44 protein-coding genes and 3 pseudogenes are annotated in these 46,838 nt (G+C 41.5%); 21 read left to right on the top strand and 26 right to left on the bottom strand.

Translation table 11 applies throughout. The features are described 5' to 3' along the window. Positions 1-309 precede the first annotated feature (309 nt). Entirely contained in the window at positions 310-2,319 is a 2,010-nt protein-coding gene (locus VB740_RS03635; protein WP_323198713.1) for a cation:proton antiporter, read from the top strand. Positions 2,320-2,468: 149 nt separating this feature from the next. Here VB740_RS03635 and VB740_RS03640 read toward each other — a convergent pair whose 3' ends face one another. From VB740_RS03640 to VB740_RS03650, 3 genes are all read right to left on the bottom strand, one after another. After that, positions 2,469-3,650 carry a catalase gene (locus VB740_RS03640; RefSeq protein WP_323198714.1) on the bottom strand — a complete coding sequence of 394 codons (1,182 nt, stop codon included), beginning with the start codon at positions 3,648-3,650 and terminating at the stop codon, positions 2,469-2,471. Positions 3,651-3,749: 99 nt separating this feature from the next. Continuing rightward, positions 3,750-5,381: a peroxidase family protein gene (locus tag VB740_RS03645; protein ID WP_323198715.1), complete on the bottom strand. Its 1,632-nt coding sequence runs from the start codon at positions 5,379-5,381 to the stop codon at positions 3,750-3,752. Positions 5,382-5,461: 80 nt separating this feature from the next. Next, positions 5,462-6,469, bottom strand: coding sequence for a DUF2235 domain-containing protein (locus tag VB740_RS03650; RefSeq protein ID WP_323198716.1), 1,008 nt, complete (start codon positions 6,467-6,469; stop codon positions 5,462-5,464). Between the two features lie 272 nt (positions 6,470-6,741). Between VB740_RS03650 and mtnA the strand changes: the two genes are divergently transcribed. Further along, entirely contained in the window at positions 6,742-7,821 is a 1,080-nt protein-coding gene (mtnA, locus tag VB740_RS03655) for an S-methyl-5-thioribose-1-phosphate isomerase (protein ID WP_323198717.1), read from the top strand. Between the two features lie 789 nt (positions 7,822-8,610). On the opposite strand, the gene VB740_RS03660 is transcribed toward mtnA, so the two are convergent. Both VB740_RS03660 and VB740_RS03665 read right to left on the bottom strand, forming a co-directional pair. Beyond that, a complete protein-coding gene (locus VB740_RS03660) occupies positions 8,611-10,032 on the bottom strand; it encodes an NADP-dependent isocitrate dehydrogenase (RefSeq protein ID WP_323198718.1) in 1,422 nt (473 codons plus the stop codon). 228 nt (positions 10,033-10,260) lie between these two features. Then, positions 10,261-11,502: pseudogene (locus tag VB740_RS03665) on the bottom strand (RNA-guided endonuclease InsQ/TnpB family protein). Between the two features lie 361 nt (positions 11,503-11,863). On the opposite strand from VB740_RS03665, the gene VB740_RS03670 reads away from it, so the two are divergent. The 3 genes from VB740_RS03670 (at position 11,864) to VB740_RS03680 (ending at position 14,217) form a co-directional block, all read left to right on the top strand. Beyond that, the gene (locus VB740_RS03670; protein WP_323198719.1) at positions 11,864-12,592 is read left to right on the top strand and encodes a GUN4 domain-containing protein; all 729 of its coding nucleotides are present in this window, start codon (positions 11,864-11,866) and stop codon (positions 12,590-12,592) included. Between the two features lie 206 nt (positions 12,593-12,798). Continuing rightward, complete coding sequence (locus VB740_RS03675) at positions 12,799-13,044, top strand: hypothetical protein (protein WP_323198720.1); 246 nt, start codon at positions 12,799-12,801, stop codon at positions 13,042-13,044. 51 nt (positions 13,045-13,095) lie between these two features. After that, positions 13,096-14,217, top strand: coding sequence for an ABC transporter ATP-binding protein (locus VB740_RS03680; protein WP_323198721.1), 1,122 nt, complete (start codon positions 13,096-13,098; stop codon positions 14,215-14,217). On the opposite strand, the gene VB740_RS03685 is transcribed toward VB740_RS03680, so the two are convergent. After that, positions 14,172-14,390 carry a hypothetical protein gene (locus VB740_RS03685; RefSeq protein WP_323198722.1) on the bottom strand — a complete coding sequence of 73 codons (219 nt, stop codon included), beginning with the start codon at positions 14,388-14,390 and terminating at the stop codon, positions 14,172-14,174. The two genes, VB740_RS03680 and VB740_RS03685, sit on opposite strands and share 46 nt — an antisense overlap. A 156-nt stretch (positions 14,391-14,546) precedes the next feature. On the opposite strand from VB740_RS03685, the gene VB740_RS03690 reads away from it, so the two are divergent. The 4 genes from VB740_RS03690 (at position 14,547) to VB740_RS03705 (ending at position 17,599) form a co-directional block, all read left to right on the top strand. Then, a complete protein-coding gene (locus tag VB740_RS03690) occupies positions 14,547-15,170 on the top strand; it encodes a Uma2 family endonuclease (protein WP_323198723.1) in 624 nt (207 codons plus the stop codon). A gap of 64 nt (positions 15,171-15,234) precedes the next feature. Beyond that, positions 15,235-15,576 carry a hypothetical protein gene (locus VB740_RS03695; RefSeq protein ID WP_323198724.1) on the top strand — a complete coding sequence of 114 codons (342 nt, stop codon included), beginning with the start codon at positions 15,235-15,237 and terminating at the stop codon, positions 15,574-15,576. Between the two features lie 318 nt (positions 15,577-15,894). After that, entirely contained in the window at positions 15,895-16,674 is a 780-nt protein-coding gene (locus tag VB740_RS03700; protein WP_323198725.1) for a superoxide dismutase, read from the top strand. A gap of 388 nt (positions 16,675-17,062) precedes the next feature. Continuing rightward, entirely contained in the window at positions 17,063-17,599 is a 537-nt protein-coding gene (locus VB740_RS03705; RefSeq protein WP_323198726.1) for a hypothetical protein, read from the top strand. Positions 17,600-17,703: 104 nt separating this feature from the next. Here the strand turns inward: VB740_RS03705 and rsmG are convergent, their stop codons facing one another. After that, positions 17,704-18,438 (bottom strand): 16S rRNA (guanine(527)-N(7))-methyltransferase RsmG, encoded by a 735-nt coding sequence (gene rsmG, locus VB740_RS03710; RefSeq protein WP_323198727.1) that lies wholly within the window; start codon positions 18,436-18,438, stop codon positions 17,704-17,706. A 115-nt stretch (positions 18,439-18,553) separates the two neighbouring features. Then, a complete protein-coding gene (locus VB740_RS03715) occupies positions 18,554-19,228 on the bottom strand; it encodes an energy-coupling factor ABC transporter ATP-binding protein (protein WP_323198728.1) in 675 nt (224 codons plus the stop codon). A gap of 427 nt (positions 19,229-19,655) precedes the next feature. Between VB740_RS03715 and VB740_RS03720 the strand changes: the two genes are divergently transcribed. The 3 genes from VB740_RS03720 to VB740_RS03730 all read left to right on the top strand — a co-directional run bounded on the left by VB740_RS03720 (position 19,656) and on the right by VB740_RS03730 (position 21,593). After that, positions 19,656-20,612 carry a Sll0314/Alr1548 family TPR repeat-containing protein gene (locus VB740_RS03720; RefSeq protein WP_323198729.1) on the top strand — a complete coding sequence of 319 codons (957 nt, stop codon included), beginning with the start codon at positions 19,656-19,658 and terminating at the stop codon, positions 20,610-20,612. 88 nt (positions 20,613-20,700) lie between these two features. Next, entirely contained in the window at positions 20,701-21,153 is a 453-nt protein-coding gene (locus tag VB740_RS03725) for a DUF3531 family protein (RefSeq protein WP_190897349.1), read from the top strand. A gap of 8 nt (positions 21,154-21,161) precedes the next feature. Then, positions 21,162-21,593, top strand: coding sequence for an NUDIX hydrolase (locus VB740_RS03730; RefSeq protein ID WP_323198730.1), 432 nt, complete (start codon positions 21,162-21,164; stop codon positions 21,591-21,593). A 37-nt stretch (positions 21,594-21,630) separates the two neighbouring features. On the opposite strand, the pseudogene VB740_RS03735 reads toward VB740_RS03730, so the two are convergent. The 3 genes and pseudogenes from VB740_RS03735 to VB740_RS03745 all read right to left on the bottom strand — a co-directional run. After that, a pseudogene (locus tag VB740_RS03735) lies at positions 21,631-21,777 on the bottom strand (toxin-antitoxin system HicB family antitoxin); the annotation flags it as partial. Next, on the bottom strand, positions 21,764-23,116 hold the full coding sequence (locus VB740_RS03740; protein WP_323198731.1) for a hypothetical protein: 1,353 nt from the start codon (positions 23,114-23,116) through the stop codon (positions 21,764-21,766). The pseudogene VB740_RS03735 and the gene VB740_RS03740, both read right to left, overlap by 14 nt. A 93-nt stretch (positions 23,117-23,209) precedes the next feature. After that, entirely contained in the window at positions 23,210-23,473 is a 264-nt protein-coding gene (locus VB740_RS03745) for a hypothetical protein (RefSeq protein WP_323198732.1), read from the bottom strand. Positions 23,474-24,128: 655 nt separating this feature from the next. Between VB740_RS03745 and ggt the strand changes: the two genes are divergently transcribed. Together ggt and VB740_RS03755 are read left to right on the top strand one after the other, a co-directional pair. Further along, positions 24,129-25,892 (top strand): gamma-glutamyltransferase, encoded by a 1,764-nt coding sequence (gene ggt, locus VB740_RS03750; RefSeq protein ID WP_323198733.1) that lies wholly within the window; start codon positions 24,129-24,131, stop codon positions 25,890-25,892. A gap of 192 nt (positions 25,893-26,084) precedes the next feature. Beyond that, positions 26,085-26,609 carry a hypothetical protein gene (locus VB740_RS03755; protein ID WP_323198734.1) on the top strand — a complete coding sequence of 175 codons (525 nt, stop codon included), beginning with the start codon at positions 26,085-26,087 and terminating at the stop codon, positions 26,607-26,609. Between the two features lie 94 nt (positions 26,610-26,703). Here VB740_RS03755 and VB740_RS36730 read toward each other — a convergent pair. After that, positions 26,704-26,835: pseudogene (locus VB740_RS36730) on the bottom strand (TRCF domain-containing protein); the annotation flags it as partial. 70 nt (positions 26,836-26,905) lie between these two features. Between VB740_RS36730 and VB740_RS03765 the strand changes: the two are divergent. After that, positions 26,906-27,409: a DUF29 domain-containing protein gene (locus VB740_RS03765; protein ID WP_323198735.1), complete on the top strand. Its 504-nt coding sequence runs from the start codon at positions 26,906-26,908 to the stop codon at positions 27,407-27,409. A gap of 7 nt (positions 27,410-27,416) precedes the next feature. On the opposite strand, the gene VB740_RS03770 is transcribed toward VB740_RS03765, so the two are convergent. Continuing rightward, positions 27,417-27,590 (bottom strand): type II toxin-antitoxin system HicA family toxin, encoded by a 174-nt coding sequence (locus VB740_RS03770; RefSeq protein ID WP_323198736.1) that lies wholly within the window; start codon positions 27,588-27,590, stop codon positions 27,417-27,419. Positions 27,591-27,793: 203 nt separating this feature from the next. Here VB740_RS03770 and VB740_RS03775 point away from each other — a divergent pair, with 203 nt between their 5' ends. The 4 genes from VB740_RS03775 (at position 27,794) to VB740_RS03790 (ending at position 30,563) form a co-directional block, all read left to right on the top strand. Further along, positions 27,794-28,246: a hypothetical protein gene (locus VB740_RS03775; RefSeq protein ID WP_323198737.1), complete on the top strand. Its 453-nt coding sequence runs from the start codon at positions 27,794-27,796 to the stop codon at positions 28,244-28,246. A gap of 292 nt (positions 28,247-28,538) precedes the next feature. Further along, positions 28,539-29,231, top strand: a complete 693-nt coding sequence (locus tag VB740_RS03780) for a hypothetical protein (protein WP_323198738.1) — start codon at positions 28,539-28,541, stop codon at positions 29,229-29,231. A gap of 177 nt (positions 29,232-29,408) precedes the next feature. Continuing rightward, positions 29,409-29,642 (top strand): hypothetical protein, encoded by a 234-nt coding sequence (locus tag VB740_RS03785; protein WP_323198739.1) that lies wholly within the window; start codon positions 29,409-29,411, stop codon positions 29,640-29,642. A gap of 9 nt (positions 29,643-29,651) precedes the next feature. After that, complete coding sequence (locus VB740_RS03790; protein WP_323198740.1) at positions 29,652-30,563, top strand: lysophospholipid acyltransferase family protein; 912 nt, start codon at positions 29,652-29,654, stop codon at positions 30,561-30,563. Positions 30,564-30,977: 414 nt separating this feature from the next. Here VB740_RS03790 and VB740_RS03795 read toward each other — a convergent pair whose 3' ends face one another. From VB740_RS03795 to VB740_RS03805, 3 genes are all read right to left on the bottom strand, one after another. Continuing rightward, positions 30,978-32,057: a fatty acid desaturase gene (locus VB740_RS03795; RefSeq protein ID WP_323198741.1), complete on the bottom strand. Its 1,080-nt coding sequence runs from the start codon at positions 32,055-32,057 to the stop codon at positions 30,978-30,980. Positions 32,058-32,275: 218 nt separating this feature from the next. Continuing rightward, positions 32,276-33,328, bottom strand: coding sequence for a fatty acid desaturase (locus VB740_RS03800; RefSeq protein ID WP_323198742.1), 1,053 nt, complete (start codon positions 33,326-33,328; stop codon positions 32,276-32,278). A 370-nt stretch (positions 33,329-33,698) separates the two neighbouring features. After that, the gene (locus VB740_RS03805) at positions 33,699-34,520 is read right to left on the bottom strand and encodes an acyl-CoA desaturase (protein ID WP_323198743.1); all 822 of its coding nucleotides are present in this window, start codon (positions 34,518-34,520) and stop codon (positions 33,699-33,701) included. 92 nt (positions 34,521-34,612) lie between these two features. Between VB740_RS03805 and VB740_RS03810 the strand changes: the two genes are divergently transcribed. Further along, positions 34,613-35,848 carry a methionine gamma-lyase family protein gene (locus VB740_RS03810; RefSeq protein WP_323198744.1) on the top strand — a complete coding sequence of 412 codons (1,236 nt, stop codon included), beginning with the start codon at positions 34,613-34,615 and terminating at the stop codon, positions 35,846-35,848. 153 nt (positions 35,849-36,001) lie between these two features. Here the strand turns inward: VB740_RS03810 and VB740_RS03815 are convergent, their stop codons facing one another. From VB740_RS03815 to VB740_RS03860, 10 genes are all read right to left on the bottom strand, one after another. Next, positions 36,002-37,195, bottom strand: coding sequence for an NAD(P)H-quinone oxidoreductase subunit H (locus tag VB740_RS03815; RefSeq protein WP_323198745.1), 1,194 nt, complete (start codon positions 37,193-37,195; stop codon positions 36,002-36,004). 175 nt (positions 37,196-37,370) lie between these two features. After that, positions 37,371-38,285 (bottom strand): AraC family transcriptional regulator, encoded by a 915-nt coding sequence (locus VB740_RS03820; RefSeq protein ID WP_323198746.1) that lies wholly within the window; start codon positions 38,283-38,285, stop codon positions 37,371-37,373. Positions 38,286-38,445: 160 nt separating this feature from the next. After that, positions 38,446-39,369, bottom strand: coding sequence for a manganese catalase family protein (locus VB740_RS03825; protein WP_323198747.1), 924 nt, complete (start codon positions 39,367-39,369; stop codon positions 38,446-38,448). Positions 39,370-40,057: 688 nt separating this feature from the next. Further along, positions 40,058-40,399, bottom strand: a complete 342-nt coding sequence (locus VB740_RS03830; RefSeq protein WP_323198748.1) for a cupin domain-containing protein — start codon at positions 40,397-40,399, stop codon at positions 40,058-40,060. A 97-nt stretch (positions 40,400-40,496) separates the two neighbouring features. Beyond that, positions 40,497-41,666 (bottom strand): zinc-dependent alcohol dehydrogenase, encoded by a 1,170-nt coding sequence (locus tag VB740_RS03835; RefSeq protein ID WP_323198749.1) that lies wholly within the window; start codon positions 41,664-41,666, stop codon positions 40,497-40,499. 178 nt (positions 41,667-41,844) lie between these two features. Continuing rightward, positions 41,845-42,228, bottom strand: a complete 384-nt coding sequence (locus VB740_RS03840; RefSeq protein ID WP_323198750.1) for a hypothetical protein — start codon at positions 42,226-42,228, stop codon at positions 41,845-41,847. A 62-nt stretch (positions 42,229-42,290) separates the two neighbouring features. After that, the gene (locus VB740_RS03845; RefSeq protein WP_323198751.1) at positions 42,291-43,460 is read right to left on the bottom strand and encodes a zinc-dependent alcohol dehydrogenase; all 1,170 of its coding nucleotides are present in this window, start codon (positions 43,458-43,460) and stop codon (positions 42,291-42,293) included. Between the two features lie 100 nt (positions 43,461-43,560). Next, entirely contained in the window at positions 43,561-44,259 is a 699-nt protein-coding gene (locus VB740_RS03850) for an SRPBCC family protein (protein WP_323198752.1), read from the bottom strand. A 109-nt stretch (positions 44,260-44,368) separates the two neighbouring features. Continuing rightward, positions 44,369-45,466 carry a DJ-1/PfpI/YhbO family deglycase/protease gene (locus VB740_RS03855; RefSeq protein WP_323198756.1) on the bottom strand — a complete coding sequence of 366 codons (1,098 nt, stop codon included), beginning with the start codon at positions 45,464-45,466 and terminating at the stop codon, positions 44,369-44,371. Between the two features lie 138 nt (positions 45,467-45,604). After that, on the bottom strand, positions 45,605-45,982 hold the full coding sequence (locus VB740_RS03860; RefSeq protein WP_323198753.1) for a DUF2267 domain-containing protein: 378 nt from the start codon (positions 45,980-45,982) through the stop codon (positions 45,605-45,607). Between the two features lie 370 nt (positions 45,983-46,352). Between VB740_RS03860 and VB740_RS03865 the strand changes: the two genes are divergently transcribed. Then, positions 46,353-46,751 carry a DUF6335 family protein gene (locus VB740_RS03865; protein WP_323198754.1) on the top strand — a complete coding sequence of 133 codons (399 nt, stop codon included), beginning with the start codon at positions 46,353-46,355 and terminating at the stop codon, positions 46,749-46,751. The last annotated feature ends 87 nt before the right edge of the window (positions 46,752-46,838 follow it).

Consider the following 46,838-nt stretch of genomic DNA (forward strand, 5'->3'; position numbering starts at 1 on the left):
AAGGCAGATAGCGCAGCGTTAGCGAGTCCGCGAGCGTCGGGCAGAAGGCAGGAGGCAGAAGGGAATTCTGACTTCTGCCAAGAAGCCCGTGACCGGAGCAAACTTGGGTTTAAAACCCCGCCGTCTATACGGCGATGACAATTGGTTGGGGTCTGAATCCCCATTCAATTCTTTCCTTCTGCCTTCTGCCCTCTGCCTCCTGCATTCTTCAATAAATCTCTAATGAAAATCTGAAAGCGCCCATACTGGGCTTTGCCTTGCTAACGCTCATAGATGAAATTAGATGTTAACGCAACTCTAGGGCACAGTATGACTAATTTTTGGCTAGCTACCGTATTCTCTACGCCGATTAAAGACCCAGTACCGGCTTTTCTGATGATTTTGGGGATTATGCTGATTGCGCCCCTGCTATTTGAGAAAATCCGGCTACCGGGTATTGTGGGATTAATTCTGGCGGGGGTCATAGTCGGCCCTAATGGACTGGGATTATTGGCGCGGGATAACACAATTGTGCTTTTAGGGACAGTTGGTTTGTTATTTCTCATGTTTATGGCAGGGCTGGAAACTAGCTTGGATGACCTGAAATATAACGCTGATAAGGCAGTCATATTTGGAGTAGCTACTTTTGGCGTACCGATGGTATTAGGTACTGTAGCCATGATGGCCATCGGCTATGGTGTATTACCTGCCATCTTAGTTGCTTCTTGTTTTGCTTCCCATACACTACTAGCACTACCGATAGTCAGTAAATTGGGAATTATGCGCTCTCAGACATTGACTACTACTCTCGGAGGCACATTAATCACCAATGTTTTGGCACTTTTGGTTTTAGCGGTGGTGGTGAGAGCGCATCAAGGCAGTTTAAGCCTACAGTTTTGGTTATTCCTGATTCCTTCACTGATTATCTACACATTTCTGACGCTATGGGGTGTACCTCGCCTCGGTCGCTGGTTCTTTCAGCGATTTGGACATGATGAAGGGGCAGAGTTTACCTTTGTGCTAGCTACCCTGTTTGTGGTTTCCTACGGGGCAGAATTAATCCAAATTGAGCCGATTATTGGCGCTTTTTTAGCTGGAGTTGCTATTACCCAGCTAATTCCGCAACTTAGCCCTTTGATGAATCGGATTCAATTTATTGGGAATACGCTGTTTGTACCCTTTTTCTTGATTTCTGTGGGAATGTTGGTGAATCCCCTAATTCTGATTCAAGAACCGCGATCGCTCTTAGTATCCGCTGTCATGGTAACTGCTGCCATTATTGCTAAGTTCATTCCTGCATGGGGTTCAGGCAAGTTATTCGGATTCAACTTTGACAATATCATGTTGATGTTTGGGCTATCAGTTGCTCAGGCAGCCTCCACCCTGGCTGCAATCACCGTTGCTTACAAAATCGAGTTGGTCGATCAGTTAACAGTGAATGGGACGATCGCTATGATTTTAGTTACCTGCATTGCTTCACCTTGGGTAACAGATCGGTGGGGAAAAAAAATCAAGCCAGGAGAGGCTAGTATTCAAAATCGTCAGGGAGGAAGTCTAGGCGATCGCGTTTTAGTCCCAGTTGCTAACCCCAGCACTGAAGATAACCTACTCAAGTTGGCAATACTCCTAGCGAAATCAGCGACCGGTACTTTATTACCACTCCACATTTTAATTGAACAAAGTTCTTCTATTCCTCCAGAAGACAAAGCTAGACAAAGCCAATTACTGTCAACCGCAGAAATGATTGCCCATGCTGCGGTTGCTAATGTTATTCCCATTGGTCGCATTGACGAATCAATTGATAAGGGAATTGCTCGTGTGGCAGAAGAAAAACAGGCCAGTGTGATTGTCTGCGGCTGGAAAGGTTACTCTACTTATCAGGAAAATCTCTTTGGTGGTGTGATTGACAAGATTGTACATCGCAGTGCCGTGCCTGTTTTGGTAACTCGATTCCCATTGCCAATTGAGCATACAACACGAGTCTTTCTGGCTTTTACCACCCAACAAACGTATGCTAGTTCTTTTGGAGAGAGTATCCAATTAGCCAAAAGTCTGGCAACGGAACTCAAAGCATCTCTGCAACTTTTACAAGTTGTAACAACACGGGGAGTACCTATCGATTTGAGTAATAGCGGATTGCCAGCAGATACACCCATTCAAAACGTGCGAGGCAATTTTGTACAGCAAGTTTCTCGTTTACTCAAAACCAACGATCTGCTAGTGTTAAACGGGTCTGTTGAGCAGAAAACTCAGCTAGTTTCACTTTTTGGTCGGATACCAGAAGCGATCGCTCGCAATCATCCTGAAGTTGCTATGATTATTGCCTACTTTCCTAAATAGCAGCAAGATTGGGAAGAAATGGTGAGAATGCCCAATCCATGCCCAATACGTTCCTAAGCTGTCGCGCATTTAACTTGCACATCTTTTCGTATTGACAGTTAACAGTTAACGAACTTAAGAAGTGACTATGTAATTTCAAAGCGTTTTAGTCAGACAGTTGGTTCCTGGTATTTGACTCCTCGTTTTTGATGACGGTCATTAGCAACGATAGGATAAACAATGCTGCGTAACCGATTAATCGCACCAACTGGGCGATGCACTGCTAGACCATTCCCAGGAGAAAAACTGAGATTTTCCGCAAAGTCATTATCTTTAGCAGAATTAACTTTCTGATGTTTAACTGTTAACCGGCCAACTGTAATGAAGGGTGATTCCTTTTCATTCCAAACAATAGTGGTATCATCAATGGACATTTCTGGGCTAGTTTGAAATTGAATTTGAAAGTCCCAACAATATTCAGCATCAGGCTTTGCTAAAGCTTGAATGATATCCTCTCTGTAATAGTTGTCCTCTAAACCGGAGGCTTTGGCACGCTGAAGCTCACTTTCTGGTCTAGATTCGAGAGGAAGTTTTTGATGAGGTGGTTGACTGGAAACCGGAGTAAATGCATATTTAATCACAACTGGATATTCCACAGGAACTCTACCTGATTGAGATGGGTCAAAATCAGATTTGAGTCCCAAAGAATACGCTGAAGCACTCCAATAGCGTTCTGTGAGCAAACTCTTGGGAAAACGTTTGAAACTAGTTTGCAGAAGAGTAGATTCGTAAGGATGCAACTTTAGCCAAAAAAGCACCAACAGCTTAAAAAGCGGAAACAGCCCTGCTCGATAAACCGCCATAAAAAAGCTGTGGAAGTCTTTGATGGTTCTAACAAAAAAGAATTCGGTATTGTGGACAATAATATCTTGGGTTTTTAACTCGTGGCTTTGCGGTAGTCTTTCTCCTTCTACCCCTATCACCTTTACGGACATAGAGCGCGTATCCCCTTCATAATCATTCTTTACTGAAAACGCACCATTTGCAAATCGTAGCCAAACCGGATATTGTTTGGGTTTGGCAAATAAACCTTGTTTTAGGGAAATGGCTTGAAGTTGAGCTTCAGTTAATGAGGCGCGTTTGCTCAATTCCTGCTTAATTGCTGCTTCATCAAAGTCAAAGATTTCTAGAGTACCTTGTACAGCAGCGTTAGTTTTAGAGTGGGTATCTCTCTTTGCAGTTTTTTTCTTCTCACCTCCGTAAAGATTTTCCATGTTCTTTTTGACTAGCTCACTCATGAGAGCGCAATATTTGGCTTCGTCTTTTTCTGGGTATTCAGTAAATAGTTTCATTTTTTTTAGGTAGGATTAATTCATCAATTGAGTTTATTTGAAGCTGCTTAAACATCGCTTGTTTGCAATTATTATCAAGTCAGCTTTAAGCGACAATCTCTAGTGAAGGTCAAAACTAACTTTGTACTTTCTGCCTGAGAGAGGAACGTTGCGATTAACTAAATCTGAGACTGTGTTGGTATTTTGAATAATTTCCCAACCCACAGGCGAAAAAGTCTTTTCATTAAAGATATTGGGTGATAGTAAAGGATTTGTTAGCGCTTGAGAGAAAGCATCAATCCCAATTAAGCGTGCTACTAGGGAAGGAATAGTTGAATTCTTCCGCCCATCCTCGGCGTAAAGTCCCACAAAGAACTCAATATTATCAACATGACCATATAATTCTTTGAGTTTATTTTGAGCAAATTCATTACCAGTAATTTGCTCAAATCTTGTAACTCTGGGGAAACCACACAGTTGACGATAATCGTTGTAGCTTGCTAATTGCAACTGGCGTCCCAGTCGGATTGAGGGTAATTCTGTTAACTCAACCAATATATCAGGGGTGTTAAATAAACCAATTTTTGTACCTGGTTGAGAACAAGTTTCTTCCATCAATGCCCCTAAACCTTGGTCAATAAACATCTTATTGTTCCAAAGGGATGTAGCAATATGGGTTGGTTCACCGTTATAGTTAAAAGTTTCTGGAATCGCACTATGCCAGCGATAAACAAAGTCAAACTCAATTGCCATATAATTGGGACGATGCCAGCTTTCCTTAGTAAAAGCTTCAGGATCAGCAAACAACTTAAAGTGATAAGGAGTTATGTGGTTAATGTACTCTTCCATAATGATTTTGAGAATAATCGCCATGAGAATATTTCTCGATGTTTGGAAGAGGCGTTCATCATCCCAACTTGGGTAATTGCTTGCTAATTCATCACAAAGCCGATTATGTTCCCGGAGACATAGAGTGTTGAGCATTACATAGCCAATTTGCACATTTGCTCGTTCTACTCCCATCGCAAACATATATTGTTTTTTATCTACAGACTGTCTTTTTTCATCATTAAGAGGTTGATAAAGACCGTCAAATTCAGGCTTAACTTTATCCTGTGCTGCATCAGCATAATAAAACAAGGGATATTCTTCTTCTACACCATCTTGGCGTTTGAGTTTCTGGGTTTTTAATTTACCTCCTTGAAAAGCTCTTAAAAGATGTGTTTGTTTTCTGGTTAAGCCATAAACATTACACAAATCAATCTCATGGTTGGAAGTATTTTTTAATTTATTATAGTGATCGAGGCGAAGAAAACTATCAGTAAACCACTGCACCCAATAGGGAAACAGCATAGTTGATTTGGTAGAATAAATGGTTTTACCATTTCTTTTACGGAATAAGATAGCCAAGTCTTCAACTTTAGGTAAGTTGCCCTCGGCGTTTAACTTTGGATCGGGTGGTAGATGTCGTCCTGTATAAGTGCGATCGTTGAGTGATTCCCAGGAAGTATAAGTATCAGTTTTCTTAGGAATTTTAGTATCAGGAATATACTCATCTAGAGTCATCATACTGTAGGCATTAGGACGAGTTGGAATTTTATAGATGAGACTGTTAAGCAAAGCTTTATTAACTTTACGCTTTATAGATTTGTTACTTTGTATAAGTTGCCAAATCGGTTTAAAGCTTGTTAAAACTAATGTTTGAATTTTGTTGCTTAAACCGTCTTTTGATGTATCTCTTTTTCCATTCATAGTTTTTTACCTTATTATTTGCAATTTTGTATTCAATGCGCCCTAAATTTATCTGCTGCGATTGCCCAAATTAATTCAACTTATTTCAGTTTGGAAATAATCTTTTGTAGATTTTTAGGTCGATAGTCTTTGCGACTTTTCAAACGGTAGATCGCACTTTCATGAAGGTCTTCAATGACATCGCTGACCTCACGAAACTTAATTCCTGCTAATTTAAAGAATCCAGCATCGTTCTTAAAATCACATTCATAATTAGGGTTGATGCCTGTCGGAATCACATTTGGATCTAAGTCAAGCCCTAATCCTAGTTCACCGATGGAATCAATCATCCACTGTAAGGCAGCATCTGATAACCCACTATGTTCTTCCGTTCCACCGCCAACGCAACCGTGTACGCCTGGAAACCACTTTTGAATCACCCGCTGGTTTTCAGCCTCAGGATGCTTTTTCATAGGAGTGACATCAAAGATTTCGCGGATTTCGTCAATCGCCATCGCGTGCAATGCATTCTGAATACATTTGTTTAAAGTAGTGTCATGAAATCTGTAGCGCATATTAAGCTGTTTGCTTAACCTACTAAAGGCTGGTATCCCAGGAATACCAAGGGCCCCAACGGTGTCAAAACAACCTAGTAAGGTGATCGGGACGCGATCGCCATAAGCTTGACGGTATTCTACTGCTGCTTTATCCTTGGGTTTAATATTTCGGTTACGGTAAAGCTCGTAGGCTTCATGTGCTTTAGTAACATGGGGGCGATCTAGAAGACCAGAGCAATAGATCATGCCGGCTAAACTTCTAACTGTGTAAGCACCACGACTGAAGCCGAACAAATAGATTTCGTCACCAGAAACATAATTGATACTAAGAAATCGGTAGCAATCTTCTATGTTTTTATCGATTCCTAGTCCGGTAACTCCGCCTAAAAGCTTTTTACCCTCGGTTCCAATGCCCTCGTCATAAAAGACGATTTGTGTAACCCCGTCACTGGCAATCGATTTCACAGATTGAGCTAGCTTTACCACATTGCTTGGATAAAGACTGGTTAACTGTTGCCAAGTTCCATCACAGCAAATAACAAGGCGTTTCATAGTTCTATTTCAAAGGCTTTGAATAATTAATTAAACTTTTATGAAAGTGTAAATTCGCCATTTAGTTAGGACAAAAAGCGTTTTATATATTAACTCAGAAATGTTCATAGTTTATAAATGATTTAGCGAAATATCTTCCCACTTTTATAATGAGAATGCAAGAACAGTTAACCAGAAAATTAAATAAATAAATATTAAGTAACCTCCGCACAGCAAAATCATCTAAGTGCATTAAAGTAAAAAATATTGACCTTTTACTAAGGACTTTTTCTATGACACCTTCCACAAACCAGGTTTATCCCGTTATTTGGCACAACAACTCAGTGTCACTAATTGACCAAACTCGCTTACCAAACGAATACACATTTGTAGAAATTCACCGTAGTGAAGATATGGCGCGGGCAATTAAAACTATGATTGTGCGAGGTGCGCCAGCAATTGGTGTGGCTGCGGCTTATGGAATGTATCTTGGTGCCAGGGAAATTGAAACAAGCGATCGCCACGAATTTCTGCAACACTTAGATAAAGTAGCCCAGTTGTTGCGTTCTACTCGTCCGACGGCGGTAAATTTATTTTGGGCAATCAGCCGGATGATTAAAGCCGCCTACGAAACGCTGGGAACGGTAGAAGAGATTAAGCAAACCCTTTTCCAAACAGCCCAAGCAATCAATAGTGAAGATTTGCAAACCTGTCAAGCGATTGGTGACAATGGTTTGGCTGTTTTACCGTCTACCCCAGGAAAGCTGAGGCTGCTTACCCACTGTAACGCTGGTGCATTAGCTACTGCTGGTTATGGCACAGCCTTGGGTGTTGTGCGTTCTGCTTGGAGAGAAGGACGTTTAGAACGTTTATTTGCTGACGAAACCCGTCCCCGCTTGCAAGGCGCAAAACTCACCACTTGGGAATGTGTGCAAGAAGGGATTCCAGTTACATTAATTACTGATAATATGGCAGCCCATTGCATGAAACAAGGTTTGATTCATGCTGTAGTTGTGGGTGCTGACCGAATTGCTGCGAATGGTGACACTGCCAATAAAATTGGTACATATAGTGTTGCGATCGCAGCTAAAGCCCATAATATCCCCTTCTTTGTCGCTGCACCCCTTTCCACCGTTGATTTTGAATTAGCCGATGGTAGCCAAATTCCCATTGAAGAACGCGAACCAACAGAAATTTATCAAGTTGGCGATACTATTCTCACACCTGAAGGTGTAGAGTTTTACAACCCAGCTTTTGATGTGACTCCAGCTGAGTTAATTACAGCCATCATTACAGAGAATGGAGCGATCGCACCTGATAAATTAGCAAAATCACAGTTCAAGCAATTACCGGTTGGGTTAAATCCGAATTAATGGAGAACTTGCGCCGAGTTCTCGATAACCCTAAATCCGAATAATGGAAACTTTATAGGGGATTGCCCCAAAAAAATCTCCGACTTTTTAGAAAAGCCGGGGACTTTGTTTTTTGACTAGTTTTAAATCTGACGCAATACGGTTCGGTTAAGGTAAGAGACGCGATAAATCGCCGTCTTTACAAGAATCAATCTTTTGTAGAGACGGCGATTTATCGCGTCTTTGCGATTAGCGGCGTGTTATCAAGAAACCTTATCCGAACCGGATTGAAATCTGACAGATCAAAATTTATCAGCAATTTTTTGAATAATTTTATCTAAACTTCATATTTTGACTAAATTCAATAAGCAAAATCCGCAATTACTTTCTCAAAAGAAGCTTTGACTTACTCAAACCCCAGTTTGCTTTCTCATTTTGGTGTTTTCCGCAAGTAAAAGAAGCTTTGACTTACTCAAACCCCAGTTTGCTTTCTCATTTTGATGTTTTCTGTAAGTAAAAGAAGCTTTTGCTTTCTCAAAATGCCATTTGACTTACTCAAACCTCAGTTTGCTTTCTCATTTTGGTGTTTTTTGCAAATAAAATGCCATTTCGTTTTTTTAAAATGGTTGATTTATCAGAGGATGTTTGAGAAGTATTAAATATTTCTTCATCCCCCTCCTTAAAAAAGCGTGTATACACAAGTTGAATTACCCCCCTTAATCCCCCCTTGTAAAGTAGGGAAACAAGAAATCCAGTTCCCTCCCCTTTACAAGGGGAGGGTTAGGGTGGGGTAATTCGACTTGTGACTAATTAACCAAAATGTTGAATAATTGCCTCGGCAAATTCAGAACATTTTAAGGGTTCAACAGGCGGTTCTAGCAACCGGGCTAAATCGTAAGTCACTTGACTATTTGCGATCGCATCGCTTAAACCTTTCTTAATTAGGTCTGCGGCTTCTTGCCAACCCATAAATTCCAGCATCATTACACCAGACAAAATCACCGAACCAGGATTAATCCGATCTAAGCCGGCGTGTTTGGGTGCAGTGCCGTGGGTAGCTTCAAATATGGCACTAGAATCACCAATATTCGCCCCTGGCCCCATTCCCAAACCACCAACAATCGCAGCGGCGGCATCAGACAAGTAGTCGCCGTTTAAGTTCATCGTCGCCAAAATCGAATATTCATCCGGTCTGGTTTGGATTTGTTGAAAAATACTGTCAGCAATCCGGTCATTCACCAAAACTTTCTCTTTCCATTTGCCATCGCCGTGGGTTGCCCAAATTGTGTTAAGAACAGTTTCAACTTCCTTGACAACTTGCGCTTTCTTGTCTGGAGTGAGATTATCAAACCCAGGTTCAATCTGACGGGCGTTTTCTTCCAAGGAAATATTCGGATTTTTTTCCTTGTTACTCAAAATCCAAGATTCTTGTTCAGTGACCGTTTCTTGGCGGAATTCACTAGTTGCTAGTTCATAACCCCAATCACGGAAAGCGCCTTCGGTGTACTTCATAATGTTGCCCTTATGCACCAAAGTCACTTGTTGTTTGTTTTTGGGCAATAGCAAAGCGTGTTTGATGGCACGTCTAACTAGGCGCTGAGAACCAGTTTTGCTGATGGGCTTGATGCCAATACCAGAATCAAGAGGAATACGTTTTTTCCCATGTTCTGGGGTGGCGGGGATTAATTCTTCATTGAGAATTTTAATTAAGCGATCGCCGATTTCGCTACCTTGTCGCCACTCAATGCCTAAATAAATATCTTCTGTATTCTCCCGATAAACAATTACATCCAGCTTTTCGGGATTTTTGTGGGGTGAGGGCGTACCTGCATAGTAACGGCAAGGACGCACGCAGGCATACAAGTCAAAAATTTGCCGTAGCGCCACATTTAAAGAACGAATTCCTCCCCCAATGGGAGTAGTCAAAGGCCCTTTAATAGCTACACCATATTCTTCAATTGCTGTTAGAGTATCCTGAGGTAAATACTGATAAGTACCGTATAAATCGCAAGCTTCGTCTCCAGCGTAAACCTTAAACCAGCTAATTTGACGCTGACCCTTATATGCTTTGGCTACAGCAGCATCGAGAACTTTTTGGGTAGCAGGCCAGATATCTATACCTGTACCATCGCCACGAATAAAGGGGATAATTGGATTGTCCGGTACGATTGGTTCACCATTTTTGAAGGTGATTTTTGCTCCGGCTGCGGGGGGGGTAATCTTTTCGTACATCGTTCACACACTCCTAATCGATACGCTGCTATTCAAAAAATCTTTATGTGGCAGGCTTGTATATTTTGCTATGTCTTTTGTTCACCAAGCCATAAGGCACAGATTTTCCCCCTATTCCCCTTGTACATTATTTGGGGATTAAGTGTGAGATTTCAGTGAAGCGATCGCAATTTTGTACGATCAAAAATATTGACACTCTCACGGCTCCAAGCCGTAGGATTCTTGGTTCTAAGATATAACTTGCTCAAGCAGGTTTTCACCAACCTGAGTAGAGGTTTCATCTCCCCAAGCGTTGCTTGCACTCGCACTGAGCATAGCCGAAGTGTCTAGTGCAAAGGTTCCGATATGCCCTACCGTACCTAATCCCCGACTAAGGATATTTCTAGCTGCGTTTTTGTCTCTATCCATCACACAACCACACTTGCAAGCGTGTGTCCTGGTAGATAGCGTTTTTTTCACAACTTCACCGCAACTAGAACAATCAGAGCTAGTATATTGCGGATTTACCGCAACCGTTACTCGCTTAAATACTTTACCAAAGTACTCAATCCAGATACGGAACTGATGCCAAGATGCGTCATTTATAGACTTAGCTAAACAATGATTTTTCACCAGATTTTTAATTCTCAAGTCTGTGCGCTAAACGCGCCCCGCTTCGCTAACGTAGGCTATCAAGTCGTTAGACTGAACTACGCACCGTGCTAACTTCACAGCATGATCTTTACGTTGCCTACTTATTTTGAGATGGTGCTTACCTAAAACTTGTCTTGCCTTGTCTCTGTTTTTTGAACCTTTTACTTTTTTAGATACTCGACATTGCAAACGCTTAAGAATCCTTTCACCTTTACACAAAAATTTAGGATTCTCTACCGTCACTCCCTCAGAGTCGGTATAGTACTCTTTCAATCCGACATCTAAACCTACAGTATTACCTGTTGGCTCCATATCTTCCGAGCGGTTTATATCAACACAGAATTGAGCATACACTCCGTCTGCGCGTTTTACTAGCCGAACCCGCTTAATTTGCTTAATTTGGTAGAAATGCAAGTCACGAGTACCTTTTAGCTTTAATCGTCCAATACCTTTTTTGTCTGTAAAAGTTATGGATTTACGATCGTCTGCAAGCTTCCATCCTGATGTCTTGTATTCAACCGAACGACAATCTTTTTGAAATTTGGGAAAACCTTTTTTACCAGATACTCCTTTTTTGCATTTGTCATAAAAATGGGAAATAGAAGACCATGCCCGTTCTGCGCTGGCTTGTCTAGCCATTGAATTAAGCTCATCAGCAAAAGGAAAATTAGCTGCAAGTACTGCACAGTATTTCTGTAAATCGTTTTTACCAATGCCTTTTACATCCATCCATAGCCTGATGCAACTATTGCGGATGAATTTGGCAGTACGAATTGCTTCGTCTACTGCGGTTAATTGTGCTAACTTTCCATAAGCTTTGAACTCAAATACAAGCATCGTCTGCACCTCCTATTTTTATACTATTGCATTGGGTATAAGATAACTGTTAAGTTCAGGATTTTGCTTTTTTCGTGAACGGCTGCTAGACAAAATACTGTACCTAAAGATGCTTCTCTTCTCTTCGAGAGGCTGTGCCCTAAGCGTAGCTATGCCGCAGGCTTTACGAGGCGTTACTTGAACGCATTCATCCCATACCACACTGTCAATGACGGTTAAGCCTGTGCTGAATACAGGACAGGCTTAACCCTGTGGGCTTTCTGCTTTAATAGTTGTAAACTGACTTTTCGCTATCAGTGTTTCACTTTAGAGAAGCCCGATAGCTTACCGCTCTTTCACTGACCGTTAACACAAGAATGGCATGACAGACCCAATGATTTTATCAGGCCCTGCAAATGACATCGACTCCCTCCGACAACCGTTAATCGCTGGGTCTGAAAAAGTCCAACAGCAGATAATCCCACAGTTAGCTGAGTTGGGTAATGAGGGATTAGACGTGTTGATGGAATTTTTACTGAAACGACGTGAAAACCCAGCGACTTGGATTGATGGCAAAGCTTACCAAGTCCTTTACAGTTCTGATGCACCTCAAGCCAAAGAATTTTTACGCTCCTGTTTTCCTGAAGGAATTGTACCTCTAAAATCAGAGTGCGGGATTAACTACAATTCTTTGCAACAGCTACTTGCAGCTCAAGACTTCCAAGCAGCCGATCGCGTCACCATCGAAAAAATGTGCGAACTGTCAGGGCCAACGGCTGTACAACGAAAATGGTTGTACTTTACTGAGGTAGAAAATACTTCGGCTGTTGACTTGCAAACCATTAACAACCTCTGGTTAGTCCACTCCGAAGGTAAATTTGGTTTTTCAGTGCAGCGAGAAATTTGGTTAAGTTTGGGTAAAAATTGGGAGAATTTCTGGCCAAAAATTGGCTGGAAAGAAGGTAATAACTGGACACGATACCCTAACGGGTTTACTTGGGATTTAAATGCACCTAGAGGTCATTTACCCCTTTCTAATCAACTCCGGGGAGTACGAGTCTTTGCTTCTTTACTCTCTCACCCAGCTTGGTCGAAGAATCCAGAAAAATGATTTTGAGCCTACGTACAAAGGGTGACTTAATAATTCCATGAAGTTTGAGTGCAAGAAAAGTAACACGATCCGAGCGAGAAGCCTAAGCTGTTCCACATTTAAATTGCATAAGCTGGGCGGGCAAGATGCCCACCCCACAAGAGTTATATTTAATTCGATTATGCAAATTAGATATTTTTTAGCTTATAAAGAAGGGTAAGCCAGAAATGGAAGACGATCTGCGATTGGAGTATGACTTAAAGAGTTTAAGGGTCAGAAAGTTCGGCCCGGAACGAAAAAGCTTTGGGAAGACAACAATTCGTTTAGAACCTGATGTTGCAGAGGTTTTTCCCAATGCCGATGCTGTGAATGAAGCTCTAAGATTTCTGATTAGAGTTGTGCAGAATAACCAAGTTTCTGCACTTGCAAAGCAGCCTCACAGTTACTCAGAGGGGGCGGATAAAACCTCCTAGTGCTGAGTTGGAAGTGCAGCAAATCCTAAACTGAAAATATCAAATTAGATAATGGCAAACGTTCGTCTAGAAGATATTAAACGTAGATTCAATAATGTCACCGCGATCGAGGACATTACTTTTGAAATTCCTGATGGCGAGTTTTGGGTTTTAGTTGGGCCATCGGGTTGTGGGAAATCTACAATTTTGCGAACGATCGCTGGTTTAGAAACCGCTACATCTGGCAAACTGTATATTGGCGATCGCTTGGTGAATAATATCCCAGCCAGACAACGAGATGTGGCGATGGTGTTCCAAAACTACGCTCTCTATCCTCATATGAGTGTGGCGGAAAACATCGGCTTTGGCTTGCAAATGCGGAAGGTTGACTCGAAAATCATTCAAGAACGAGTGATGAATGTGGCGCGATCGCTTTCTCTAGATCACCTGCTAGATCGTAAACCTAAACAACTTTCTGGGGGACAGCAACAACGAGTAGCATTAGGAAGAGCGATCGCTCGTGAACCACAAGTGTTTTTACTTGATGAACCTTTATCTAATTTAGATGCCCAATTGCGCGATGATACAAGGGCAGAATTGAAACAGCTACATCAAGAGTTAGGGATTACAACAATTTACGTCACCCACGATCAAGTTGAAGCAATGACTTTGGCTGATAAAATTGTCGTACTAAATCGTGGACGGATTCAGCAAATTGGCGATCCCCAAAGTATTTATGCAAGTCCTGCTAATCAGATGGTGGCAACTTTTTTAGGCAGTCCGCCAATGAATATTTTGCCTGCAATCTATGAAAATAACGGTTTCGATGTGAGTGGACAGTTATTAACAATCCCGGCAGTTGTGAAAGAAAAATTACATTTGCGTCAGGGACACAGCTTTGATTTGGGGATTCGTCCAGAGCATATAAAAATCACCACTGACTCAGAACGGGCTGAACACCCCGCTACCTCTAATAGTACTCAAAACTCAGGACTGTTGTTGGTTGAAGTTAAACTAGTGGAACCTTTGGGAAGGGAAACTTTGATTCGTGCTGGATTACCTGGTTCGGCGGTAGTGTTGAATATTCAGGTAAGCGGGGATGTGCGTCCGCGTCCAGGCGATCGGCTTTCTTTGCAACTCGATTTAAATTACTTGTTTGTATTTGATCCCAAAACTGGGGACAGAATCTTATAAGCGCTTCGGAGTGTAAAATATAATTGTTTTGTGTGCGATCGCTGTGATGGGGTGTAGGGGCAATCGCTGTAATTGGTGGCGAGGGATAGGTTAGCGATCGCATCCAGAATCATCACCACACCACCGTTAATCCAATTTTTGACCGTAACTCTGACCTTGCGGATCGCGGTCATTTGTTAACCCAATAGCGAAAACTTGCTGTATCTCTTGCTGAGTAAGAATCTTAGCGCGTCCATGCCGATTTACTTTCACCTTTGGCCGCTACACTAACTCTTAATTTTCAGGTTACAGCAGTGTGAACTGTTTATATCCATAATCAGGATGAAATAATGATTCAATCACTACAAAAACTATTTACATTTGATGAATATTTAGAGTTTTTAGAAACACAACCGGAAAACATTCGTTATGAATTACACGATGGAGATATTATTCAAATGCCGCCACCATCAGGCAAACACGAGCAAATAGTAGCATTTTTAACAATCATATTAGGGTATGAGTGTCTTCGTCTTAAACTTAATTACGGTATACCTAAAACCGCCACAGTGAAGCCAGAAAATAAAATGTCAGGGTACTATCCTGATGTTTTATTAATGAATTTTTCTAACTTGGGTAATGAACCATTATGGGAGAAACAATCTATCCTTAGTAAGCCAGCTTCAATTCCATTAGTGATTGAAGTGGTCAGTACTAACTGGAGAGATGATTATCATAAAAAGTTTGCTGACTATGAAGAAATGGGTATTCAAGAATATTGGATTGTGGATTATGCTGCTTTGGGTAGCAAGGAATTGATAGGCGATCCCAAACAGCCAACAATCACAATTTACTCTTTAAGTGATGAGGGTGAATATCGTGGGAAACAGTTGAGAGGAGACGATCGTATAGAGTCTCCAACATTTCCAGATTTAAATCTAACTGTTGAACAAATTTTTTCAGTCCGTTATTGATAAACAGGCATTTCCCGACATTTCACCAAAAATACAAAACACCAAACAACTAAGAATTAATAAAATGACAACTAAAAATGTTGATAAATACGCCGATGTTGCTCCTAAATCTAAGGAGGAACTTAAACCTATTACTAAAGAAAATAGTCAAATACATATAATTGTGACCCTGCTCACGAAAGGAGCAACGCTCGATGAATTTGATAATGAGAAAAGCAATATCGGAACCGGACGGGAAGGATCGCGAGCATTCTTCGGTAAATACATAAAACGTGTATGGGGATACGGGACTAAGCGTACTGTTGACCCGTCTGATCCTACTAACATAGATAAGTATGTGTTTCATTTACACTTACCCGCAGGACTTGATCAGCCTATATTTGATTTTAAGCGAGGAAAAAAATAAGAAGAAAGTATAATGTGGGTGAAATGCCTGACGACCTCGATTAACTACCCAATACCCCACAATTCCCTTAACACCCCGTAGCGTCTCTTGTGACGATAGGGTTTGTTTTTGGTGCTTGGGTGCGAACCTATGATTAGTTGTAAAAAGAGAGCTTAAGTAAAAATACATAACGTTTTGAATGTTAGTACTTAATATTACAAGTCTTGTAAATAGTTTCTTAAACTGCCAGAAATAATCACAATTACCAATTTTTTGTAGCCAAAATCTAAGAAAATAAAACTGCAATAGAGACTTAATGGATTGGCCGCAAAAACTTATATGACTATTAATCGACGTAACTTCTTGTTTTTATTCACAGCAGGTGTGGGTACTTTTGCATTAGATGCTTGTGCATCGGCAGAGACATCTCCTGAGAGAAACACTGCAATTCCTGAAACAACACCAAACACAATAGCAAATACAACACCAAATAAACCAGGTGCGATCCAACTACCACCTTTACCTTACGCCTACGAAGCGCTGGAACCACACATTGATGCCAAAACGATGCAATTTCACCACGATAAACACCACGCAACTTATGTGAAAAACCTGAATGCAGCGTTAGCCAAACACCCAGAACTCAAAGGCAAAACTGTTGAAGAACTGTTGCAGAGACTTGACAATGTACCAAAAGATATTCGCACAACAGTACGCAATAATGGTGGTGGTCATGTCAACCACTCAATGTTTTGGGAAATTATGAAGCCGAAAGGCGGAGGCGAACCAACAGGAAATATAGCCTCTGCGATTAATCAAAATTTTGGCAGTTTTGCAGCTTTCAAAAAACAGTTTAACGAAGCTGGTGCTAGTCGTTTTGGTAGTGGTTGGGTTTGGCTAGTGCGTAACAAAGGTGGCAAGTTTGAAATAACATCTACAGCTAATCAAGATAGTCCTTTAAGTGTAGGCAAATATCCCATTCTGGGTAATGATGTATGGGAACATGCATATTATCTCAATTACCAGAATCGCCGTGCCGATTATTTAGATGCTTGGTGGAACGTGATTAATTGGGATGAGATTAACAAGCGGTTTGCAGTAGCAAGTAAATTTGCCTGAAACCAGACAACAATTTAGGATTATAGGCGCTTAAAAACTGGCAACAGAAATAATATTCTGCTGCCAGTTTTTTAGATGTGATAAGGTAATCGCCATTCATTTTTTCAGAATGATTCGCTTGTATAGGACTATGATTTGATTTCTGACAAAGCTCACCCTAAACTCGAAAAGACTGATTCCATATTTCCTACTCCCTACTGCCTACCTATTACACTTCGCGCAGCAAGTAGATAATTTCAAAAATAAAATAAAATATTGATTCCTATAGCAAGCAAAGCCACTGCATTGCATATTTTTAATTAAAAATTAACTAAAATTTACCAAAAATATTTCTTGTTTATGTATATGTTTTAGGTAGAGTTCGATAAATTCTTTACTACTGTTTCTCATGAAAATTCGTAAAATTTTGCTTGGATTGACAATTGGTGTACTTTCTACAGTCAGCATTTTGGATATCTGGAACATTCAAAAAGTAAAGGCTGACTCTGTAATTGATACCAATTCTGATCTGTCAGTTTGTAGAAAATTTGTCGCTGGTACATACCTTATGACAATTAAAGATGCTAGTGGAAAGTTTGCTTCACGTGCGCTGATCACTCTTACTGAAGAAGGCAACTTGATTACTAGTGACTCAAACCAAGGTGGTGTTACGGGTCAGTTTGATCCTTTTACCACTTCTCAGGGTACTTGGGCGTGTAATGGAAAGAAGGCGATTACAGGTCGGGCACTCAACTTTAGTCTTTCAAACAAGGGCGGTAGCGGTATTGCAAGAAATGATTATAGAGCGACTTTTAATCCAAGAACTCAAACAGTAGAAGGGACAATTGAGCTTCGTTTGTTTGCTCTACAAGGAAATCCACTACAAGGTAATGGACAAAATGGAGGTTCATTCTTCTTTACAGGTCAGCTTGTCACTGCTAGATAGGATAAGTTCATTAACTCAATAAGGATAAGGATAAAGGCGGCATTGTCGATGTCGCCTATTAGTGAAAATTGGCAAACAGTCTACACATATTTTCGCACTCCTCCTTACAAAGGTTTTTGAGAAGGTACACCTATAGGACGGGGAAAATTAGCTGGTGTGTTTGTTACCTTACGTACATAAAGGCAATGACGGATGCTATTACTTAGAGGAGTAGTAAATTCTTCAATTAATTCAATCACACCACCTAGCTGGTTAACAGCATTTTGCAAAGCTGTGGTTTCTTCCTCTGTCCAATTACCACGATAAATTATAGCTAAACCTCCCTGTTTGAGCAGTGGTAGAGTATATTCTGCACAGACAGAAACTGCGCCTACAGCACGGATCAATGCAATATCATAAGCTAGTCGATGTTGGCGGTGCTGACCGATTTCTTCAGCCCTACCAACAAGAGTTTTGGCATTGGTAAGGGCAAGTTCACTTAATATATTGTCGATAAAAGTAATTTTTTTCCGAGTGGAATCGAGAAGAGTAATTGGGCAATTAGTTACAGTAATTGCTACGGGAACACCCGGAAAACCCGCACCTGTACCAATATCGATGATACTAGGAGAAGCAGGCGAGAAATTTGCTGATAACAGAGGTGCAATTCCTCGCAGAGAATCCCAGAGATGTTTTTCCCAAAACTCTTGGGGATCAACAATCCGAGTTAAATTTAGTTGGCGATTACCTTCTAGGATTAACTCATAAAGCTTTTGAAATTGCGCTTGTTGTTGAAGAGTTGGTTGCCAATTGAGAGTTTTCTGCCAGATTTCTGCCATCTCAGGCAATAAGTTTGTCATTTGTTATTTGTCATTTGTCATTTGGTATGAGACATGGGGCATAGTTTTTCTCTTTGTCTCTTTGTCCCCTTGTCCCCTTGCCCCCCTGCTCCCCTGCTCCCCTGCTCCCCTGCTCTCACACCGTCGGTAGAGGTTCTTTAACTTTGGCTTCTAATGTCTTTGGGTCTACTGATTGTAATTCACCGTGGTTGAGTGTCCAGCAACGGTCTGCGATCGCTAACATATCCCCAGCATCGTGTGTCACTACTAACAGCGTCCAATCTTGTTTCAGTTTCGCTAATAAATTTACCAGTTGCCGACGCATTGACCAATCTAACCCAGCTGTGGGTTCATCCAATAACAATAAATTTGGCTGGCGAATCAATTGCACCGCCAAAGCTAAACGCCTTTGCTGACCACCACTCAAAGCATGGGGGGCAGCGGAGAGCGATAAATGCTCTAATCCCACCTCACTTAGGGCATGTCTGACTCGTTCTGACCCTAACTCAGGATGTCCTAAACGCAATTCTTCTAAAATCGAACCACCACAAAAGTGCCGTTCTGGAAACTGAAATACCAACCCAGCCAATTGTTGTAGCTGTTCGGCTATAAGTTCTTGTTCCCGCCAGAAAAGTGCGCCGGTAGTGGGTTCGGCTAGTCCCGACAAAATTTCTAGTAAGGTACTTTTTCCCGAACCACTCGGCCCAATAATCAGACCTAGCTGCTGGGGTGCTAATTCCAAGTTGATCGATTTGAGAATCGCTGTTGGGCAAGCTGTGGGGTGATAATTTAGATTTCGGAGATAGAGCATTTGTTAAGATTACCAAAAATTCAGCAAATTACTGATTAGCTACACTGAGAGCATCTAGAAAATTCAAAGAAAGGATTAGCACCTTAATTTAACAGCAAGAATCATCCACTTTTTTTCCATTGTGGCAGACTCACCCTTAAAACTTTGGCTATTAGCAGCCTGGGAACATGAAAAAACTACCAAAGTCAACCTTTATATAGAAAATTTTGGTTTAAGCAGAGGCAAGTTAACACTTCGACTCCTTTCTCTACGAGAGGCTGCGCCCTAAGTGTAGCTATGCCGCAGGCTTTACGACTGCGCTACCTCGGCTTACCTCGGCTTCGCTCGGCACTAGTCAAGGCAAGTCGCTCAGTGTAAAAATTAACTATTTTTTGCATTCTAAGTAACACATACAACTATTTCAACCGCAATTATTCTGAGGGTTAAAATGACTAAAAGGTTTTCTTCGCCTAGATTAGCAATGTCTGCTAAACTTACTACCTTTGCTCAGACTGCTTTTGGCGTTGCGATCGCCTTTGGCGTTGCCCCTTGGGCGATCGCACTTAATTTCTGGGTAAATCCCTCCCTGGCTGGCGATCCGTTTCGCAATAACAAACCTCATCAAATTGGCGATCAAACAGAAGCAGCTTTCAAAGCGATTTTCCAACAAGGCAACTATCCAGCAGCAGAGCGTTATCTAGAACAAGCATTATCCAAAGAGCCAAATGAACCTCTAGCTTATGCCATGAAGGCATCTTTAGCATACGGAAAAAAGGATTGGGCTAAATTAGATACCTACAGTCAAAAAACTCTAGAAACCGGACAAAAACTGATTTCTAGCGATCCATTGCGTGGTAATTTATACACTGCTGTTGGTCATTTTTTAGCGGGAGCAGTAATTCTCACCCGTGAAGGTACTGTCAACGGTGTGCCGCAAGCTTTTAGTAAGTTGCGGCAAGTTTATGAATATTTAGACAAAGCCGAAGCAATTTCTGCCAAAGATCCAGAACTAAATTTAATCAAAGGTTATATGGATTTACTGTTGGCGGTTAATTTGCCTTTTGCTAGCCCAGATCAGGCAATTGGACGGTTAGAACAAAATGCTTCTCCTCAATATCTAGTGGATCGGGGTATTGCTCTTGCTTACCGGGATTTAAAACGGTATCCACAGGCACTAGAGCATGTCAACCGGGCAATTAAAACCACATCAGATAATCCAGAAATTTATTATCTCAAAGCCCAAATCCTGAAAAACCTGGGGCAAAAAGAAAAAAACCAGCAGATGATCCAGGAAGCGATCGCTAATTTTGACAAAGCATTGACTAAAAAATCCCAACTCCCCGGCGATTTAGTCAAACAAATTGAGGGTGAACGCAACAGGGCTGCTAGCCTAAAGAATCCTTAACCTCCATTCCCTACTCCCTACTCCCTACTCCCCACTCCCTACTTTGATATGCTTATTTGCAGAAGAGTAATTGAGATATTAGACCAAAATGGAGATTCAGTTCCGCGAAATTAATCCTTTTGATATGTGGATTTGGCTGAAATTCAGCACAAATCCTTCTGCGCGTGAGAAGCAGTATGTAGAAGAAGTCTTCAATTCCTGGTTTTATTTAGGTAAATTGGGTGCATTTAATGCAGAGAATCTTCAGGTGCAGGACACTGGACTCGATATCAGCTACATGAATTATGATGAACAAGGCTATGACAAAAGCCTGCTAGCACTGATGCACAACATCGGTGAGTTTGAATATGAGGGCCAATGGGGACGTTGTTGGTTTGACTTAGGAACCAGTGATGCGATCGCATTGGATATTTTAATCAACGCCCTCAGCCAGCTAAGTCAGGAATATGTAACCATTGAAGAATTATACATCGGTGGCGAAAATCCAGATTGGCCTATTGAGGATAGCGAAAGTCGTCCTCAGTCTATTTACGATAATTAGTTACAAAAATGAATAAAGCAGGCGAAATTCGGGTAATAGCCTTGGGGCTAATTCGGAATGGCGAACGCATATTTGTTTCTGAAGGCTACGATCCCGTAAAGCAAGAAACATTTTATCGGGCTTTAGGCGGTGGTGTTGATTTTGGCGAAACCAGTCGCGCCGCCTTAGAACGCGAGTTTCAAGAAGAAATTCAGGCAGATTTAACGAATATTAAATATTTAGGTTGTATAGAAAACCTGTTTATATTTAATGGTAGGCAAGGTCATGAAATTATTCAGCTTTATCAATGTGACTTTGTTGATTCCAAATTTTATCAACTGGAAAGTTTAGTTTTTTCAGAATCACAAACTCATAAACATAGAGCATTATGGATGGATATCTCTCGCTTCAAATCCGGGGAATTCAGATTAGTACCTGAAGTATTTTTTGACTATTTATAAAGAATATGGAAGTTTACTAAGATTGCTTTGCTGTTAATTATGTTACTGCACTCAGCAAAGACACAATATACTGGTTGAGACTAACGCCTTCCCGTTCAGAAGTCTCAGCTAAACGTCGATGTAAAGATTTCGGCATCCGTACTAGTAGTTTACCGCTATAGCTATCGTTACTACTTGGTAAGGGATTTGAGTTTTTCCTCTTGCTGCCGCTGTTCTTGTCTTAGTTTATCTGCTTGTAGCTGCTGCTCTCTGTTGAGACGTTCTTCTTTCTGTTTCTCTAATCTCAAACGTTGCTCTCGCAAGCGAAGTCTATCTTTTGCGCGTTGCTCTTTCTTGCGTTCTTCTTCTTGGCGTTTCCAGTCTTTCAAGAATCGCTCCCAATCCTCCAAACATAACTGGGGATTTTTGACTGGAGGCTGAGATGTTTCCCAACAAAAGTTATAAGCCTCAGTTTCAAAGTTAGCACCAACGGAACTAAACATAGATTCGTTTAGCTTTTTACTATTTGCTTGAACTTGTTGGAGAATAAAATTTGGCAAAGCTGGAACAAGCTCCGGTTCAGGCTGCTTTTTGCCAAAAAGTGCTTTAAAAAAACCGATTTTTGAAGGTTTAGGAATTGCGGTTTCGAGAACCCAAAGTTTGACTGTTTTATCCCAGCTACTACTTACAATTACCTGATTATTAAAACAAAAAGCGACTGAGCTAACTCCTGCTGAGTGAGCACAGAAAGAGGAATCTAGAGTACCTGTTGTCAGATTCCAAATCTTGATGTAGCCATCATCACCACCGCTCACGAGAAACTGACCATTAGAACTGAAACCTAGACTACGCACACTACTTGAGTGCCCCTGAATAGCGCATTTAGATAATCCAGTTTGCATATCCCACAGAATGATATCCCCGTCATCATCACTGCTTGCAACAATTTTTCCATCAGGGCTCAATATAACTACACGTACATCTTTTGAATGGGTTGAAAATGAGAAAATCTCATCGTGTATGTTGGTTCTCCAAATCTTAACTTTGTGATCGCAACCACCACTCGCAATCAATGAACCATCAGGACTCACAGAAACAGACTGCACGTAATTTGAATGTCCTCGAAGGGTTTTAATCTCCTTCCTTTCTTTCAAACTAAAAATTTTAACTGTATAGTCATCACTTCCACTTACAACAAAGTCATAAATTGGAACCACAGCAACTGCCGTCACTGGTTGAGAATGAGTGTTAAAAATTAATAATTCCTGAGATGTTCTTAAATCCCAAACTCTAATAGTGGCATCATCGCCACCGCTAATCAAACCATTTCCTTTGGGAGTAAAAGTAATGGATCGAACAGATTTTGTATGTTCAAAGGGATAGCTCAAAAGTTGACCATTATTGAGATCCCATAATCTAATTGTATTGTCATCGCTCCCACAACCAATAATTTGGCGGCTTGGATTTATGGATAGGGAGCGCACACCACCGAACCAACTAGAGTCACCATTGAATGTGTGTGCTGGATACCATGATTGATTCATCAGCTCCTCCAAGCTTTCTGCAATTTAGATAATTGAGTTCTTTGATTAGTATTCCCAAAATTCTCAAGCTAGCTAAATTTTGGAAAAATAATCTCAACCTGAAATGCCATACTTTTGTTGCATTTCTTGGACAAAATCCTCAATTGGGCGAATTTTACCCACGTTGAGTTCCTCGAAACCTTGTCCAATACCAGCAATTGTCTCCAACTGATCAATCAGTTGGCGTAATTTACTAGGGTCGATTTTCGCAGTGTCCAGAAAGGTGACGAGAACTTGGGAGCGATCGCTAATATCTTGCGGTAGCTGGGTGAGATGAATTTGCCCATCCTGATAAATGCCTTCGATAGTTTTTATCATGAATTAAAGTTGGGTTGGTATTTCCTTTAATTCTACTAAACTATACTCAAAGGGCTGGGTCTATAATTCCCACCTGCTCCTGACAGATAAACTGTATCGTCCTTACCTACTCTTTGAAATAGCTTTTTGTAAACTTTCATTTCTGCGATTGAGTTAGGTATCTAATGGCTGGCATAAGTAAGTCGGCACGATAAAACCGATGTATGTTTAATTTTATAAAAAACTCTGGAATGACCAAATTCTAAGCTGTTTCCTGATTTTATATTTTCTTAAATAGGTTGATTTTTTAAAACTGACTTTCTTAGCAGTAGATAGACGAGTTTATCTAATTTAAATTTGCAAATTTAAGATGTGGAACAGCTTAGTGGCAAAGATATCTTTACATCTGGTACCAGTGGCATTGGCGTAGCCCACTGTTCGCGTCTCGCAGAGAAGGTAGCCCTTTGTTTTCAATACATACACAATCAAAATTTTTAAAAGTGATAAATAGTTGACTAGCATCTTAATATGCTGTAAGTTGATGTCTTGTAAGCTAATTTGTGAATTAAAGCAAGAAATCAACAAGCAAGACTCTCGACATTGCTAGAGTTTTGATGATGTTTTTTGTAATTTCAGCATTGACGATAAATAAAATATTTAAATTCGGAGAGTTGCGTTGACTACAGCATCTAAGTTTGCTTTAGGTAGTTGTTTGCTTCCGCTCACACTCAGTGCTACCCTCTTGCCAGGTATCATAGGCAAAGCCCAAAATCCTCCTCCACCGGAGGCTGGGAGTGGTCGAGTTGAGCGTGAAGCTGTTCGCACAAATAAGTATGTGGTAGTAGCTGCAAATCCACTAGCATCAGCAGCCGGACGCGATGTTCTACGTCGTGGAGGTAGTGCTATAGATGCTGCTATTGCAGTCCAAATGGTACTGACGTTGGTAGAGCCACAATCTTCAGGTATTGGTGGTGGTGCTTTCCTTGTTTACTACGATGCCAAAACGAAGAAGTTGCTCACTTATGATGGTCGAGAAACTGCACCGGCTGCGGCTAAACCAGATCGCTTTCTCGATGCCAATGGCAAACCCTTACAGTTTTATGATGCTGTTGTCGGAGGTAAATCTGTAGGTGTGCCTGGGGTGGTACGAATGCTAGAGTTGGCACACAAAAAATATGGCAAGTTACCTTGGTCTCAACTGTTTCAAGGAGCTATCCAACTTTCTGAACAAGGTTTTCCACTTTCACCACGTTTGTATACTCTGCTAAGTAAGGATCTATATCTATCTCGCAACGAGCCAGCTAAGAGCTATTTCTATCAACCCGATGGTACACCTAAGCCAATTGGTACAAGATTGGTCAATCAGCCTTTGGCAGAGGTATTGCGTCAGATTGCTAAAGGAGGCGCTAATGCCTTTTATCAAGGAAATATTGCTCAAGACATAGTAGCTAAGGTGAGGCAAGCTGCTGTACCAGGTGACTTAACCACCACTGATCTAGTGCAATATCAAGCTAAACTGCGAGAACCAGTTTGTGGCACTTATCGAATTTACAAAGTTTGCGGCATGGGGCCTCCAAGCTCTGGTGGTTTAACCGTACTGCAAATTCTAGGTATTCTTCAACAATTTAATCTGCCAGCTTTAAAGCCAGCTTCTTTAGAAGCAGTCCATTTATTTTCTGAAGCTGGACGTTTAGCCTATGCTGACAGAAATTTATATATAGCTGACACAGATTTCGTCCCAGTACCAGTCAAAGAATTAATTAACCCTAACTACCTAAAATTACGGGCAGCGAAAATCAATCCTGAACGTTCAATCGGTCAAGCCCAAGCAGGCAATCCATTGTTACAGCAAGCAAGTCGCTGGGGTAAAGATCAATCTAAGGATTTGCCATCTACTACTCATGTTTCAATTGTCGATGGGGCAGGTAACGCTATTTCAATGACTAGTAGCATTGAAGATGCCTTTGGCTCAAGATTAATGGTACGAGGCTTCTTACTTAACAACCAACTGACAGATTTCTCTTTTTTGCCGACATCAGAAGGAAAGCCTGTTGCTAATCGCATAGAAGCCAAGAAACGCCCTAGAAGCTCAATGGCTCCCATGATGGTCTTTGATCGCAATGGCAAGCTAGTAATGGTAATTGGTTCAGCTGGTGGGGCGCAAATTATTAATTATGTCGCTAAGGCAATAGTAGGCCATCTAGACTGGGGATTGGACATTCAGCGATCGCTATCTTTGCCAAATTTTGGTAGTCGTAATGGCCCAACTGAACTAGAAGCAGATACAGATGTTGCCAACCTGAAACCTGCTTTAGAAGCCAAGGGTCATACAGTCAGCGTTATCCAATTAACCAGTGGTTCCACCGGAATTGTACTAACTAATCAGGGGCTAGTTAGTGGTGCTGACCCACGTCGTGAAGGAGCGCCTTTGGGTGAGTAAAAGCTAGTGCCGCAAGGCGGAAGTCAAAAGTCAAAAAGCTTGTGTTATCAACTTTTCCCTGATTGTGAATAATATATCTATTTACGCTGTGCTGTACTAAGTTGATTAGAACAATTAGTATAGCTAGTTTTGAGCAAGTACTTTGTCTTTTTCAATATCAAAATTCCTTCAACAATTCTCTGGCATAAAACTATGAGATGGTTCTCAAAAATAGCATTTACAACTACTCTTAGTATTTTCAGCTTGCTAGGAAGCTCAGTTAAGCAAGTAAAAGCTGCATCTCTGGACTACGCTTTTACACAATCAGGCTGGGAACGGGGAGGTATCTTATCTGGTTCATTTTCTGGTGTGGATCAAAATAATGATGGGTTGATTTACACAAGTGAGTTAAATACATTTGATTTGATATTTTCTGGTAACTCCAAAGTTCCTCAAGAAGAATGGTTGGGTGTATCTAGTTTAAGTTCTTTTGGATTTAACTCTAGTAATTCTAAATTAGCTTTCTCAACTTTTGAAAATTTAGATGAGTATACTGCTAATATTGTTGGTTTACCTTATCTAAATTATATTGGCAAGCCTTTTCTTGCCAACTATATTACCTCTTCTGAAATTCAACCACTTGTAGTTGCAAAATCGATTCCAGAACCTACCGTTGGATTTGCTAGTTTAGCTGCCTTGAGTGTTGGTTTATTACTTAAATTGGGCAAGTCCCGATGATGGTCAACATCTGTTACTGTGCGATATATCGTCAGTATTTACGTACGCAAAAATTGCCAAAAAGCTGAATTTATCGAACGCCTTCTCTGTGAAATGTTTCTAAAACGACGTGCTGCTTGTTTTCTGGTTTAATCCGGCTAAATCCGAGTTTTTTTGCTAGCTGTTTGAGTTCCATGACTCGCAAAAGTTGATTTGCAGAGACTGGTAAAGTACTATAGCGATCGCTCTCAATAGCAGAACTAGTATTTGAGACAGTTCTACAATAAAAGCAAAGACGTTGAGGTTGAACTAACCTAATGGGTGTACCTGAAACAAACCCAAAGATACCAATGCTTTCACCTAGCTTATACGAAACTGATTTTTACGCTTGGACACAGGAACAAGTAACTTTACTTCGCAATGAGCAGTGGAGTCAGATTGATCTGCAAAATCTGATTGAGGAAATTCAATCTTTGGGTAAACAGCAACGTCAAGAACTGCGAAACCGTCTGAGTGTGTTAATTGGACATTTACTAAAATGGCAGTACCAGTCAGGGCGTCGTAGCCGTAGCTGGTTAGCAACACTTCGTATTCAACGCTTAGATATTGCTGAACTGCTCGAAGAAAATCCTAGCCTAAAGCCCTACCTTGAAGAAGCACTTCGCAAAGCTTACCTTAAAGGTGTCGAATTGGCTGTTGGAGAAACAGATTTGCCCAAGCGGACTTTTCCAGTAGAGTGTCCTTACAGTTTGGTAGAGATTGTGGACTATGATTTCTACCCCGGTGAACCAAGCAAGTTACTAGATGAATCAGAGCAGTAATTTGAAATTAAAGTAAATTTTCTTCAGATAACTGGGCTATTTTCATCAAGGCTTTCAAGGTTCCAACTTTCAAATCTTGATTGCGGTGAACAGGAATTGACAGGATTTTTTCTACTTCGAGGTTTTCATAAATATGATGACTGCCAGTAATTCTTTGCAAAACCCAACCTTTTTGTTCCACAATCTTACTTCCCCTTTTCCCCAAAGCCCAAGAAGTATTGCCTCAACCAACTTACGCCAGTTTTAGTTTTTAGCCTTAACCCAAGCGTACTGAGATAAATCCAATGATTTTTCTAAAATTTGCATAAATAGCTAAAAATCAGTAGATAAAACTATTGAGCGTAGATCCAGAGAATTTCTAAAAGTCAAACAAGGAGAATTATCATGAATTCATTGAAGATGTTCATAAATCCAGCAAAGATTTTAGCATTTGCCCTATCATTTCTTATTTTTTGCTTTTCTACAACTGCAATTGCAGCACCAAGCACCCTTGCTACCTTAATTATCACAGAAAAAGCTCAAATTACTGGAGGGAAGTTCAGTATCGACACAACAACACCAAATCCTTTGCCAACTACGGCAGTTATTCGTTCTGCTAAACTCTTTTTACCAATTGGTGAAACTGGAACAATTAATAAGATTAAAATTACTAGCCCAAATGGACTTCAATTTGGTTGTCAAGATATTAAAGTGAAGGACGGTGTTGATTTAATTAAAGCCTGTGGTGGCCCTGCTGTTTTAAAAGCTGGAGGAGCGATTACTTATGCAGCTGAAGGAAGTGGTTTTGCACCAGAACTGAACACCAACCTAACAGTTGTTTTATCGGATGATTTTTAGACATTAGTTCTAACCATAATTACAGCTACAAGTTTAGTGAATAAATCGCTATAACTTTTATTCCAGGCACAAATTATCTGAATCAGGTTCAGAAATAAATATTTGTGCTTGGAATATACTCTGCTATGTTCATCTATTACTTATAGGACTCATATTCGATTTTTGAAAAATTCATTATAACTCCAAGAAGCTTCTTAACTATTGCCTATTGCCTATTGCCTATTGCCTATTGCCTATTGCCTATTGCCTTGCTACGCCAATAATTTTATAAATAAATTCGGATCGCTGCTATATGTCAATAATTTATCCCTTAACACATCTAAGTTTTGTCTTGATCGAATGGGTTTTAGTGGGCTGGGCAATTCGTCTGTGGCAGCAATCAACTAGTCTAGCAATGATAGTGTTGCCTATAGTGCTAGTGAGCATGAGCTATGACAATCTTATTCTTTCAATAGGAAGTCTGATTGGTGAAGGAGAGCTTTTGAAAACTCTCTGTATGCTGCGCTTTTTACTACATTATTTAGTTGTACCGCTATTTATTGTGATTGGTGTTGAAATTGCTCACCGTGCCGGAGCTAGTTGGGCTAATAGAGTAGTGCGGGTTTTATCTTGGGTAATTGCATTGGGGCTTACAGCAATAGATGTTGCCACCCACTATATAGGGCTGGAACTAGTTCCAATAGAGTTTGCGGGAATCCTGCGCTATCATGTTGCCAACTTGAGCGGCCCGCCAATTAACACGATTTTAGTTAATCTGTTTGTCTTACTAATTGGCATCGGTATTTGGTTCAGGCTGAAATGGCCGTGGTTATTTCTAGGAACCTTGGTTTCCCTTATTGGTAACGCGATACCTTCCTATGCAGTAGGTACACTTGCTGGAAGCTATTCTGAATTAGTAATGGCAATAAGTTTGTTGTTAACTCAAGAGCGCACAGAATTTTTTGTTGTTACTCAAAGAGAGACAACTTTTCTATCTAGTCGCTAAAAAACACATCCGATAACCCGCAACTTGGGTAAAATAACTACGTGCATACTCCAAAATGTAATTGCGCCAAAAAAATCATTACAGAGGTATGTGATGATTTTTTTGGTGTTAAGTAGGCAGGTAAAACCCAAACTATGTAAAAATAGAGAAAATGCATCTATCAAGTTAACTTAAAAGATGGATGCTCCTTTAAGGAGATTCTTGGCTAGTGGGCAAGACGGAAGTTTGTTAATCTTTAAAAGATCGCACTTACTACAGAAAGTAAAAGACCGAGCAGAAGTAATTAAATTGGAATTAGCTACTTTTAGAGAAGAAACTGACTTAAAGTATTTAGACGAATCAGGTTTTGTGCAGGTAGCAAACCTGGTCATACCTAACCAAGGATTGTTTGACCTTTACCAATCCTGTTAGAATGCATCAATGTCAAAAAAGCAACATCTTATAAACAAAAGAAACGGTTGGTCTTTGGATGAGCGAGATCCAAAGTTCATAGAGTCTGTAATGCCCCTGTTGGGCTTTTTCTATCACTACTATTTCCGAGTTCAAACTAGCGGCTGGGATAATATTCCACCCCAAAAAAAAGTCTTATTTGTCGGTTCGCATAATGGGGGACTTGCGGCTCCGGATATGGCAATGATGATGTACGACTGGTTCCGACGATTTGGTGTGGAGCAACCCGTTTATGGTTTGATGCATCCCAAGGTTTGGCAGGTTAGCCCACCACTAGCGCAACTGGTTGCTAAGGCTGGAGCAATCATTGCTCATCCGAAAATGGCTTACACTGCCTTGCGCTCTGGGGCCAGTGTGCTAGTTTATCCAGGTGGAGCCGAAGATGTCTTCCGACCGCATCATTTACGTAACAAAATCTACTTTGCGGGGCGACAAGGATTTATCAAGTTAGCGTTGCGAGAAAATGTACCGATTGTCCCTGTGATTTCCTGGGGTGCTCACGATACGCTGATTGTACTGGCTGACTTCTACAAAGTTGTGCAGCAACTCCATGAGTGGGGGATGCCTTGGCTGTTGGGGATTGATCCGGAAGTTTTCCCTATCTATCTTGGACTACCTTGGGGATTAGCAATTGGCCCGTTACCCAACATTCCACTACCTGTACCCATGTACACACGGGTTTGTCCGCCAATTGTATTTCAACGCTACGGTCGAGAAGCAGCCAGCGATCGCTACTATGTCAATGAATGTTATGAATTAGTTGTTAGTCAGATGCAGCAAGAGTTAGATCACTTAGCCCGCATTTCTCACAAGCTTCAGGCGTTTGATAGAGCAGAGGGGCGGAGGGGCAGAGGGGCAGAGGGGAAAGAACTTGGTATTTGAACTCTCCCCTGCTCCCCTGCACAAGCGCAGGCTTTGAGAGGTGTGGTGAGAAATCCGGGTTAGGTGATTTCTAGGAAAGAATTTACCAATAGAGGTAAAATGTACCCTTGATCCAAAAAAACAGGAGCAAGCATTTGGATAGGTTAGCCAGAGCAGGCGCATCCAAATCATTAACAGCATCGAAAAGGAAAAATACATTCCCTGTGGGATTGTAGACGAAGACAATGGGCAACTACATATTATCTTTGGTAGTTCCTATAAAACCAGTGATTTCATTGGTGGAAAACAATTACACCGGAACAAAGACAGGATACCGAACTAATACAAATTAAAATTGATAACGGTCAATAGTCAGAAAGCAATGACAAAAATACAAGATTCCCGACTTCTTCAAGGAAGTCGGGAATCTGAGTCTTAGTCTTTAGCTAACTTATTGTTGGATGTGTAGTAAACCTTACTACCAGTATCAGGTACAAAATGGCAGTTGATGCATGAATTCCATACTGACTTCCAAATTGGTTCTTCCGATTTGTGGAAATACTCACCCATCACTGGTTTTATTGCCTCAGTTGCTTTCAGCAAATTGTAATGAGGGATGTTAAGGAATATATGGTGAGCAACATGAGTACCGATATCGTGATGGATATGATTAACTAAACCATAATCACGGTCAATACTAGAAATTGCGCCTTTCAGGAAAGTCCAATCTTCTCCACGATACCAGGGAAGCTCTGGCTCAGTGTGGTGTAAGAATGTCACCAAATCCAGCCAGACTATAAACACAAGGTAGGGCGCAGCGTAATATTTTAGCAACCACATCCAACCCCATTGGTAGGTGAGGAAGCCTAGCAAACCTACCATACCAATCAACAGTACAGTACTAGTGAGAACATCCCATTTTTCCGATGGTTTGAAAAGCGAACTACTGGGCAAAAAGTGAGAGCCTTCTTTATTAGGAGAACGCTTAAACAAATACACAGGATAAGCCAAAAGAAAAACGTAGTATCTACCGATCTTTTGGGCTAAAGGCATCTCCTTATATTGTGATTCTGTCACAGGATACCAACTTTCATCGTTATCAATATTGCCAGTATTTTTGTGATGGGTTCTGTGACTAATTCGCCAACCATGATAAGGAACAAGTATTGGTGTGTGAGAAAGGTGTCCAATCAAATCATTAAGCCATTTCTGCTTAGAAAAAGATTGGTGTCCACAGTCATGCCCGACTACAAACAAAGCCCAAAACATCGTTCCTTGCATTAGCCAGAAAATCGGGAAGAAAAGCCAAGAATCCAGGTAATTAGCTACTGCATAAAGCAGACCGATAATCAGGATGTCACGAAAGAAGTAAAAAAGTGATTTTGTCACATTAGGCTGAAAACATTCAGCCGGAATTGCAGCTTTTAAATCTTGAAGAGTGAAAGGTAATTTAGTTGTATCCTCAGACGCTTCACTGCTAAGAGGATTGTTGAAACTGATGGTATCTAATTGCACTGGATTCTTTTGTTGGATATAAATCGGAACTTGATTTGAGACAAAATTATCTCATCTCTAGGATGCCCACGACATTAGCGATCGCTAACAAACAAGAGGATAATTTCTGGCAATTTATCTAATAATTTTATTCAGTAAACAATTGCCAGATTCTATTAAAACACAGCATCATAAACGCTCTCGTTGGTTCAAGAGCGGGAGTGTAACCACAGCGCTATTTATTGCTCTGTGTAATGCTCGTTGAAAGTCTTATAGCCAACATCAGTTGTATACAGTTGACATTGGTCTGTAATCTGCTTCATTAAAGTCCAAGAAAACTGACACTCATCATGCAGATAAGGCTCCCAATTTTCTTTGATGCTGCTGTAAGCTAGCCGCAAATTATAAGAAGGAATCGCAGTGGAAATATGATGAGGGACATGAACATTGATATCATGGCACAGGATTTCTACCCAGCGCGGATAATCGCAATGAATAGTGCCATTTAGCTGTGCTAAAGCTTCGTTCCACTTGTTCGCTGTCGCAAAAGGAACATCTGCGGCAGTGTGGTGAACAATAGTAAAAGTACTCATCCAAAAATGGTAAATCATCCAGGGCACTAGCCAAAACTTGACAAATCCCCAGATACCAGTTGTGGCGATGAGAATCGGGAAAGCGATCGCTGCAAACACAACTACTACAGCCACAGAAAGCTTGATACTCGATTGGTCTTTCGTTTTGAAGTTCCGCCAATCAAAATGCACCACAGCCCAATGTCCAATGGAACCTACCCACCAGAGGCGTTTACGCATAAACAGCTTAAAAGCAGACTGCCGGGTTGTATCCCAATTTTCAAACACTTCTGGTCTAATTGGATGCCAAGCATTGTCCTCATCCAGTTTGTTGGTATGAGTATGGTGATAATTATGCTTAATGCGCCAACTATGAAAGGGATAAATCAACGGCATCATGAAGAAATGCCCTACCAAATCATTTACCCAACGACGTTTGGCAAAAGACCTGTGTCCACAATCATGGCCAATTACAAAAAAACCTGTTAAAGCAGTGCCCGTAAAAATCCAAGCTAGGGGCAAAAGGAACCAAGGAGTGATAATCAGGCTGTAATAGCCCAAAGCAACCGCCAAGACACTGAGCAGTACTTGTGTCCAAGCTTTGCGACGGTTCTGCTGAAAACATTCCCGTGGCAGAGTTTTGACAATATCTTTGAGCCTAAAGTCGGAATTACCAGGCTCGTCACTTAGTTTCTGGCTATTAATTATTGATGTAGTCATGGACACCTGAAAAACAACAAACTCCTCCACCAAGTCACTAAAAAAGCAACTTGCCGCAAAAATTCTTAATATTAGCGCTTCGGATTATAGCAATCTAACCGACACAAGCGCACCAGTAAATAGTTTTTTGAAAAGTCAGGAGTTAGAAGAGAAGTGATGAGTTATGAGTTAAAAACCTTACACATCATAACTCCAAACTCCAACTTCAACTCCCAATACGGTTGGGTTAGCTTGTTTATCTTGCGAAGATCCCCCCAACCCCCCTTAAAAAGGGGGGCTAATTTCCTCGTTTACCCCTTTTTTAAGGGGGTCGCCACAGGCAGGGGGATCTTATCCGAACCGTATTGCTTCAACTCTTAACCCCTAACTCCTAACTAGTTTTTGTTGGGGCCAACTTCACATTAGTAGCCAGACCAACTGCTTGCAGCAATTGAACAGTCATCCAAGTTAAATCGATTTCCCACCATTCCAGCCCATGACGAGCTGAGTATTGAAAAGCATGATGGTTATTATGCCAGCCTTCACCGAAAACTAGTACGGCTACCCACCAGCAATTAGTCGATTGATCCCCAGAATCATAGCTCCGATAGCCAAATTTATGAGTAGCGCTGTTCACCAACCAAGTACAGTGGTAAACCCAGACAATGCGAACAAAAATTCCCCAAATAACAAAGGGCCAGCCACCCAGAGCCAAAAGCAATACGCCTAGAGCAACCTGGATCAAAATGAAATATTTTTCTAAAAACTGATAAACTGGGTCTTCTGCAATGTCTTTGGTGAAACGAGGAACATCAGCGTGAGCGGGACAATAATGAGTCAGCCAACCCATGTGGCTCCACCAGAAGCCTTTATTAGAATCATGGGGATCAGTGTCAGTATCAGAATTTAAATGATGAATGCGATGTGTCCCGATCCACTCAATTGGGCCTCCTTGACAGGAAAGTGTCCCAAAGAAAACCAGGAGATATTCTAGCCACTTGGGAGTTTGAAAACTGCGGTGGGTGACAAGGCGATGAAATCCTAGAGTAACGCCTAAACCACCAGTTATCCAATACAGCAAGAAACCCACACCAACTGCCGTCCAGCTAAAGTTACCAGGAACAAAGGCAAATAAAGCGCCGATGTGCAGTCCAATGAAGAACAGGGTATTAACCCAGTTAATTTGAGGTTTGGTTGAAGTAGCAATTGTCATGCAGTAACCTGAATTTGATTTTTCCAGCCTAGTCTGCGCGATTTTAAAATCCGCATATCTATAAATTTAATTTTTTTTTGAATGAGGAACTGATGAACAGCTTAGAGCAGCTGCGGCAAGCGGAACAGGCATTATTAGAAATTTTTTCTGGAATTGACACTCATATCAAGCATAATCTAAAACGAGTGCTGGATGCCTTTCGTAATCACCGTGTGGGCGCACACCATTTTGCTGGTGTAAGTGGCTATGGTCACGATGATTTAGGACGAGAAACTTTAGATAAAGTTTTTGCCGAAGTTATGGGTGCTGAAGCTGCGGCCGTGCGAGTTCAGTTCGTTTCGGGAACTCATGCGATCGCTTGTGCTTTGTTTGGTGTTCTCCGTCCCGGAGATGAAATGTTAGCAGTGGTCGGTTCTCCCTACGATACGCTTGAAGAAGTCATTGGTTTACGAGGTCAAGGGCAAGGCTCCCTTATCGAGTTTGGCATAAATTACCGCCAATTGGAGCTAACCGCAGAAGGAACTATAGATTGGCAAGCTTTAAGTACTAGTGTGGCTGAAAACACTCGTTTAGTGTTAATTCAGCGTTCTTGTGGCTATTCTTGGCGTCCTAGTTTATCAATTGCCGATATTGAAAAAATCGTCCATTTAGTCAAACAGCAAAACCCCAACACCGTTTGCTTTGTGGATAACTGCTATGGCGAATTTATTGAAACCAGGGAACCTACAGCCGTAGGTGCTGATTTAATGGCGGGGTCACTGATTAAAAATCCTGGTGGAACCATTGTCAGCGCTGGCGGTTATGTTGCTGGTCGCGCCGATTTAGTGGAAGCATCGGCCTGTCGCCTCACTGCTCCCGGTATTGGTAGTTATGGCGGGGCTACTTTTGACCAAAATCGCTTGTTATTCCAAGGCTTATTTCTAGCGCCGCAAATGGTAGGAGAGGCGATGAAAGGGACATACTTAACTGGTTATGTATTTGATAAACTCGGTTATCCAGTTAATCCCGCACCCTTAGCTCCCCGTGGAGATGTAATTCAGGCAATCAAACTCGGTTCTGCCGAAAAGCTAATTGCTTTCTGTAAGGCGATACAACAGCATTCTCCTATAGGTTCCTACTTAGATCCTGTTCCAGATGAAATGCCGGGTTATGAGAGCAAGGTAGTCATGGCTGGGGGCACATTTATTGAAGGGAGTACCTTGGAATTATCGGCAGATGGGCCTTTGCGTGAACCCTATGTGGTTTATTGCCAGGGAGGAACTCATTGGACTCATGTAGCGATCGCATTAGAGGCTGCGATTAATGCAATAGGAAATGCTGATGATTGATTACAGCATATATTTCGCAGGGCATCAGGTTTATTGAGAAATTAGTCAAAGGCGATGCCTACGACTGGCTACGCCTACGCATTTGTTGATTTGGCGAACGCATTTGTCGATTCGGCGATGCCTGCGGCTGGCTACGCCTACGCATTTGCTATACTACCGATCTACTGATCCCATAATGATATCGATACTACCCAAGACTACAACTAGATCGGCAACCTTCACGCCGCGTAAGATTTCGGGTAATACTTGCAAGTTATTGAAATCGGCGGGACGAATTTTCCATCGCCAGGGGAAGACATGATCATCGCCAATTAGATAAATTCCCAATTCACCTTTACCACTTTCTACGCGAGCGTAAATTTCTCCCTTAGGAATCTTAAAGGTGGGGGCAACTTTCTTGGCGATGTACTGGTAATCAAAGCCATCCCATTCAGACTTTTTCCCTGCTGCCATCCGCTTGGCTTCCAGGTTCTCAAAAGCACCGCCAGGAAGTCCTTTGAGAGCTTGGCGAATAATCTTCACCGATTCGCGCATTTCCCGAATTCTGACTAAATAACGGGCATAACAATCACCAGCAGTATCCCACTGCACTTCCCAGTCGAAATCGTCGTAACATTCATAATGGTCTACTTTCCGCAAATCCCATTTCACACCAGAAGCGCGTAACATGGGGCCAGAAAGCCCCCAGTTGATGGCTTCTTCACGAGCGATCGCGCCAACACCTTGAACGCGACGGCGAAAAATGGGATTATTGGTAATCAAGCGCTCATACTCATCTACCTTGGGAGAAAAGTAATCGCAGAAATCTTCGCACTTGTCTACCCAGCCATAAGGTAAATCTGCCGCCACGCCGCCAATGCGAAAGTAGTTATTGTTCACCATCCGATAACCTGTAGCGGCTTCCCACAAGTCATAAATCAACTCCCGTTCTCGGAAGATGTAGAAAAAGGGAGTTCCAGCACCCGTATCAAGTAAGAATGGGCCCAACCACAGCAGGTGATTAGCAATCCGGTTCAATTCCAGCATGATGACACGGATATAGCTAGCACGTTTCGGGACAGTAATATCAGCTAATTTTTCTGGGGCATTCACTGTAACCGCTTCGTTAAACATCCCAGCTGCATAGTCCCAACGACTAACATAAGGTACATACATGACATTGCTGCGGTTCTCAGCAATTTTTTCCATGCCTCTGTGCAGATAGCCAAGAACTGGCTCACAATCGACAACATCTTCACCATCTAGGGTGACAATCAATCTAAAACACCCATGCATAGAGGGATGATGAGGGCCCATGTTGAGCAGCATGGGTTCAGTTCTAGTTTCAATCCTTCTGCCGACGGTCATAATTAAATATTTCCCCTTTCCCAAAGATTGAAAATGAGTGGCGATGCTTCGCTTTGATTAGGAATGATTTGAAGAAGAATCTGACTTTTGACTTCCGTCTTGCGGTAGTAGCCTCCATTATTGAAATAATATGGATTGTAGTCTTGTATATTCGTCCGATTTTTGGACGTTTTTCCTATTTTTTATATTTTTGTTCCAGCATTTTAGGCGTAACTCCCATGAGACGCTTGAAGTGGCGATTAAGATGGCTTTGATCGACAAAACCAACTTGACTAGCAATCTCTGCAATGGAAAATTCTCTTTGAAGCAACAACTGTTTAGCTTTTTCAATCCGACAGCGAATTATATATTGATGTGGAGTCGCACCTGTAGATTGTTTAAAAAGTTGCGAAAAGTAATGAGAACTCATTTGGACAACGGCTGCAAGCTCCTTTAAACTTAAGTCTTGGGCTAGATAAGTATTTATATAGTCAATCACTTGCTGCAACTTGTGTTTCGGTAAACCGCCTGAATATTCCCGTAATACAATTTTCTGTGTACAGTAGTGCTGCAATAGATGAACGATTAGGGCATTTGCCATTGCTTCTGCATATAGGCGACTATCTGCACCATAATTTTCGAGGGCAGATTTGAGGGCTAGCCCAATTTGGTAAACCAGTGGATCGGGTGTGGCAAAATGTGGTAAAAGTTCAATGCGATCAGGATCAACTGATTCGTAAATTGCATGGGCGAAAACAGTTGGTTCAAATCCCAAAAGAATCACACCACCTGCTGTATCCCAACAGGCACGATGTCCCGTGTAAGCAGGGGCGACAACAATATTACCTTGAATTACTTGCTCACTTTGAAAGCGACCATCAAGCCTCCGTTCTGCCTGAATTGGTGTTGGCACTTCGGTAAAAATAGCAATACCATGCTGTTTAGACAAAACCTCTGGAGTCTCGCCAGCTACCTGCCAGTCGTAAGCAAAATAGACATTATTCCAGTTTGCGCTCAAACTGGTAAGAAGTGGCAACTGCGAAAAAATTCGCTTATACCCATCTTCCTTTTCTTTGGAGAAGTCAACAGATAAGGATTTCGTTTCTAGCATCGCTCTCACTACTTTCACGTTCTTAATCTATCAAACTACCAAATGAGTGCAAGCTAGCTGATGCATCTTTATACAAAATTCCCCCAACCCTCCTTTGGAAGAAGAATTGGGGGAATCAAGTGTTATTTGAAGAGATGTGAATGTAACTCTATGCCAATGATTAGCCACCGATATTTGTTATACGCTCAACCAAAGAGGGTGCGCTCGAACCATCGCCTTGTGCCAATGGCATTTTCGAGGTACCATGTAGTCTTGGATCTGGCACAGGAGGTTGCGGTTCTGGGCCTAATGGTTGGGGATTTTCTACATACTCAAATTCGCCTTTGCCATCCATTGAGGGGCCTTTTGCCCAACGACCTTCAGAACTTTCTGTGCCTTCTGAGTGATTCCAGAACTGATAGGCAAATTCACGTTTCTCCAATTCCAATGGGAAGGAACTGGGAACTGGCGTAGTTTCCAATCCAGAGCTTTCTAAATCCTCAATGGTTGCTAGCCACAAGTTTTGATGCATGGTATCACGAGCGATCATAAAGCTTAAGGTATCTTTCACCCCTGGATCGTCCGTCATTTCATACAGTCGTACTGCTTGCAAACGCCCTTGACTTTCGGCGTGGAGATTAGACCGGAAATCTGCCAACAGGTTGCCACTGGAAACAATATAACGACCGTTCCAAGGATAGCCGACGCTATCAGATGGTGTTGCACCCAAACCAGACACAATAGCGTGTTGGGGGTTCATCGCCGCCGCCATAATTACATCTCGTGGGCTACTACCGCCCATCACAGCACCTACTACCGCATCTTTTGCACTTTCTTCTTGCATTTTGAGCGGCGCTTTATCTAGAAGATGGGCAATCATCGTCGCCAGCATCTCAATATGACCGATTTCTTCAGTACCAACATCTAGCAGCATATCGCGGTACTTGGCAGGGCCTCGACAGTTCCAGCCTTGAAACAGATACTGCATCATCACGGTCATTTCACCAAAAGTCCCGCCGATGAGTTCTTGAATTTTCATTGCGTAGACTGCATCTGGTTTTTCTGGTGGCTTAAAATACTGGAGTTTCTTATTGTGATAAAACATTTGAATTCCTTGTTGATTGCAGATGTTGCTGACACAAAATCAAAACAGTTGCCAAACTTTTATGCGATTTTGCGTAGCCTCATCTATCTAGGAAACTAATCAAATGCTTTATCTTCATCAGCCTCTAGTCTGATAAAAAAAATACTTTTAAATAAGTATTTCGACTAGGGCTTTTTTATTTATAGTTCTGTCTAGAAATGGATTTCAGAGAGCCTTGGCTTCTTTCGAGAAAGGTATAACCGAAAGGCAGTAGTTTATTGTATTGCTTTACTAGGCTAGATAGCGAGTCAAAGTAAATATAGGATTATTATTTGATTTTTGAACAAAGTTAAGTATTGTAGGGTGCGTTAGGATGAAATCCGTAACGCACCGAATCCCTGGTAATAGTGCGTTACGCTGTCGCTAACGCACCCTACGTATCTTTTCAAAAATCAAACCGGATTCCTATAGGGGAACAAGAGTGTTCATAAGTGTCAACTTAACGTAAAAACTATGTCCCGCACGGAACTGAAGTTCCTTGCTAATAGCGAAAGAACTTTAGTTCTAGGCGGGCGAGTCAAGCTTTCAGTTAAGCTACTTTTAGCTTAAGTTGACACGTATGAAGAGTGTTGTTCCCCTACGAACGCTTTATATTCCATGCACTTGAAAGCGGCTATAAGTTTTTAGCGATCGCAAAAAGAACTGCAAATCAGTTTTCGTCTCGCCCGTGAACTTGAGCGGGTGGACTGGTTGCCTCAACAGCAGTAAATGATTCTAAAATTTTATAGGTGTGACTAGCTCCTTTTGGTACTACCCAAGAACTCCCAGGCTCTAGTAAAATCCTTTGCCCTTCAATATGCAATTCTGCACGGCCAGTAATCACATAACCAACAGTTTCATATTCCCGTGCTGTTGGCTCTTTAGGCTCGTTCGGTTGCTCATTCTCCCATAGGCGCATGGAAATGGTTTTGCCAGATGCAAGATATTTCTGACCAAGTTGACCTTTAGGGGAATTGCTAGAGTCTACTTTGATAACGGTTGTATCAGACATATTTTTTGCCTTTTTCTACTTTTAACTTTTAACTTTGGGCATTGGGCATTGAGCATGGTTATTTTCCTTGTTTCTATTCCCTACTCCCCATTCCCTACTACGGTTTGAGTACAACTTTGATGCAGTTATCTTTCTTGTGCTTAAAAATTTCGTAGCCGTGGGGTGCTTGTTCTAGAGGTAAAGTATGGGTGATGATAAAGGTTGGATCGATTTCACCGTTTTGAATCCGTTCTAACAAGGGTCGTAAATACCTATGGACATTTGTTTGTCCCATTTTGAAGGTTAATCCCTTGTTCATGGCGGCACCCATCGGGATTTTGTCAAGGAAGCCACCGTACACACCCGCAATTGATACGTGACCACCTTTAGCAGCAGACACTATTACTTGCCGTAATGCCGTTGGACGATCTGTTTCTAGACGTACTGCTTGCTTTACTTGGTCGTAGAATGCCATAAAATCTGTGCCGTGTGCCTCCATTCCTACTGCATCTATGCACGAATCGGGGCCACGACCGCCAGTCATTTCTTTGAGTGCTTCGCCAATATTCACTTCTTCGTAGTTGAGAACTTCAGCTTTACCGTATTCTTTAGCCATTTGCAGCCGTTCAGGAATGCGGTCAAAAGCGATAACTCTTTCCGCACCTAGCATATATGCGCTTTTGATAGCGAACTGTCCAACTGGGCCACAACCCCAAACGGCGACAATATCACCGGGTTTGATGTTGCAGTTCTCGGCTGCCATGTAGCCAGTGGGGAAAATATCTGTTAAAAATAGCACTTGCTCATCCGTTAAACCATCGGGGATTTTGAGCAAGCCTACATCGGCAAAGGGAACTCGTGCATACTCTGCTTGACCACCAGCGTAACCGCCGAATAAATGAGAGTAGCCAAATAGACCTGCTGGCGAATGTCCCATTTGCTTTTCTACTAACCAAGCATTGGGGTTAGAGTTGTCGCACAGTGACCATAAATCCCGATTGCAGAAAAAGCAGCTACCGCAAGATATAGTGAAGGGAACAACGACGCGATCGCCTACCTTCACATTTTTAACTGCACTTCCCAGTTCTACGACTTCCCCCATGAATTCATGACCAAGGATATCGCCCTTTTGCATAGTGGGAATGTAGCCATCATAAATATGCAAATCTGAACCACAAATTGCCGTGGAAGTAATTTTAACGATGGCATCGCGTGGGTTGAGAATTTTGGGGTCGGGAACTGTTTCTACCCGCACATCGTTTGCTCCATGCCAGCAAACTGCTTTCATAATTATTTATTCCTTAATTAGAATTTATGCCTAAATAATATCAAGATAAATATCTTGATTGGGTCTAATTTAGAGACGCGATAATTATCGCGTCCCAGTAACTGCTCAAAGCTTATGCGACAATATATTTAGTCAAACAATGAGACAAATTGTTATCAGCTTTAACCCTATTTATTCACTATCTTGTAGCAGCAGGAGTTCGGTAATAACCCTCTTCAGTTTCAGTTAATGCTTGACCATTTTCTCTAACTTTGTTTTTTGTAGAATTCAGAAACTCTTTTGTAGCTCTAGGAGTTTCTTCATCCAAGTTTAACTTTTCGCGGATGTTATCAGCAGCTTGTTTTAATGGATTTTGGCTATTTGTTGTTTGGGTATCGTTTCTAATTTCACCTTGCTCGTCTGGTATTCCTTTGTAATAAGTGCCTTCTGGGGTTATAACATCAGCTTGCGCTACACTAACGTAACTAAAAGCTTGACCCAGTAAAAACATAAATCCTACCAGGAAAACTACAAGGATTTGGGAAATGCGAATATTCCGCAGCCAAGAAGTTACTCGATTCATAAAAAACCTCAATTCTATTATGTAAGATGTACAAATGCAAACACTGAATGACTATTCGCCATTTAGGGTTTAAGAACAACTTTGATGCAGTTATCCTTTTTTTGTTGAAAGATGTTGTAGGCGTGGGGTGCTTGTTCTAAAGGTAATTGATGGGTGACAACAAAAGATGGATCTAGTTTTCCATCCAAAATCATCTGCAATAACAAATGCATATATTTTTGTCCATGCATTTGCCCCATCCTAAAAGTTAGACCTTTGTTGAAGGCTGCACCAAATGGCATTTTGTCTACAAAACCACCATAAACACCCATAATTGAAAGAGTCCCGCCTTTACGACAGGCAACCATCATTTCCCGCAGAACGTGGGGACGGTCGGTTTCCAATCTGAGCTTTTGTTTTGTCTGGTCGTAGAAGTCTTCAATACCAACGCCGTGTGCTTCTAAACCAACAGCATCGATGCAAGCATCGGGGCCACGGCCACCAGTCATCTCTTTCAACGCTTCGCCAGCATTAACTTCTTCGTAGTTAATCACTTCTGCTTTGGCAAACTTTTTCGCCATTTCCAGGCGTTCGGGAAAGCGATCTATAGCGATCACTTTTTCGGCTCCCATCATGTAGGCGCTAATCATGGCAAATTGTCCAACAGCACCGCAACCCCAAACGGCTACAGTATCACCCGGTTGGATATCGCATAACTCTGCACCCATATAACCAGTGGGGATGGCATCGGAGATGAATAACAACATCTCATCCGGTAAGTCTGGCGGAACTTTAACGACACCCACATCAGCAAAGGGTACACGGATATATTCTGCTTGTGCGCCTGCATAACCACCTAACATATGGGAGTAACCATAAATTGCTGAGGTGATATTCCCAAACAGTTTTTCTTCAATCCAACCGTTGGGATTGGAATTATCGCACAACGACCACATATCACGCTGGCAATAATGGCAGTTACCACAGCCAATTGTGGAAGGAACAACAACGCGATCGCCTATTTTTAAATTGTTGACTCCTCTACCAACTTCCACGACTTCCCCCATGAATTCGTGACCGATAATGTCACCCTGTTGCACTGTGGGAATATAGCCGCCATATATATGTAAATCGGAGCCACAAATCGCTGTGGAAGTAATTTTAATAATCGCATCACGCGGGTTAAGAATTGTCGGATCTGGTACCGACTGTACCCGCACATCATTAGCACCGTTCCAGCAAACTGCTTTCATAGTTATTAGTCCTTAGTCATTAGTCATTGGTCATTAGTAATTCATCATTGGTCATTCGCTTTAGGCAAAGGAAAAATGACAATAGACAAAGAACAAATAACTAACTTCGTCCAGAGGGTTGACCTTCGGTTGTGGCAATTTCGCCTGCTTCCATTAGCATTTTGAAGCGGCGCAATTCATCACCAATTTGCTGTTCTGGTTCTTCACCAAAAAGTTTCGCTACGGTAGCTGCCAATGCTCCACCGGGGGGGTTATACTCCAAAACAACCTTAACTTCCGTGCCGCGATCGCCTGGTGCTTTTTTGAAGCGAACAAAACCAGAATTATCTACGTCTGCACCTTCTACAGAAGCCCAAGAAATAAATTCATTTTCTCGGTCTTCAAGAATATCTGCATCCCATTCTACGCTGTTACCCAAAGGTGCATTGGCTATCCAGTGAGAACGTTTTTCGTTATGCATCTTGACAGATTTGAGATGCTTCATAAATGTGGGCAAATTCTCAAAGTCGTGCCAAAAGCGATACAGTTCATCTGCTGGTTTATTGATCGTTACTGTCTTTTCAACTTTGATGGGTTTGTTCATCCCTATTGCTTCCTGCGCTTGCTGGATTGTGCTTTGCTTTGTTGCACCTTGATAGAGCAAACCACCACCAGCCAAAGCCGTCAGTGCTCCCCGCAATGAACCTTGCCTTAAACCCATCAGTACCATCGCACCGCCACCGATGAGAGATGCCCAGCGCTCTACTTCACTAGCTTCAGCCTGATTGGTACTTGGATTATCACCTGATGTTGAAGTCACTTTTTTATATCTCCATCACAGTAAATTTACTACAGAGGCGCAAATATCCTCTTCTTTCTATCTCTGTGTTATTTGCGCCTCTGCGGTAGCTGTCTACGTTCAAAAAACCTTACATTGAAACAGCAGCCCCTGTAGTCGGCTTAGGAGGCTGAATCTGAGCGCCTAACTGTGCCCGATACAACTCTACTAATCGCTGTTCATATTTCAATGAATCGTGGTAAATTTCTTTGAAAATAGCTGTTGCTACTGGGTCAGTGTACATTGCACACAAATTGCCAATATCACCGATACCAGTTTGCACATCACCTAGAGCAGAACGTAACTGATATATATCGTCACTTCCTGTCATGGCAGTTTTCACCTTGGCATACTGATTGGCAATATTTGCCCCTAAAGAGGGTTTTTCGCCCAATCTGTGAAGGTAAGTTTCTAGTTTTTCAATGTGGCGCTGTTTATTAGCAATTATTTCTTGAAAAACTGCTTTTACTTCGCTATCTGAATCCTTTTCAAAGTATTTTTCAAATGCTTCTAGGGAATAACGTTCACCACTAAGGGCAGTATTTAAACCTCTGGCAATATCACCTTTAGTTGAGCCACCCCAAGCATCAGCCAGCTTCCACCATTCAGCACTTGTGTCTTTCTCATTGGGCAATGCAGCATCTTTGCCACCATAACCCAAACGGCTTAATATCGCTGTGGTGAAAATTGGCAAGTCTCCAGGTTCACGGGATGTAATCAAATTTCCGTCAACTACCACTGGCTCATCTAGATAATTTGCGCCAGCGTTAATCATATCCTTGGCAATAGCGCTAAAACCGGTGGCTTGTTTATCTCTGAGCAAGTCGCCTTCAATTAATACTTGTGGACCGTGGCAAACAGCAGCGACTAATTTTCCTTGTTGTATAGCTTCTTGGACAAAACGTACTGTGTTGATGTTCCGCCGCATTCTGTCGGGAGCCATGCCACCAGGAATCACAACTGCATCGAATTCGGCTGCGATCGCTTCTGTCGTAGTACCATCAGCTTGGATGCTAAGTTTGCCGCGTTTACCCTTATATTTTTCATTCATCCGGGAACCGAGGACTACTACCTCCATTCCTGCTTGTTTTAGCCCATTATAAGGAACTGTAAATTCTGCATCTTCTACTGCCTGTTCAATGAGAATGGCAACTTTTTTCTTTCCGGAATGATTGTTATGGTCAGTCATAGTCATAGATGTTATTACCTGTTTATTTCTAGTATTTAACTAGCGAGAATATTGATCAATTAGGGCCGTTAAACCGCCGGGATTTTTTTGAAAACTTTTGTTCGGATTGCTTAATTATCCAATTAATTTACTTGTTGGTTAAGTTCCAAACAGTTCTTCGTAATCGTGAGAGAAATGGCTATGTAAGGCAGCAAATAATTCTGGGCTGATCGCATTTTGCAACACAGTAAATACAGCCCGAACATGAATTGCTACAGTAGTTGGTTCTATATTTTCTTTTTGACTTGCACGGGCAATAAATTCTTGTAAGTTGAAAGAGCCACCGCTATCTCCTTCTTTTCCTAGCAAATAATCCCCTAGTTGTTGGGGCAAACTTGCAGCTAGTTCCTGTGCTTCATCATTTGCTATCCGTTCTTTAAGGGTTTCTAGTGTGGCACGGGTAGCACGTTCTGCCTCTTCACGAGAATCTGATTGGGTAAGGCTTTGTACATGCGTTATGAATTCATCGTATTCCACTGTCTACCTCCGCTTCTCAAAATTATTGAATGTCTTGTTGTTTAGCATTCAGGTAATTAAAAGCATGAATATAAAGTTAAATGGCTAAACTTAAATCTTTTATTTTTGCTCAATAAATAATAAGAAATAGTTATGAGTCAGAACTTGGCTACTGAATAAGTTCCATTTTAATAGTTCCTAACTCATAACTAAAAACTTCAACTACAAGTTGCTTAACCATGAATTCATATTTACAATCGTATGGCCCGATAGGTAGTTTAGCTTCGTTCCTAGGGGATAGATTATTTTATTTCTAAAGCTATACATCTCTAGTAAGACAACTTAGTTACAAGAAAACGTTATTGTGAGAATGCACAAAAGGGCTAGTATCATGGCAGAAAAAAATCATAATGACGAAATTGAAACCAATGATTTGCCACAGGAAATTACCGAATCCTACGGTACTGGTGTAAAAGACTTGCCGGGATACAATATTGGTGGGCGCTCAATGAGAGCAGAACGACAGGAGTACACAGAAACTAGTCCTGAACTCACTGGTGGAGATGTTGATGCTTATTGGCAAGATACAGATGCAGTTGGGGATGAAGCTGTTGGTGGTAGTACTTCCACTCCTGATCAAAATGTAACTGAGGAGCTAGAAGCAGCGGTAGGATTAGAAATGGATGATTTTGCCTTTCTGCATACCAACGAAATTTTAGAGGAACGTGATGATTCTCGCTGGGAGTTAGACCCAAAGTCTTCTGAAGATTATCAAGATCGGCGAGAATAAGCTAAATAAGCAAAAGCCGTATTCCTACTATATTAGGACTTACGCATTGACAGAAAAATCAAAATAAGAGGTATGATTTTCAGCGCT

Origin of the sequence: Nostoc sp. UHCC 0251, from assembly GCF_034932245.1 — a bacterium.
Classification (GTDB): Bacteria; Cyanobacteriota; Cyanobacteriia; order Cyanobacteriales; family Nostocaceae; genus Nostoc.

Bases quoted from the DNA above. Each gene is read 5' to 3' on its own strand.
- VB740_RS03635 (WP_323198713.1), top strand. From the start codon at position 310: ATGACTAATTTTTGGCTAGCTACCGTATTCTCTACGCCGATTAAAGAC.
- VB740_RS03640 (WP_323198714.1), bottom strand. From the start codon at position 3,650: ATGAAACTATTTACTGAATACCCAGAAAAAGACGAAGCCAAATATTGC.
- VB740_RS03645 (WP_323198715.1), bottom strand. From the start codon at position 5,381: ATGAATGGAAAAAGAGATACATCAAAAGACGGTTTAAGCAACAAAATT.
- VB740_RS03650 (WP_323198716.1), bottom strand. From the start codon at position 6,469: ATGAAACGCCTTGTTATTTGCTGTGATGGAACTTGGCAACAGTTAACC.
- mtnA (WP_323198717.1), top strand. From the start codon at position 6,742: ATGACACCTTCCACAAACCAGGTTTATCCCGTTATTTGGCACAACAAC.
- VB740_RS03660 (WP_323198718.1), bottom strand. From the start codon at position 10,032: ATGTACGAAAAGATTACCCCCCCCGCAGCCGGAGCAAAAATCACCTTC.
- VB740_RS03670 (WP_323198719.1), top strand. From the start codon at position 11,864: ATGACAGACCCAATGATTTTATCAGGCCCTGCAAATGACATCGACTCC.
- VB740_RS03675 (WP_323198720.1), top strand. From the start codon at position 12,799: ATGGAAGACGATCTGCGATTGGAGTATGACTTAAAGAGTTTAAGGGTC.
- VB740_RS03680 (WP_323198721.1), top strand. From the start codon at position 13,096: ATGGCAAACGTTCGTCTAGAAGATATTAAACGTAGATTCAATAATGTC.
- VB740_RS03685 (WP_323198722.1), bottom strand. From the start codon at position 14,390: ATGACCGCGATCCGCAAGGTCAGAGTTACGGTCAAAAATTGGATTAAC.
- VB740_RS03690 (WP_323198723.1), top strand. From the start codon at position 14,547: ATGATTCAATCACTACAAAAACTATTTACATTTGATGAATATTTAGAG.
- VB740_RS03695 (WP_323198724.1), top strand. From the start codon at position 15,235: ATGACAACTAAAAATGTTGATAAATACGCCGATGTTGCTCCTAAATCT.
- VB740_RS03700 (WP_323198725.1), top strand. From the start codon at position 15,895: ATGACTATTAATCGACGTAACTTCTTGTTTTTATTCACAGCAGGTGTG.
- VB740_RS03705 (WP_323198726.1), top strand. From the start codon at position 17,063: ATGAAAATTCGTAAAATTTTGCTTGGATTGACAATTGGTGTACTTTCT.
- rsmG (WP_323198727.1), bottom strand. From the start codon at position 18,438: ATGACAAACTTATTGCCTGAGATGGCAGAAATCTGGCAGAAAACTCTC.
- VB740_RS03715 (WP_323198728.1), bottom strand. From the start codon at position 19,228: ATGCTCTATCTCCGAAATCTAAATTATCACCCCACAGCTTGCCCAACA.
- VB740_RS03720 (WP_323198729.1), top strand. From the start codon at position 19,656: ATGACTAAAAGGTTTTCTTCGCCTAGATTAGCAATGTCTGCTAAACTT.
- VB740_RS03725 (WP_190897349.1), top strand. From the start codon at position 20,701: ATGGAGATTCAGTTCCGCGAAATTAATCCTTTTGATATGTGGATTTGG.
- VB740_RS03730 (WP_323198730.1), top strand. From the start codon at position 21,162: ATGAATAAAGCAGGCGAAATTCGGGTAATAGCCTTGGGGCTAATTCGG.
- VB740_RS03740 (WP_323198731.1), bottom strand. From the start codon at position 23,116: ATGAATCAATCATGGTATCCAGCACACACATTCAATGGTGACTCTAGT.
- VB740_RS03745 (WP_323198732.1), bottom strand. From the start codon at position 23,473: ATGATAAAAACTATCGAAGGCATTTATCAGGATGGGCAAATTCATCTC.
- VB740_RS03755 (WP_323198734.1), top strand. From the start codon at position 26,085: ATGAGATGGTTCTCAAAAATAGCATTTACAACTACTCTTAGTATTTTC.
- VB740_RS03765 (WP_323198735.1), top strand. From the start codon at position 26,906: ATGGGTGTACCTGAAACAAACCCAAAGATACCAATGCTTTCACCTAGC.
- VB740_RS03775 (WP_323198737.1), top strand. From the start codon at position 27,794: ATGAATTCATTGAAGATGTTCATAAATCCAGCAAAGATTTTAGCATTT.
- VB740_RS03780 (WP_323198738.1), top strand. From the start codon at position 28,539: ATGTCAATAATTTATCCCTTAACACATCTAAGTTTTGTCTTGATCGAA.
- VB740_RS03785 (WP_323198739.1), top strand. From the start codon at position 29,409: ATGGATGCTCCTTTAAGGAGATTCTTGGCTAGTGGGCAAGACGGAAGT.
- VB740_RS03790 (WP_323198740.1), top strand. From the start codon at position 29,652: ATGTCAAAAAAGCAACATCTTATAAACAAAAGAAACGGTTGGTCTTTG.
- VB740_RS03800 (WP_323198742.1), bottom strand. From the start codon at position 33,328: ATGACTACATCAATAATTAATAGCCAGAAACTAAGTGACGAGCCTGGT.
- VB740_RS03805 (WP_323198743.1), bottom strand. From the start codon at position 34,520: ATGACAATTGCTACTTCAACCAAACCTCAAATTAACTGGGTTAATACC.
- VB740_RS03810 (WP_323198744.1), top strand. From the start codon at position 34,613: ATGAACAGCTTAGAGCAGCTGCGGCAAGCGGAACAGGCATTATTAGAA.
- VB740_RS03815 (WP_323198745.1), bottom strand. From the start codon at position 37,195: ATGACCGTCGGCAGAAGGATTGAAACTAGAACTGAACCCATGCTGCTC.
- VB740_RS03820 (WP_323198746.1), bottom strand. From the start codon at position 38,285: ATGCTAGAAACGAAATCCTTATCTGTTGACTTCTCCAAAGAAAAGGAA.
- VB740_RS03825 (WP_323198747.1), bottom strand. From the start codon at position 39,369: ATGTTTTATCACAATAAGAAACTCCAGTATTTTAAGCCACCAGAAAAA.
- VB740_RS03830 (WP_323198748.1), bottom strand. From the start codon at position 40,399: ATGTCTGATACAACCGTTATCAAAGTAGACTCTAGCAATTCCCCTAAA.
- VB740_RS03835 (WP_323198749.1), bottom strand. From the start codon at position 41,666: ATGAAAGCAGTTTGCTGGCATGGAGCAAACGATGTGCGGGTAGAAACA.
- VB740_RS03840 (WP_323198750.1), bottom strand. From the start codon at position 42,228: ATGAATCGAGTAACTTCTTGGCTGCGGAATATTCGCATTTCCCAAATC.
- VB740_RS03845 (WP_323198751.1), bottom strand. From the start codon at position 43,460: ATGAAAGCAGTTTGCTGGAACGGTGCTAATGATGTGCGGGTACAGTCG.
- VB740_RS03855 (WP_323198756.1), bottom strand. From the start codon at position 45,466: ATGACTGACCATAACAATCATTCCGGAAAGAAAAAAGTTGCCATTCTC.
- VB740_RS03865 (WP_323198754.1), top strand. From the start codon at position 46,353: ATGGCAGAAAAAAATCATAATGACGAAATTGAAACCAATGATTTGCCA.